The sequence below is a fragment of the Pseudogulbenkiania subflava DSM 22618 genome, assembly GCF_900177275.1.
Classification (GTDB): Bacteria; Pseudomonadota; Gammaproteobacteria; order Burkholderiales; family Chromobacteriaceae; genus Pseudogulbenkiania; species Pseudogulbenkiania subflava.
Map to the genome: position 1 here is coordinate 1 of NZ_FXAG01000023.1, position 57,671 is coordinate 57,671.

The window sequence follows — 57,671 nt, forward strand, 5'->3', positions numbered from 1 at the left end:
ATCATTTGAGTGGCTTGGGCCACGCGGTGAATAGAGTGTGCGACGTACGATCGATTACCCAATTCGAAATGGAAGCCAACCGGCTTCCAGGCTTCTTCTAGTTTGTTGACAGTTTATGTCTGGCGGCCTTAGCGAGGTGGTCCCACCCCTTCCCATCCCGAACAGGACCGTGAAACGCCTTAGCGCCGATGATAGTGCGGCCTTGCCGTGTGAAAGTAGGACACCGCCAGACTCCCCTCAAGAAAGCCCAGCTCACTACGAGCTGGGCTTTTTGCTTTTGTGGCGCCGTCGTGCCGCAGAGGCGTCCTCTGGCTGATGCATCACGGGTGTTTGTGGCTGCGGATGGCACAGAGGCCCTTTTTAGTTGTACATTCTTAGTCTTCCCGACAATTCGATCAGCCTGTGTACTGGGGGAGACTCATATGACGCAGGCGTTGTTGCCGTTGTAGAACTTGTCAGCCTGAATGGAATGGTCGCACTTGAAATCGTCTCTTGGTCTCTCCGGCAAGCTCAGAAAATCGGCCTTGCCACTCTTGGCTTGGCTCGGCCTTTGTTTCTTGACGGCCCTGCTCTGGCTTCAGATGGAGAGAAGCCGCCTGGAGGAGGGGTTTGAGAAGGATGGCCGTGCGGCTTACGTGCAGATTGCGCGCAAGCTGGATCAGAACGAGGCCGTGCTCCAGGCCGCTCATGCCATGGTGGCATCGCGTGACACATCCGATATCGCGGCCTTGAGCGCTTTTTCCCGAGAAATACTGGCGAATTACCCCAAGCTCTACACCATTCTTTTCTATCAAAAAGTTGTGCCGACGGAGCGTGATCGGTATCTCGATCAAATGTCACGCGAGATTGGCGAGCCTGCTTCTATCACCGATTTCGACCTTAATCGGCGTCGCTCGTGGAGGGCTGCGCCTCTCCGCGATGTCTACTACCCGGCCACGATGGTGGAGCCGGTTACCCAGTCGTCGCGACGGCTCTACGGCTACGACATCCTGCATGAGCCTCGACTGGCTCGCGAACTAAGGCAGGCCATCGCGACAGGTGAAATTGTGGTCTCGATGCCGTTCGAACTGGCAGGGGACGAGCGGGCATATCTGCTGATGAAGGGCGTCTACCGTAATGGTGGACCGGGGGTGATTCCGTTGCGTCCCGATTCCCCCCTGGTTGAGGGCGTCGTGGCGGTGCAGGTCCACTTCGAGCAATTGCTGGCTCCGCTGCGCCTGGAGTCGCAGTCGCTGAATATTGCGTTGTACCAGCGCGAGTTGCCGGGAGTGCATGGGTCACTCTTGCTCTATGAGCGCTCACTCCGTCCGAGCAAAGTGTCGCAATGGCCGTTGTTCCAGCGCTTCGAATCCAAAATGGACTTGCCCAGCGATGCGCAGCCGTTTGTCTTGAGTCTGTCGCGCAACGTGACCTGGGCCGAGTTGCGACTCAGTGTGCTGGTCTTCCAGGAGTTGCTGGTGACCCTGTTGCTGTTGGCGCTGTGGCAGGTATATCAACAGCGTCTGCACTTGCACCGCGCCCGTTCGGCTGCCGATGAGGCTCTGTTCAGCCAGCGCGAGCGGGTGGAGGTGGCATTGAACGCCATCCGTGATGGTGTGATCACGCTGAGTCACGATCGCAAGGTGGAGTGGGTCAACCCGATGGCGCAGGAGCTGCTGGGGCTGCAGCCGGAGCAATTGCTAGGGCGTGATTACAGGGAAGTATTGCGGTTGCAGCAGGGGTTGGCCGACGTTTCCCAGGTCGATCCGATTGGCCAAAGCTTTCTCTACCAGCAGGTGGTGGAGTTTCCTGACGAATTGTTGTTGTCGACATTTTACGGTGAAACCCGCCTGGTCGAAGGAGCCGTGGCCCCGCTGTTTTCCCGCACCGGGGAGATGAATGGCGCCGTTTGTGCGATCCGAGACATGGGGCCGATCCGGCGCCGGGCGCAGGCGGTACTGGAGGCCAGCGAGAGCCGGGTGCGGGACCATCTCGAGAAGCTGTCGCACGTTGCGCGCTTGCACACCATGGGGGAAATGGCCTCGGGCATTGCGCACGAATTGAATCAGCCGCTTGCCGCCATCAGCAACTACTGCGCCGCGTCGCTGGCCATGTTGGAAGATGTCGAGGAGGCGCCGTCTCAGGTGACCGACGCCTTGAAGGCGGCCATCCGTCAGGCCGAGCGTTCTGGGGAGATCATCAAGCGCCTGCGCGCCTTCGTCAGCAAGCGCAGCATGGATGTCCGCCAGGTCGATCTGAATCTGCTGGTGGGAAACAGCCTGTTCCTCGCCGAGCATGACCTGCGCAGCAATGGCGTGCAGGTGGTGCAGATGCTGTCGGCCAATCCGGTGACGGTGATGGCGGACAGCATCCAGATCGAGCAGGTGTTGATGAACCTGCTCTCCAACGCCATCGAGGCGATGAAGGGGGAGCGGGAAGGGGCGCGGCAGCTGGTGATTCATAGCCACGTGGCGCTTTCCCATGCCATTCTGGAGGTGCGCGATAGCGGGCGGGGTATTTCGCCCGACGTGCAGGCGGTGCTGTTCCATCCGTTTTACTCGACCCGCGAAGGGGGGATGGGGCTGGGGCTGTCGATCTGCCAGACCATCGTCGAGCAGTACGGCGGGTCGATCGAGGCGGAAAACATTCCCGGCAGCGGGGCTTGTTTCCGGCTGCGGCTGCCCTTTGCCCCGCCGCTATCGTTGCCAGAGGCGGCGGTGCCGCCGGTGGTGGCTACTCGCTAGCGTTCTTGCCGGTGTTGCGCGAGGAGCGTTCTTCGCGCGGGGTGATGCCGAAGTGATTGCGATAGCTGCTGGAGAAGTGGGGGCCGCTGGAGAAGCCGCAAGCCAGCCCGATCTGAACGATGGATTTGGAGGTCTGCTGCAGCAATTGTCGCGCGCGCTTGAGACGCAGCTCGAGGTAGTATTTCGACGGTACCGCGGAGAGGTGCTGCTTGAACAGGCGTTCGAGTTGCCGTCGCGAGATACCGACATAATAGGCGATGTCGTCGGTCGTCAGCGGCTCTTCGATATTCGCTTCCATCAGGCTGACGGCTTCGGTCAGCTTGGGCTGGCTGGCGCCGATACGGGTGGCGAGCGGGATGCGCTGCCGTTCGTTGCCGGGGCGGATGCGTTCCATGCTGAACAGTTCGGAGAGTTGGGCGGCGAACTCGTGCCCGTGCTGTTGCCCGACCAGCACCATCATGAAGTCCAGCGTCGAGGCGCCGCCGGCGCAACTCATCCGGTTGCGGTCGATTTCATACAGATTGGACGAGACGATGACTTCGGGGAACTCTTCGGTGAAGCGGTTGATTTCCTGCCAGTGGATGGTGCTGCGGTAGCTGTTCAGCAGGCCGGCGCGGGCGAGCCAGTAGCTGCCGCAGCCGATGCCGATCAGTTGCAGCTTGTCGGTGGCTTGGGCGTGGATTGTCTTGCCCAGTTCGTCAGCATCCACGTCGCTGGTGATTTCGTCGGCGATGACGAAGATGCCGTCCAGCTTCGGGGCGTAGCTGAGCGGTAGGTCGACGGCGGTCTTGATGCCGTTGGTCAGGGTCATGGCGTCGCCGCTGGGCGACAGCAGTAGGAACTCGTAGAGTTTCTTTTCCGCGAGTTGATTGGCGCGGGACAGGACCTCGGTAATCAGGGCCAGGTCGGCCATGGCGGCGTGGGGCAACAGCAGGATGCCGTAGCGGAGCGGTTTGGCGACTTGCGTCTGAATAGCCATAGGTGACCGAAAAAACAAAACTTCCGGGAAGAAGACTCTGCCAAGTCGGAGACTTGGCAGAGGGGCGGTTTTAATGCCGTAATTGTATGATTATTTCAGGCTGCCCGAGAGGAATTGTGCCAGCCGCTCGCTCTTCGGGTTGACCAGCACTTCCTTCGGATTGCCTTGCTCTTCGATCCGGCCCTGGTGCAGGAAGATGACGTGGTTGGACACTTCGCGGGCGAAGCCCATTTCGTGCGTCACTACCACCATGGTGCGGCCTTCGCGGGCGAGGTCCTGCATCACGCGCAGCACTTCGCCGACCAGTTCCGGGTCGAGCGCCGAGGTCGGCTCGTCGAACAGCATGACTTCCGGTTCCATCGCCAGGGCGCGGGCGATGGCGACGCGTTGCTGCTGGCCGCCGGACATGTGCGACGGGTACTTGTCTTCGACGTTCTTCAGGCCAACTTTTTCCAGATATTTGCGGGCGCGGGCGATGGCTTCGTCCTTGGGGACGCCGAGCACGTGCACCGGGGCCTCGATGATGTTCTCCAGCACCGTCATGTGCGCCCACAGGTTGAAATGCTGGAACACCATGGCGAGCTTGGTGCGCAGTCGGGCCAGCTGCTTGGTGTCGCCGGCCTTGAGGGCGCCGTGGCGGCTGTCCGGAACCAGCTGGAGTTCTTCACCGGCGGCAAAGATTTTACCGCTGTTGGGCTGTTCCAGCAGGTTGATGCAGCGCAGGAAGGTGCTCTTGCCGGAGCCCGACGAGCCGATGATGCTGATGACGTCGCCGGCGTGGGCGGTCAGCGACACGCCCTTGAGCACTTCGTGGCTGCCGTAGCTTTTGTGGATGTCGGCAACGTGCAGCTTGACTTGGCTGTCGAGGCCGGTGGAGGTGGCGTTGGGGTGTTCGATCGGTTTCATCGCTCAGCAAATCCCTGTCTTGAATGCGTCGTGGGTTACGCACCGGCCACTGTGGGGTAATGGCCGGCGGCACTATGTGGGCGGGTACGTCTCGCCTCACGCGATAATCGGTTCATCCTGCTTGTTGGTTGCCATCTGGCTCAGTGCTTGCGCGGAGCCAGGTAGGCCAGCCAGCGTTTTTCGGCCAACTTGAACAGCCAGACGAACAGGAAGGTGAAGGCGAGGTAGATCAGGCCCGCCATCAGGAACGGTTCGAACGGCATGTAGGTGTCGCTGTAGATGCGACGGGCGACACCGGTGACGTCGGCCAGCGTGACCAGGCCGGCAATCGAGGTGCCTTGCAGCATCATCACCACTTCGTTGCTGTAGGCAGGCAGCGCGCGGCGCAGCGCGGCGGGGATGACGATGCGGCGCATCATCAGCCACTTGCTCATGCCCATGGCCTTGGCCGCTTCGATTTCGCCCCAGTGCGTGTTGCGGATCTGGCCGGCGATGATCTCGGTGGTATAGGCCGCCGTGTTCAGCGTGAAGGCCAGCAGCGCGCAGAAATAGGCTTCCTGCAGGTAGGTCCAGGCCCAGCTCTCGCGCACCGCCTCGAACTGCGACAGCCCGTAGTAGATGATGAACAGCTGCACCAGCATCGGCGTGCCGCGGAACACGTAGGTGTACAGCCAGACCGCGCCAGACACCAGTCGGTTCCTGGAGACGCGCATCAATCCCAGTGGAATCGACAGCGCGAGGCCGCCCAGCAGCGAGTAGAACAGCAGTTCCAGCGTCAGGATCAGGCCGTCGCTGGTGGACAGCACGGCTTGCCCGCTGCCGCCGCCCAGGAAGGACGGAAAATTCTCGATCATCAGGTTGGCGTCAATCACAGCTCACTCTCCCGTACACCCGTCGAATAGCGTTTGTTCAGCGCGTTCAGGGCCACAATCGAAACCGTGGTGATCAGCAGGTAGATCGCCGCCACCACCATGTAGACGGTAAAGGGTTCCTGGGTGATGGATTTGGCGGTATCCGCCTTGTACATCATATCGTTGAGGCCGATCACCGAGACCAGTGCGGTGGATTTGACCAGCACCAGCCAGTTGTTGGAGAAACTCGGCAGAGCGAAACGCACCATCTGCGGTGCAGTGATGCGAAAGAACACCCGCAGCGGCGACATGCCATAGGCGGCGCCGGCTTCCATCTGTCCCTTGGGTACCGACATGATGGCGCCGCGGAAGGTCTCGGTCATGTAGGCGCCGAAGATGAAGCCGATGGTGAGCACGCCGGCGATCATCGGGTTGATTTCCGGTGCGCCCAGGCCGAAGCGTTCGGCGATATCGTTGATCAGCATCTGGCCGCCGAAAAACAACAGGAACATCCAGACCAGGTCGGGCACGCCGCGCACCACCGTGGAATAGAGTTCGGCCGACCAGACCAGGGCGCGGGAATGCGCCATCTTGAACATGGCGCCGATCAGTCCAAGGACCACCGACACCACCAGCGAAGCCGCCGCGACTTCCAGTGTCAGTGCCGCGCCTTCCAGAATGCTGGGAAGATAACCCTGCAAAAACATGCTGTTCTCCAAGGATAGCCGCGCCGGCATGGCGTGCCGGTGCGGCCATTCCTATCAGTTGCCGTAGATGTCGAAGGAGAAGTACTTCTTCTGGATCTTGTCGTAGCTGCCGTCGGCGCGGATCTGCTTCAGCGCCTTGTTGAGGCGCTCGAGCAGGGCCGCGTCGGCCTTGCGCACGGCGATGCCGGCACCCTCGCCGAAGTATTTGGCTTCGTTATAGGCCGGGCCGGCAAAGGCGAAGCCCTTGCCGTTCGGGGTCTTCAGGAAGTCGGTGTCGCCCACGGCGGCATCGACGAAGCTGGCGTCGAGCCGGCCGGCCTTCAGGTCGAGGAAGGACTCCGGCGCCTTGCCGTACGGCACCAGCTTGGCGCCCAGCTTGACCCAGTGGTCGCGGGCGTATTTTTCCTGGATCGAGGAGCGCAGCACGCCGATCTTCTTGCCCTTGAACCAGGCGTCGTTTACCGCGGCGCCGTTCTTGGCGACCAGGCGGCTCGGCATGTTGTAGTACTTGTCGGAGAAGTTGACCGCTTTCTTGCGCTCGTCGGTGATGTTCATCGAGGCGATGATGACGTCGAACTTCTTGGCGTTGAGCGCCGGGATGATGCCGTCGAAGTCTTGCGGCACGACTTCACAGGTCACTTTCATCGCCGTGCACAGGGCGCGGGCGATGTCCGGGTCGAAACCGGCCATCTTGCCATCCGGACCTTGTTGGGAGAACGGCGGGTAGCTGGCATCGGTGGCGAAACGCAGTGTCTCGGCGTGGCTAGCGGCGGTCAGCGCGCACAGCAGCGCGCCCAGCGTCAGCAAGGGCTGTTTCATGAAGTCTCCAGCGGAAAGGGTGGGGGGCTCGAATCAGGCCCATGCTTCGGCACGGGCCGTCCGGGGTTGGCCGAAGCTCAGTGGCCGTACACGTCGAAGGCGAAGTACTTGTCCTGCACCTTCTTGTAGGAACCATCCTTGCGGATCTGCTCGATGGCTGCGTTCAGACGTTCACGCAGCGCGTTGTTGCCCTTCTTCACGGCGATACCGGCGCCCAGGCCGAAATACTTGGCATCGGCATATTCCGGGCCGACAAAGGCGAAGCCCTTGCCGCGCGGGGTCTTCAGGAACTCCTGGTCGCCCACTGCGCCGTCGACGAACACGGCGTCAAGTCGGCCGCTGGTCAGGTCGAGGAACGACTCCGGGGATTTGGTGTAGGCGACGATCTTGGCGCCCGTCTTGCCCCAGTAATCCTTGGCGAACTTCTCCTGGGTCGAGGCGCGCAGTGCACCGATCTTCTTGCCCTTGAAGCTGTTCTGGTCGACTTTGGTGCCTGCCTTGGCAATGATGCGGCTCGGGATGTTGTAGTACTTGTTGGTGAAGTCGACGGCCTTCTTGCGCTCGTCGGTGATCTGCATCGAAGACAGGATGGCGTCGAACTTGTTGGTGTTCAGCGCCGGAATCAGGCCGTCCCAGTCCTGCGGCACGATCTCGCAGGTGGCCTTCATCGCCGAGCACAGCGCATGGGCCATGTCGATATCGAAGCCTTGCGGTTTGCCGTCCGCGCCCTGCTTGGAGAACGGGGGGTAGTTCAGGTCAACGCCAAAACGGATGGTCTCTGCCTGGGCAGCGGACGCGAACAGCGGGGCGGCCAGCGCCACAGCCATCAAAACCTTTTTCATCGAATGCCTCTCTATTTCTCAGAACGTGAACCGGGTGCCAGAACGGTCTTCTGACGCGGTCCCGCTTAATGTCGTGCCGAAGTGGTGAACCAGGCCGGGGTATGGCCGGCTACCCGCCGGTTTTCTCGTCGGCCGGTGATGCCCCGGCCCTTGTATGAGTCCATGGTGGCACGAACATTTGTGGTCGAACAATCCACTCGCCTTGGCGTGGCAGGGTGGAAAAAATGAAGCCGCGCATTCTACCGGGTTTTTTGCCTTCTGAAAAATATCAATAAAAACAATGCGTTGTTTGTTTTTAAAACTGCGCGCGCAAGAAAATTTCACAAAAGTCTTTTTATAATTGGCTGTCGCATTGCTATAAGCCTATGAGTGGTGGAAAAAGCAATCTCTCATCCCCGCCCATACACGAATGCTGCTGTGCAACCAAGGAAGATGTAAGAGCGTGTCGCTTTATAGAAATCTTGTGCTGATCGACCTCTCTACAATCCCTGATCAGCAGAACCCTTACCCCTGCGCAAACAACACAGAGAAAACCAATGTCCCTCAGCAACATGACAGAACACGCCAGCCTGATTGACGACATTCAGGCGGAGGCTGACAGCAAGCTGTCCAGTGATGAGCAACAAAAACTGGCCCCTTTCTTTCCGGTCTATTTCGAAGAAGCAGAGTACGACGATCTGCGCCGGTATTCGTCGCTGGATTTGTTCGGCGCGGCGATCGCCCATTACGACTTCGCGCAGCAGCGCAAGCCCGGCGCCCACAAGGCGCGCATCTACAACCCGGATTTCGAGCGTGACGGCTGGCAGAGCACGCATACCGTGATCGAAGTGGTCGGCGACGACATGCCGTTCCTGATCGACTCGCTGGCGATGCTGCTGTCGCGCTACAACCTCAACCTGCATCTCCTGATCCACCCGGTGGTGGCGGTGGCACGCGATGCCAAGGGCCAGCTGGTGGAACTCAAGCGCACCCAGGGCCGCGACCTGCCGCTGGAATCGTGGATTCACGTCGAGATCGACCGCGTGTCCGACGCCGCCACGCTCAAGCGTCTGGAAAACGATCTGAACCGCGTTATTTCCGATATCCGCCTGGTGGTCAACGACGAGCCCAAGATGCGCGCGGCACTCACCGAGATTGCTGACGATCTGGCCAAGGTGAAGGGTGCCCGCGCCGACGAAGCCCAGGAGGCGATCGACTTCCTGCACTGGATGGGCGACAACCATTTCCTGCTGATGGGTTACTGCGATTACGACCTCGTCAAGCGCGATGGCAAGGATAGCCTGAAGATCGTCAAGGAAAGCGGTCTTGGCATCCTGAAGGAGCAGGGGGACAAGGAGTATTCCGCCAGCTTCGAACAGCTGCCGCAGGAACTGCGTGAACTGGCGCACCTGCCGCAGCTGATCATTCTGAACAAGTCGCAGACCCGTTCGATCATCCACCGTCCGGCCTATATCGACTTCGTCGGCATCAAGCGCTTCAACAGCAAGGGCGAAGTGATCGGCGAGCGCCGCTTCCTCGGCCTGTATACCGCCCACGCCTACCAGGTCTCGCTGAAGAACATCCCGATCGTGCGCCGCAAGGCCGAGTACGTGGTCAACTACTGCGACTACGTGGACAACAGCTACAAGGCCAAGACCTTGGGCTTCGTGCTGGAAAACTACCCGCGCGACGAGCTGTTCGAAATCCCGGCCGAAGCGCTGGCCCCGATCATCGAGGGCATCGTCAACCTGCAGGAACGCCCGCGCGTGCGCCTGTTCGTACGCACCGACCGCTATCACCGCTATGTCAGCTGCCTGGTGTACGTGCCGCGCGACAGCTTCAACACCGAAGTGCGCCTGAAGATCGAGAAGGTGTTGCTGAACGCCTTCAACGGCACCTCGGCCGAGTTCAGCGTCCAGATCGGCGACGGCACGCTGGCGCTGGTGCACTACACCATCCGCACCCATGCCGCCGACCTGCCGACCTTCCACGAGTCGGACATCGAGGCGGAGATCGCCCGCGTGGTGCGCGGCTGGCAGGAAGAGCTGCACCAGCTGCTGGTCGAGGCGCACGGCGAAGAGCAGGGTAACGCGCTGTACCATCGCTACAAGGGCGCGTTCCCGGTGGCGTACCGCGAAGAGTTCGCCGCTCGCAACGCGGTGCTCGATGTGCAGCTGATGGAGTCGCTGGGCGGCGAGCAACGCCTCGGTATGAAGCTGTACCGCCCGCTGCATCGCGGCACCAACGCCTTCAATCTGAAGCTGTTCAGCGCCGGCGAGCCGCTCGGCCTGTCCGCCAGCCTGCCGATCCTCGAGAACATGGGTGTGCGCGTGCGTGACGAGCACCCCTACCGCGTGCAGACCTCTGACGGTGCCGCGGTCTGGATCAGCGACTTCGGCCTCGACGTCGGTAATGCCTTCGAGCAGATGGCGCGCGAAGAGGTACAGTACGACTTCCAGGAACTGCTGTCGCAAGTGTTCGCCAAGCGCTGCGAGAATGACGGCTTCAACCGTCTGGCGCTGGTGGCCGGTCTCGACTGGCGCGAAATCTCGCTGGTGCGCGCACTGGCCAAGTATCTGCGCCAGGGCGGCCTGACCTTCAGCCAGGCCTATATCGAGCAGTGCGTGGCCAACTACCCGGCCATCACCCGTAACCTGGTCAGCCTGTTCCAGGCGCGCCTGGACCCGGTCAACGCCGACGACGCGCAGGCCGAAACCCTGCAGGGCGAACTGAAACACCTGCTTGACCAGGTCGCCAACCTGGACGAGGACCGCATCCTCAACGGCTTCCTATCGGTGATCCTGGCGGTGCGCCGCACCAACTTCTGGCAGAAGGCCGAAGACGGCGAGTTCAAGTCCTACATCTCGTTCAAGCTGGAATCCAACGCCATCCCGTTCCTGCCGCAGCCGCGCCCGATGTTTGAAATCTGGGTGTACAGCCCGCGCGTTGAAGGCGTGCATCTACGTGGCTCGAAGGTAGCGCGCGGCGGCCTGCGCTGGTCCGACCGCATGGAAGACTTCCGTACCGAGGTGCTGGGTCTGGTCAAGGCGCAGATGGTGAAGAACTCGGTGATCGTGCCGATGGGCTCCAAGGGTGGTTTCGTCTGCAAGCAGCTGCCGTCGCCGAGCGACCGCGAAGCCTTCATGGCCGAGGGGATCGCCTGCTACAAGACCTTTATCTCGGCGCTGCTCGACGTCACCGACAACCTGGTGACCGGCCAGATCGTGCCGCCGAAGGACGTGCGCCGTCTGGATCCGGACGATCCCTACCTGGTGGTGGCCGCCGACAAGGGCACCGCGACTTTCTCCGATATCGCCAACGGCATTTCGGAACAGTATGGCTTCTGGCTCGGCGATGCCTTCGCCTCGGGCGGCTCGGCCGGCTATGACCACAAGGGTATGGGCATTACCGCACGCGGTGCCTGGGAATCGGTGAAGCGTCACTTCCGCCACCTGGGCGTCAACACCCAGGAGCAGGACTTCACCGTGATCGGCATCGGCGACATGGCCGGCGACGTGTTCGGCAACGGCATGCTGCTGTCCGAGCACATCCAGCTGATCGCGGCGTTCAACCACATGCACATCTTCCTCGACCCGACGCCGAACGCGGCGGTGAGCTTCGCGGAACGTGCGCGCCTGTTCAACCTGCCGCGCTCGAGCTGGGCCGACTACAACCGCGAGCTGATCTCCAAGGGCGGCGGCATCTTCGAGCGCTCGGCCAAGTCGATCCCGCTGTCGCCGGAAGTCAAAGCCTGGCTGGAGACCGACAAGGACAGCATGGCGCCGAACGAGCTGATCCACGAGATCCTCAAGGCCCGCGCCGACATGCTGTACAACGGCGGTATCGGCACTTACGTCAAGGCCTCGACGCAGAGCCATGCCGATGCGCGCGACCGCGCCTGCGACCCGGTGCGTGTCGACGGCCGCGAGCTACGTGTGAAAGTAGTGGCCGAAGGCGGTAACCTGACGTGCACCCAGTTGGGCCGCGTCGAGTTCGCCCTGTCCGGTGGCCGTATCTGCACCGACGCCATCGACAACTCGGCTGGGGTGGATTGCTCCGACCACGAGGTCAACATCAAGATCTTGCTGGGCGCGGTGATGCAGGCCGGTGACATGACGCTGAAGCAGCGCAATGAGCTGCTGGCCGAAATGACCGAGGAAGTGGGTCATCTGGTGCTGCGCAACAACTACCTGCAGACCCAGGTGCTGGCGATCAAGCAGCAGGAGTCGGCGTCGATCCTGTCGACTCATGCGCGCATGATCGCCCACATGGAGAAGACCGGCGAACTGAACCGCGAGATCGAGTACCTGCCGTCCGAAGCGCAGATCAACGACCGCCGTCTGGCGCGTCAGGGTCTGACCGCGCCGGAAGTGGCGGTGCTGCTGGCCTACAGCAAGATTTCGCTGGATCAGGCGATCCTGGCGACCGATGTGCCGGACGATGCCGATTTCCTGCCGGTGCTGGTGAACTACTTCCCGAAACCGCTGCAGGAACGTTTCCGCGGCCAGATGGAGAAACACCATCTGAAGCGCGAGATCATCTCCAACCAGCTGGCCAACCAGATCATCAACCGCATGGGCACGACCTTCGTGTTCCGCCTGCAGGAAGAATCGCCGTTCTCGGCGGCCGACATCGCCCGTGCCTGGTGGATCGCCAGCCGCGTGTTCAATGCCGAGCAGCTGTGGGGCCAGATCGAGGCGCTGGACAACCAGATTCAGGCCGACCAGCAGATGGAGCTGATGGTGATCGTGCGTACCCTGATCGAGCGCGTGACGCGCTGGGTGCTGCGCAACAAGCGTCCGTTCAGCTCGGTCAACGCCGTGATTGATCAGTATGGCGCCAAGGTGCAGGCTCTGCTTGCTGCGCTGCCGGAGCTGATCAGCGCCACCGACTACCCGACCGTGGCGGCGATGGAAGCTCGTCTGGACATCCCGAACCTGCCGGCCAGCCTGGCGCGCGTGCTGGCGCGTCTGGAATTCGCCGTGCCGCTGATGGACATCATCGAAATCGGTGAGGGCGAGGAGCTGACCCAGGGTGTGCTGGCCAGCAATTACTACCGCCTGGGCAAGGTGCTGCAGCTGGACTGGATGCGTGAGGCGATCACCCGTCTGCCGCGTGACAACCGTTGGCAGTCGCTGGCACGTTCGGCATTGCGCGATGATCTGTATCGCCTGCACCGCAAGGTGGCCAAGCTGGCGATCCAGGAGTGCAAGGAGTCGGAAGACCTGGCCAGCGCCTGGCTGGAAAAGCGCCACCACGATGTCGAGACCTGCCACCAGATGTTTGCCGAATTGCAGGCCTTCCAGGCACTGGACCTGGCGATGTTGTCGGCCGGCATGCGCGAGCTGAACAATCACCTGTTGGCTTGACCCGTTTCAATTCTCCCTTCAGACCGGCCGCAAGGCCGGTTTTTTTATGGGTGCCGTTTAATATCCTCACCGTGTAACGTGGTTAAAAAAATAGACGTTTCGTGCGTTATTAAATTTATTGATCGATATTGTCTATTTATTTGTAATTAAAACTATAAAATAGTTGGGTTTGTTCAACAATTGTTGTATTTATTTAACGCTTTCAGTCTTGTGGTTTTACTTGAAATTAAACATTGTTGATTGGCCGAGCCGTTGTGGGCTATCGTTGCGCTACAGGTTTCAAGCACAGGCTCAGGACCGGTCTGCATGGCAGGCGGGGAGAAAACAGAAGCCGAATGGCCTATAACATGGGCTGCCTGTATGAGAAATGGAATCACGTTCCGCTGGTCGGACATTTAGTTTCAGAGGAGAAACCATGGTGCCTGAAGTCGTTCCCGACACTGAGGTGCTGGTCAGCTTTCGCGGTGTTCAGAAGAGCTACGACGGCGAGAGCCTGATCGTCAAGCATCTGGATCTGGATATTCGCAAAGGGGAGTTCCTGACCCTGCTTGGGCCTTCCGGTTCCGGTAAGACCACTTGCCTGATGATGCTGGCCGGGTTCGAGACCCCGACGCATGGCGAGATCCGCCTCAATGGCGCCTTGCTCAATCACGTTCCGCCGCACAAACGCAATATCGGCATGGTGTTCCAGAACTATGCCCTGTTCCCTCACATGACGGTCGGCGAAAACCTCGCCTATCCGCTGAAAATCCGTAATTTCTCCAAGTCCGATATCGATGCCAAGGTGATGCACGCGCTGTCGATGGTCAAGCTCGAAAAGCTGGCGCACCGTTATCCGGCGCAGCTCTCCGGCGGCCAGCAGCAACGTGTGGCCTTGGCGCGCGCGCTGGTGTTCAACCCGCAGCTGGTGCTGATGGACGAGCCCTTGGGCGCGCTCGACAAGCAGCTGCGCGAGCACATGCAGATGGAGATCAAGCACATTCATGACTCGCTGGGCGTGACCGTGGTGTACGTGACCCACGATCAGGGCGAGGCCCTGACCATGAGCGACCGCGTCGCCGTGTTCAAGGACGGTATCATCCAGCAGATCGACAGTGCCTATAACCTGTACGAAGCCCCGGTGAATTCCTTCGTCGCCAGTTTCATCGGCGAGAACAATACGCTGGAGGGCGAGGTGCAGAGCCTGCAGGACGGTCTCTGCCAGGTGAAGCTGGGCGACGGCATTGGTCTGACGGCCAAGGCGGTGTGCGCCGATCGGGCCGGGGCGCGGACCACCATGTCGATCCGTCCCGAGCGCGTGCGTCTGAACGGCGCGTCGGAGCAGTGCGCCAACCGCTTCCAGGGCAAGCTGCAGGAGTTCATCTACTTCGGCGATCACGTGCGCTTGCGCATGGACGTCGCGGGCAACCCGTCCTTCATCGTCAAGGTGCCGGTGAGCGAGCTCGACGGTTCCTGGTCGGTCGGCGACTCTATCTCCCTGGGCTGGAATCCGGAAGACATCCGGGCGCTGGACCCCCTCAATCCGTAGTTTTTCACACACACACAAGACAGATCGACGCCACAGGTACGTCGCAATGAGCCCGGGAACACGGGTTTTGCCTATCACTAAACTGAACTGGGTTTCAGAGGAGAAGCTGGATGAAAAACGTTACCAAGAAAATCATCGTTACCGCTGTGCTGGGCGGGGTTTCGCTGTCGGCTCTGGCTGCCGAAAGCCTGACTGTCATTTCGTTCGGCGGGGCGAACAAGGATGCCCAGACCGCCGCTTACTACCAGCCGTACGAGAAGACGACCGGCTCCAAGATCACCGCGGGGGACTACAACGGTGAAATGGCCAAGGTGAAGGCCATGGTGGAAGTGGGCCGTCCGACCTGGGACGTGCTCGAAGTGGAATCGCCGGAGCTGCTGCGCGGCTGCGAAGAAGGCATCTTCGAAAAGATCAACTGGGCCCAGGTGGGCAACAAGGCCGACTTCGTCAAGCCGGCCGTCTCCGAGTGCGGTGTGGGCATCTTCGTGTGGTCGACCGCACTGGCCTACAACGCCGACAAGCTGAAGGCGGCGCCGACCTCCTGGAAGGATTTCTGGGACGTGAAGAAATTCCCGGGCAAGCGCGGCCTGCGTAAGGGCGCCAAGTACACGTTGGAATTCGCTCTGCTGGCCGACGGCGTGCCGGCCTCCGACGTCTACAAGGTGCTGGGCACCAAGGCCGGCGTGGACCGCGCCTTCAAGAAACTCGACCAGCTCAAGCCGAACATCCAGTGGTGGGAAGCCGGCGCCCAGCCGCCGCAATTCCTGGCCTCCGGCGACGTGGTGATGAGCTCGGCCTATAACGGCCGCATCGACGCCGCGCAGAAGGAAGGCAAGAACCTGAAAGTGGTGTGGAACGGCAGCATCTACGACGTCGATTCCTGGGCTATTCCGAAGGGTGCCAAGGTGAAGGAGGCGATGAAGTTCATCAACTTCGCCAGCAAGCCGGAAAACCAGAAGAACTACTCGGCTCACATCGCCTACGGTCCGACCAACCTGAAGACGGTCAAGCAGATGGACGCCAAGCTGGTGGCCAACCTGCCGACCGCTCCGGCCAACCTGAAAGGGGCGCTGGCGCTGGACGTACCGTTCTGGGTTGAGCATGGCGAAGACCTGGAAGAGCGTTTCAACGCCTGGGCAGCACGCTGACCTTGAGGCCGGCCTGGCGTGAGCCGGGCCGGTATGTAACTGCGGCTCCCGCCGCGACAGGGCGGCGGGGCCCCTCTCTCAGGTTGATGACATGTCGGATAGTCTTATCATGAATGCGCCGTTGACGGCCGCCGACGGCGAGCCGCTCAAGAAGAAACTGGCGCGCGAGCAACGTCTCAAGCAATTCAAGGCGATCGCCCTGGTCGCCCCGCTGGGGTTGTTCCTGCTGCTGACCTTTCTTGTCCCGATCACGTCGCTGCTGTTCCGCAGCGTCGATAACCCGGAAGTCGTTACCGCGCTTCCTCATACCAGTCAGCTGATCCGGGCCTGGGATCAGCGCGGCCTGCCGTCGGACGCGGTGTACTCCGCACTGGCGGAGGACCTGGCCCGCGCCAAGGCGGACGGCACGCTGGCGGACGCCAGCAAGCGCCTCAATATGGAAATCAGCGGCTACCGCTCGCTGTTGATGCGTACCGCACGCAAGATGCCGCTGCAACTGGCGGCTGGCGAGTCGGTGCGCGACCACTTCATCCAGATCGACGAGCGCTGGGGCGATCCCGACCACTGGCACGCCATCGCCCGCAATGCCAAATCGTGGAGCCCGTACTACCTCTACCGCTCGCTCGACCTGCGCGAGAACAAGAGCGGGGTGCCGGAGCTGACCCCGGTCAACGAGCGCGCCTACCTCAGCATCTTCGGCCGCACCATGTGGATGAGTCTGTGGGTGACGGTATTCTGCATGCTGCTGGGCTACCCGGTGGCGTACTGGCTCGCCAACCTGCCCAAGCGTCAGAGCAACCTATTGATGATCTTGGTGCTGCTGCCGTTCTGGACCTCGGTGCTGGTGCGGGTGGCGGCGTGGATCGTGCTGTTGCAGTCGGAAGGTTTGATCAACAGCGGCCTGATGGCGCTGGGGATCATCGACCACCCGCTGCAGCTGGCGTTCAACCGTACCGGTGTCTACATCGCGATGGTGCACATCCTGCTGCCGTTCGTGATCCTGCCCAGCTACAGCGTGATGAAGAGCATTCCCCCTTCGTACGTCAAGGCGGCCATTTCGCTGGGCGACCATCCGTTCGCCGCGTTCTGGAAGATCTACTTCCCGCAGACGCTGCCGGGCGTGGCGGCCGGGGCCTTGCTGGTGTTCATCATGTGCCTGGGCTACTACATCACGCCGGCCTTGCTGGGCAGCCCGGAAGACCAGATGGTGAGCTATTACGTCGCCTTCTACACCAACGTCACCATCAACTGGGGCATGGCCGCTGCATTGGGCAGCCTGCTCTTGATCGCCACCCTGGCGCTGTACGCGGTGTACAGCAAGCTGGTGGGGACCGACCGTCTGAGCCTGGGGTAAATCATGCTGCCTAACTACGCCTCTCCCGTCGAGAAGCTCTGGTACTGGACGTTCCGCCTCGTGTGCGTGCTGGTGCTGGTGTTCCTGATGTCGCCGCTGCTGGCGATCATCCCGCTGTCGTTCTCGGCCGACAGCTTCCTGGTCTACCCGATCAAGTCGTTCTCGTGGCGCTGGTACGCCGAGTTCTTCGGCAACGGCGAGTGGACCCACTCGTTGAAGAACAGCTTCATCGTGGCCCCAGCCGCCACGCTGCTGGCGACGGTGCTGGGGACGCTGGCGGCGGTTGGTCTGACCAGCTCGAACTTCCCCGGCAAGTCGCTGCTGATGACGGTGTTGATTTCGCCGATGGTGGTGCCTGTGGTGATCGTCGGCGTCGGTGCCTACCTGTTCTTCTCGCCGCTGGGCCTGACCAACAATTACCTCGGCCTGATTCTGGTGCATGCCGCGCTGGGGGTGCCGTTTGTGGTGATTACCGTGTCGGCGACGCTGAGCGGTTTCAATACCAGCCTGATCAAGGCCAGCGCCAGCCTGGGGGCGAATCCGCTGCTCACCTTCCGCAAGGTGGTGTTGCCGTTGATCGCGCCGGGCGTGGTGTCGGGGGCGCTGTTCGCCTTCACCACCTCGTTCGACGAGGTGGTGGTGACGCTGTTTCTGGCCGGCCCGGAGCAGGTGACGCTGCCGCGCCAGATGTTCAGCGGCATTAAGGAGAACATCAGCCCGGCGATCGCGGCGGCGGCGGCGGTGCTGATCCTGTTCTCCACCACTTTGCTGCTGACGCTGGAATGGCTGCGCGGCCGCTCCGAGCGCATCCGCACCGCCAAGGCCTGAGTCGGTCGTCTCAGAACGAACGAAAGCCCGGTTTGACCGGGCTTTTTTCATTCAGGTGGGACTCAGAGCTTGTGAAAGAAATCGTCGCGAGCCTCCCCAGGCTGGCTCGAGAAGCACAGCCGTACACATTGTACGGCGAGCATCACAGGGCCGGCATGGGGGGCGCAGCAGATTTATTTACAAGCTCTCAGTGTCGGCCGCTGCTGCCGAATCCGTTCTCGCCGCGGTGCGAGGCGTCGAAGTCGTCGACGATGTTGAAGCCGACCTGCACCACCGGCACGATCACCATCTGGGCGATGCGCTCCAGCGGTTCGAGTGCAAAGTTGCTGTGCCCGCGGTTCCACACCGAGACGAACAGCTGGCCCTGGTAGTCGGAGTCGATCAGGCCGACCAGGTTGCCCAACACGATGCCGTGCTTGTGACCCAGGCCGGAGCGCGGCAGGATCATCGCGGCGAGGCCGGGGTCGGCAAGGTGGATGGCCATGCCGGTGGGGATGAGCTGGGTCTCGCCGGGTTTGATTTCCATCGGGCTGTCGATGGCTGCGCGCAGGTCGAGCCCGGCCGAGCCGGCGGTGGCGTAATTAGGCAGGCTGTCGTGCAGGCGCGGGTCGAGAATCTTGACGTCGATGACGGGTTTCATGCGGAGTCCTTGAATAATCGTGAAAGGTTGGCCGAAGCCGGGCTTCGGCCAACCTCTGGGTGGATCGGGCGGTTTAGCGCTGGGGCAGCAGTGCCGCCAGGTGCGCGACGATGGCGTGGGCCACCTGCTCCTTGGGCAGAACCGGCAGCGGGTGGGCACCGGCGTCGTCAAGCAGCACCACTTCGTTGTGGTCGGCGCCCATGGCCTGTTGTGCCAGGTTGGCAACCAGGAGCGGCACCTTCTTGCGCCGGCGCTTGGTTTCGGCGAATTCCAGCAGGTTCTGGCTTTCCGCGGCGAAGCCGACGCAGAACGGTGCCGCCGGCAGGCCGGCCACGGTGGCGAGGATATCCGGGTTTTCTTCCAGTTCGATGACCGGCACGCTGTCGCCCTTCTTCAGCTTGTGCTCCGACCGGTTCTTGACGCGGTAGTCGGCCACCGCCGCCACGGCAATGAAGACGTCGCTGCGGCCGACTTCCTGCAACACGGCCTGGTGCATCTCGGCGGCGCTGACCACATCGAGGCGGCGTACGCCGACCGGGCAGGGCAGGCTGGTCGGGCCGGAGACCAGCGTCACCTCGGCGCCGGCATCGCGGCAGGCGCGTGCCAGCGCGTAGCCCATCTTGCCCGAGCTGACGTTGGTGATGCCGCGCACCGCGTCGATCGGCTCGAAGGTCGGGCCGGCGGTGAGCAGCACCTGCTTGCCGGCGAGGCGTTTCTCGATGAAGAAGCCTTCCAGCCGCTCGGCGATCTCTTCCGGTTCCAGCATGCGGCCGAGGCCGACTTCGCCGCAGGCCTGCGCGCCCGCCGCCGGGCCGAACACCGTCACGCCGTCGGCGACGAGCTGGGCGACGTTGCGCTGGTTGGGCGGGTTGTCCCACATCTGCTTGTTCATCGCCGGGGCGACGATCAGCGGGCAGGTACGCGCCGCGGCCAGCGTGGAGATCAGGTCGTCGCAGGCACCGTGCGCCAGCTTGAACAGGCAATCGGCGCTGGCCGGGGCGATCAGGAACACGTCGGCGCGGCGCGACAGCTCGATGTGCGCCATGGCATTGTCCGGGCGCGGGTCCCACTGGCTGGTGTAGACCGCATGGCCGGACAGGGCCTGGAAGGTGGTCGGCGTGACGAAGCGGGTGGCGGCGTCGGTCATCACCACGTCGACACGGTGTCCGGCCTTGACCAGGAGACGGGTCAGCTCGGCCGCCTTGTAGGCGGCGATGCCGCCAGTGACGCCCAGCAGTATCCGTTTGGCAGACATGGAAAGCCTTTGTGCAAGCTGAAAAGATAAAAGTTTACCGGAAATTGCCGGCCTCGGTGGCGCCGCCGCGCTCGCTATGTTTTTGGCATGGAGTTGGGTTTAATGGCGAAAACAAGCTATAGCACAATGAGGAGCCGATCATGTCGATCTGCGATTGGCCTGCCGCGGAGCGGCCCCGGGAAAAGCTGCTGGCACAGGGGGCGGGATGTCTTTCCGACGCCGAGCTGCTTGCCATCTTCCTGCGTACCGGGATCAAGGGGGTGTCGGCGGTCGACATGGCACGCCGGTTGATGACCGAATTCGGTTCCCTGTCGCGTCTGTTGTCGGCCGATCTGGCCGAATTCGAGCGCCAGCATGGTCTGGGTGTGGCCAAGTACACCCAACTGATGGCCACCAAGGAACTGGTGCGACGGGCGCTGGCCGAAGAGATGAAGCTGGCCGATGCGCTGTCGAGTCCGCAGGCGGTGCGCGACTTTCTGCGTCTGACCATCGGTCTGCGCGACGTCGAAGTATTCGTGGTGATCTTCCTGACGGCACAAAACCGCGTTCTGGCGGTCGAAGAAGTATTTAGCGGCACCTTGAGCGAGACCCGGGTCTATCCGCGCGAGGTGGTGCGGCGGGCGCTGGCACACAATGCAGCCGGCGTCATCGTGGCACACAACCACCCTTCCGGCGTCGCCGAGCCGTCGTCGGCAGACCGGGCGCTGACCGATACCCTCAAGGCCGCGCTGCAACTGGTGGATGTCCGTTTGCTGGACCATTTCGTGATCACGGGAAGCCATGCCGAGTCGTTTGCCGAGCGTGGCTGGCTGTAGGGTGTATCTACTCTGGATTGGCTGCTGGCTGCTGGCTGCCGGCGTCTGCGCAAAGAACCCATCCCATGCCGGTGACAGGCGATGCCCGGCCGTCGACAGTGCGGCCCGGCGCGAGTCGCCTCTTTACAAATGTAACTGTCGAGCTTGGTTCTACATTCTTCGCATCACGAGGAGGTCGTCATGAACATCCTGCGCTTGCTGAATGAATCAGAGTACATCCAGGTGAACAACCAGTTCATCAAGCCCGACTACCAATACGCCTCGGAAGAGTTCGCCGACGACGAGGATATCGCGCTGGCGGCGAAGCTGGACGGTCAGGAGCTGATCCTGACGGTGGCCGAATTGGAAGAGGCGACCCCGCTGGCCGACGGCGGTTTCTGGCTGGAAGGGGTGGGCTACCTGCGCTTTCTGTCCCGTGAAAGCCTGCACTGAGTCCTCTCGCCCCGCCGCTCATGGGGGCGGCGGCCAGCGTCGTGCCGTGGCTCGCCCGCGTTGAGCCGGCCTGAGCTTTGCCCCGACACCTTCCCCCCCTCCTGCGCTACCATCAAACTGAGCCCCCGGTCATGGGAGCGGGGCCATCTGGGGGAGAACCATGCCAAAGATCGTGGTGATCGGCAGCATCAATATGGACCTGGTCGCGTTGTGTGCACGTTTTCCTGCGCCCGGCGAAACGCTCATTGGCGAGCGTTTCTTCACCAGCCATGGCGGCAAGGGGGCCAACCAGGCGGTAGCCGCTCGCCGCCTCGGTGCCGAGGTGAGCTTCATCGGGCGTGTCGGCGACGACGACTTCGGCCGCGAACTGTTGGCCGGGCTGCAGCAGGAGGGGGTGAACACGCGTCATGTGGCGGTGACGCCCGGTGTCGCCAGCGGTGTTGCCTCCATTACGGTCAGCGGCGGGGAGAACGCCATCGTTGTCGTGCCTGGTGCCAACCATGTGCTGAGCCCGGACGATGTGCGCCAGGCCGAAGCCGAGATTGCCTCGGCCGACGTGTTGCTGATTCAACTGGAAATTCCTCTGGAGACCGTGGCGGAAGTCGCCCGTCTCGCCGAGCGGCATGGCGTGCCGTTGATCCTCAACCCGGCCCCGGCGCAAGCCTTGCCGGTGGAATTGCTGGCGCGGGTCGCCTACCTTACGCCGAACCAGCACGAGCTGATGCAACTGCTCGGGGATACCACTGTCTCCGGGCTCGAGTCGCTGCCGGTGTCGCTGGCGGGCAAGGTGGTGCTGACCCAGGGCGCAGAGGGCGCCGCTTATGCCGACGCCGACGGACGGCTGCGCCATCAGCCGGGGCTGGCAGTAGACGTGGTCGACAGCACCGGGGCCGGCGATACCTTCAACGCCGCGCTGGCGGTGTTCCTGGGGCTGGGCATCGAGGTGGCGCTCAAGCGCGCGGTGGCGGCCGGGGCGCTGGCGGTAACGCAGCCGGGGGCTCGTGGGGGCATGCCGACGGCGGTACAGCTCGATGCTTTCCTGGTCGGCAGCGGGCAACGGTGAAAAAAGTGTGAAACTTGCCGTGGAGGGCCGGTTGGGGCCTTGCCGAGGACGCTGGCTGTTTCCACAATGATGCCATTCCGACCCGAGGCGGCGCTGCCGCCGGACGCCTTTATGAAGCTCGGCATCACTTCCAAACTGTTTTTCGCCATCCTGTTTTGCTGCGTGGTGGTGGCGTTGGCCATCGGCGCCGCCAGCCGCCTGAGTTTCAAGCAGGGATTTCTCGATTACGTCAGCCAGCGTGACGCCCAGCGCTTGGAAACCCTGAAAACGAGCCTGGTCGAGGCTTACCGCGAGGAGGGCAGCTGGGCCTTTCTGGAGGGCAACGAGCGCTTGTGGCGCCGGCTGGTGCGCGCCGAGGTCCACCCCGAGCGAGCGCCAGGACGGCCGGACCACCCGCCACACCCAGGATTCCGTCTGCCCCTGCCGCCGCTGACGCTGCTGGCCGCCGACGGGCACGTGGTGGCGGGCGCGCCCAACTGGCCTTCTGACGCCACCCGCACCGCACTGCAGCTGGACGGGCGTCCGGTCGGCTGGCTGGTTAGCGTGCCGGTCAGCAGCCTGACCAACGCCGCCGACCTGCGTTTCCAGGAAGGCCAGCTCAAGGCCGGCTGGCTGTTCGCAGTGCTGGGCGTGTTGCTGGCGGCTGCGGTGGCGATGCTGCTGGCGCGTGTCATGCTGGTGCCGGTCAAGCGCCTGGCGGCGGCGCTGCATGAGCTGGCGACTGGCGACTACAGCACCCGGGTGCAGGCCAGTTCGCGCGACGAGCTCGGCCAACTGGCGGGCGATTTCAACCGCCTGGCGCGGGTGCTGGAAAACAACGAGCAGATGCGTCGCCACTTCATGGCGGATATCTCGCATGAGCTGCGCACACCGCTGGCGGTGCTGCGCGGGGAACTTGAGGCGATGGAGGACGGCGTGCGCACGCCGACGCCGGAGGCGCTCAAGTCGCTGCAGGCCGAGGTCTCCACGTTGAGCAAGCTGGTGGACGACCTGTACGAGCTGTCGCTGGCCGATGTCGGGGCGCTGAGCTACCACATGGAGGTGTTCGATCCGGCGGACGTCCTGCAACAGGCCCTGAACGCTTTCGGCGAGCGCCTGCAGGGCCAGTCCATCCGCCTCGAAACGCGCCTCCCCCAGGGGGGCGGCTGGACCATCGAGGCCGACCCGCAGCGCCTGTTGCAGCTGTTCAACAACCTGCTGGAAAACGTGGTGCGCTATACCGATCGCGGCGGGCGGCTGCGGGTGAGCGTCAGCCGCGACGGCGAGTGCCTGCGTATCGATTTCCAGGACTCGGAACCGGCGGTACCGTCCGATGCCTTGCCTCGGCTGTTCGAGCGGCTGTACCGGGTGGAGGGCTCGCGCAACCGCGCCAGCGGCGGGGCCGGCCTCGGCCTGGCACTGTGCCGCAGCATCGTCGAGGCGCATGGCGGTACGATCGAGGCCCGCCCGTCGCCGTTGGGCGGGCTGTGGATTTCCCTGACTTTCCCCCTACGGATGCGTTGAGAGCATGAACCCGTCTCCCAAGTCAGCCTACGTCCTCGTGGTCGAGGACGAACCCAAACTGTCGCGCCTGCTGGCGGACTACCTCACGGCGGCCGGTTTCGAGACCGCCTGCCTGGCGGATGGCCTGGCCGTGGTGTCCGAGGTGCGGCGCCGCCTGCCGGACCTGATCCTGCTCGACCTGATGCTGCCCGGCCGCGACGGCCTCGATATCTGCCGCGAGTTGCGCGCCTTCAGCGACGTGCCGATCGTCATGGTTACCGCCCGGGTCGAGGAGATCGACCGTCTGCTTGGCCTGGAGCTGGGCGCCGACGACTATATCTGCAAACCGTACAGCCCGCGCGAAGTGGTGGCCCGGGTCAAGGCCATCCTGCGCCGCAGCCAGCGCCATGGTGCGCTGCCGGCCGATGCCGGGCTGACGATCGACGAAGAGGGCTATCAGGCCTCGTGGCAGGGGCGGCGGCTGGAATTGACCCCGGCCGAATTCCGCCTGCTGCGCACGCTGGCCTCCATGCCGGGGCGGGTGTTCTCGCGCGACCAGTTGCTGGATCACCTCTACGCCGATCATCGCGTGGTGACCGACCGCACCGTCGACAGCCACATCAAGAACCTGCGCCGCAAGCTGGAGCAGGCGGCGCCGCAGCAGGAGCTGATCCGCTCGGTGTACGGCGTCGGCTACAAGCTGGAATTGTGAACACGCCCTAACACTTGCTTCACCGTTTCTCCACGCTTTCTCTCCAGTTCCCTGACATTTGCGGCTTACGCTTTCTTCATCGGATGGTGGCGAGGCCATCTATATTCACAGGGAGATTGCAATGAAACGGAAAGTCGCACTGACACTGATCATGGCCGTGGTGAGCGCTTCGGCATTGGCCGCGGCCACTGGCGCCGCCCCCAAGGAGGGGCCGATGGACGGGCCGGCGGCGCGCTTCGCGCAAGCCGACAAGAACGGCGACGGCCAGCTCAGCCGTGACGAGGTGCAAGCGGCGTGGCCCCGTCTGGCGGCCGATTTCGACAAGGCCGATACCAATCACGATGGCCAGCTCAGCCGGGACGAGCTGCATCGCTTCATGCACGAACGCTTCGCGCAGCGGCACCACGGTCGCCGCCATTTCCAGCAGTGTTTCGCCCAAGCCGACAAGAATGGTGACGGCCAGCTAAGCCTGGAAGAGGCCCGTGCCGGCATGCCGAGGTTGGCCGAAGACTTTGCCAAGCTGGATCTCAACCACGATGGCCAGCTCAGCCGCGACGAACTGCGCCAGGCGATGCGCGAACATTTCCGCCACGAGCCGGGGCGTGAGCACGAGCACGCGCCGTTCTTCGCCAAGCTGGATAGCAACGGCGACGGCAAGCTGAGCCTGGACGAGGTCAAGGCGGCATTCGAACGCGCCGACACCAACAAGGACGGTTTTCTGAGCAAGGACGAGCTGCGCGCCGCCGCTGGGCCGCGTCCGGAGGACTGCGGTCGCTGAGCGTGGTTTGCGCACGGGGCGCGGCAAGAGCCGTGCCGTGTCCTGTCGGTCCCGGCGTGGCCGCCGGGGAAAAGGAGTTCACCATGTCGAATGTTGTCCCGCATCGGGTCGGCGCCGTGGCGACGCTGTTGGTGCTGAGCCTGACCGGCTGCGTGGTGGCGCCTGCGCGTCCCTACAGCATGCCCCGTAGCGCACCCGAGGCGGTCGTGCCGCCGCCAAGGGAGGTGGTGTTCTACCCCCGTTCCGGCCAGAGCGAAGGGCTGCAGGATCGCGACCGCTACGAATGCCACCAGTGGGCCGTGCGGCAGAGCGGCTTCGATCCGAGCCTGCCGCATGCGGTAGGCTCCCCGTCGGTACGGGTGGTGCCGGCCGGGGGCCCCGGCCATGATACTGCGGCCCTGGCGGTGACCGGGGCTTTGGTGGGGGCCGCGGTGGCCAGGCCGCATCGGGGCGCCGAGGGCGCGCTGGTGGGTGCAACGATCGGCGCCGTGGCCGGCGCGATGTCCGACACCGCACGGGCGGAACAGGCGCAGCGCATGGAACAGGCCTACGCCGCCCAGGAGCAACGCCAGCAGGCCATGCTGGAGCAACAGGCGGATGCCTATCGGCGGGCCATCTCGGCCTGCCTGGAAGCGCGGGGCTATACCGTGCGCTAGGAAACGCCGACTGATCGCGGAGTCGCCATCATGAAATTCGTCCATCTCGCCGTCCCGGCCTCCCTTCTGCTTGGCCTGCTGCTGGCCGTCCCGCCCGCGCTGGCCGCTCCTCCGCAGTGGGAAGGCGCGGTGGTGACGGTGGCCCGTCCGGCATTTCCGGCGCGGGGAGCCTTCGTCGGCTCGCTGCCGGGCGGCGGGCATGCCGTCGTACACGGCGGGGTGCGCTATCACTATTACGACGGTTTCTGGTACCGCCCGCGCGGGCGCGGCTACGTGGTCGTGTCGCCGCCGCGCGGCGTGTGGGTGCCGGTGCTGCCGCTGCTCTACACCACGCTGCTGATCGGTGGCGTGACCTACTACCTCGCCAACGACGTCTACTACGTGCAGCGCAGCGATGGCTACGTGGTGGTGGACCCGCCGCTCGGGCAGGGCCCGTCCGGTTCGTCGTCCGTGCGTGATAGCACCGATTTGTTCATCTATCCGAATCGCGGCCAGGACGAGCAGCAACAGGCGCGCGACCGCTACGAATGCCACCGCTGGGCGCGCGGCCAGACCGGCTACGATCCGACCTTGCCCGAGGGCGGTGTCGATGCGCGCGATGCGCTCGCGCTGCGGGATCAATACCGGCGGGCCATGGGGGCTTGCCTGGAAGGCCGCCACTACACCGTGCGCTGACCGAAGCGGGGTGTCCCGAGCGCAGAGTGGGCATGGATTGATGTGGCTCAAGAAAGAGGGAGGCGGATTGTTGCTACAGTAGCGGCCATGCAGGATTTTGGCATGACCACGGAGGGGCAAGTGAAGAAAATCACGCTAGGAGTGATCGGGGCCGGCGAAACCGGCACGCCGTTGTTGCAGCAGTTGCTGAGCGCGCCCTTTGTCGAAGTGGTGGGCGTGGCCGACCTCAATCTGGAATTGCCCGGCATCGACCTGGCGCGCCAGCACGGGGTGCCGGTTACTCGCAATTTCATCGAGATCGCCGAGCAGGGCAGCCGCGTCGACATCATCATCGACATGACCGGCTCGCGCAAAGTCCGCGACGACCTGCGGCGCTTCATGCAGTTTTCCGGCAACCAGCACACGGTCATCGTGCACGAACGGGTAGCCTTGCTGATGCTGTCGCTGTGCGCCGGAAAGTATGTGGAAACCCGCCACGGCGAGCAGGCTTACTGAGCACGCCGATAGCAGAATTGCAGAAACGAGAGCTTGACCGGGAGATCAGACGATCCCCGGTCTTTTTTTTTTACGCCGGTGCTCCCGAGCGTGGGCCGCTGCCGTGCGTGGAGGCCTGGCCACACGCACCTCTCCCCGCTACCGGCGTAGCCCTCGGAGGCATCATCCCTGGCAGGTCGGGGCGGGCGGGACGAAGCCTGCCGGCAAAGACCACACCGTGATGTCGCCGTCGCGCGCGAACGCTGGCTGGCTGGCCAGGAATGGGAATGCCGCAGCGGCGGCGGGCGAGGCCCACACCCAGACCGCGTGGGTGCGCGGCCGGCACAGGCTGGTGCGCCATTGTGCCGGGGTCAGCAGCACCTGCTGCTGGGCAAGCGGATCGAATCGGCCGGCGTCGAACAGTTCCTTGCGCCAGTTGTCGCGGCGGGGAAGCTCCGGATCGGTCCAATTGCTGACGACCACGGCGGGACGGGGCATGGGCAGATAGAACGCCAAGTCGAACTGGAATTTGTCCAGCATCACGACCTCGTCTGCCGGTTGGAAGGCGGCGGCCATCCGGCCCGCCAGAGGCTTGGCCGAGCCGCCCTCGTGGCGGGACACGGCGACCACGGCCCCGATGCAAACAATCATTGCGATCACGGTACTGACGACGAAGGAACGGCGGGCCGTTTTTCCATCGCCTTGTTGCATCCACTCGGCAAACGGTTCGGCGATCAGGAAGGCAAACGGGGGCAGCAGCGGGAAGATATAGCCGACCAGTTTGGAGCTGGGCAGCGAGAAAAAGACCAGGATCACCAGCAACCACACCCCCATCAGGCGGCGCAAATCACCCTGCACCGGGTCGGACCAGTAGCTTCGCTTCAGGGCGCGCCAGCACCACGGCGACCACGGTGCGCACAGTAACAGCACGACCGGCACGTAGAACCAGAGCGGCTTCGGGTTGTTGAAGCCGCTTTCGGCAAAACGCTTGAAATGGTGGTAAACGATGAAGTAGTCGAAAAAGCCGCTGAACTTCTGCTGCATCGACCAGAACCAGGGCAGGCCGAGGGCGAAGAACAGTAACAGCGCGGGCCACCAGAGCAGGTAGCGCACGGAGGCAAAGCGGCCGCGCGCCAGCAGCCAGCCCAGCAGTACCGCGCCGGGAAGGACCATGCCGATCAGGCCCTTGGCGAGCACGCCCAGCGCCGCCATGGCGTAGGCGGCGGCGAGCATGCTCCGGTAGGGCCGGCCCTGTTCGGCGCGCAGCACGGCTTCGGCGGCGGCAAGGATGGTGAGCCCGATCAGGCTGGCCACCAGCATGTCGAGGTTGGCGAACTGGGCGCCGGCAAAGAAGAACGGCTGGGTCGTCAGCACGATCGCGGTGGCCGTGGCCACGCTGGAGCCGCGGTGGCGGCGCACGAAGAGCCACAGGGCGAGGACCACCAGGGCCGCGGCAGAGACCGACGCGAGCCGCGCACTCCATTCATGCAGCCCGAACAGCTTCAGGCTGAAGGCGGTCAGCCAGTAGAACAGCGGGGGTTTGTGAAAGTAGGGCAGACCGTCCAGCAGCGGCACCGACAGGTTGTGGGCGCGCAGCATTTCCCAGGCGACGCCGACGTAGCGCCCCTCGTCCGGCAGGGTCAGCGGACGGAGTCCGATCGAAAAGCCGAGCCACAGCACGACGCCCAGCAGCAGGGCGATGAAGGTGGCGCCACTCAAGCGTTGCGTCAGCCAGTTGTCTGTCTTTTCCATCCAAATCATTCCGAGGTCTAGGGGGCTTGGGTGGCAGGGCGAGACAAACAGGAATTCATGTTCGCAGTCGCCGGCATGGTGCCGGCTAGCTATTTTACGGTGGTAGCTGATGGCAATCTTAAGCTGGCCAAATGGCCGGTGCGGCATGGCGCCCGTGGGGGCGCCACATCAGGGGTGCAATGTACCGGACCGAGCTCGCCGCCGCATGGGGGCCTGCGGCCCGGGCGGCCCCCGATTCAACCGAAGCCGCGACGCTTGAGCGCGAGGTAGAGCATGGCCGCGGTGATGGCCTTGTTGAGCGCGTCGTGGCGCGGCAGCGCGGGAACGCCCAGGTCATCGATCAGTGCGGCCAGGTGCAGGTCGACGCGGCTGTTCGGCTGCTGTCTGAGCTTGTAGTCGTAGTAACGCCCGGAAATCTCGATCTGGCGGTTGGGCAGGCCGATGCCCAGCAGCGGGCGCAGGTATTTGTCGAGCACGGCGATGTCGAATTCGAGGTAATACCCCAGCACGGGCCGCCCGCCGATGAAATCGAGCAGGCGGCGTACCGCCTCCTCCGCGTCCAGCCCGTCGGACAGATCGCGCGGGCGCAGGCCGTGCGCGCCGACGCGCTCGCGCGTCAGCGGGCGGCCGGGTTTCACCAGCAGGTCGAGCGCCTCGCTCGTCACGATGCGGTTCCCGCTCAGCCGCACCGCGCCGATCGTGAGCAGCTCGGCCTCGGCGACGTCAAGGCTGGTGGTGTTGCAGGCGAGGCTGATCATGTCGTCCGAGGTTTCCTCGAACAGCCGGCGGTAGGCCGGGTCCTTCAGTTGCCGGACGGCGAGCCGGCGCTGCCAACGCGCCAGCATCACAGGCTGCCCAGCCGGAAGTGGTGGCGCAGCATGGTCTTGAAGCGCTTGACCACGCCCAGCGCGTCCTTCAGCAGATCGCGCTCCATCGTCGACAGGCGGGCCGGGCTGATCAGGTTGCCGCTCGGCCGGCCTTCGGCCAACGCCGCGAGCCCCTGGCCCAGACGCAGCTGCAACAGGAAGGACAGCGCCTCGGCCACGTCGCCGGCCAGCTCCTTGTCGAGGCGGCCGCTTTCGGCGAGCCGCGCCAGCCGCTCGAAGGTGTTGCGCTCCTTCAGCCCGTACTGCAGCGCCAGCGCGCGCACGCCGTGCACGACCGGGAAGATGCCGCCCTTTTTCAGGTCGAGCATGGCCTGGCCGTCCTGTTGCCGGGTCAGTAATTGCGCGAACAGCCCGAGCGGGGTGTCGAACTGCTCGATGGCGCGAGCGAAGCGGTGATAGAAACTGTCGTCGTCGCGCAGCAGCTGTTGCAGGTAATCCTGGCAGCGCTCCAGCAGGGCCGCATTGCCCGCCACGGCCTCGGCGTCGACGAAAATGGCCAGGTTGAGCTGGGCGTCGCGATCCGGCAGGTAAACCCAGTGGTAGAGGCGGTCGCGCATGGCGCTCTCGGACAGACGCCAATCCGGGTTGTTGACCATGATGCGTCCCGGACACGGCGGGTAGCCGAAGCGGGCCAGTGCGTCGGAGAACGCCTGGCAGACGCTTTCCAGCTCCGGGCAGGTGTAGCCGTCGCGCAGGATCAGCGCGTTGTCCTGGTCGGTCTTGAGAATCTGTTCGCCCCGCCCCTCCGAGCCCATCACCAGGAGGCAGCTGTTGGCGATCAGCTCGGCAGGTGCGAGCAGTTGCCAGCTGCGTTCGAACAGCCGGGCGTTCAGCGTCTGCACCAGCCGCCCCAGCTGGACGGCCCTGACGCCGTGCCCGGTCAGTATCTCCACCAGCCGCGTGATCTGCGCCGCGATGTCGGCCAGCTCGTCGAGCGAGTCCGCCTGTTCCAGGCGCTGGGCGATCAGGTGAGAGTGGTTGGAGAAGTAGGACAGCAGGTCGACCTGCTCCAGGATGCCGACCGGGGTGCCGGACTCGGTCACCACCACGCGCTGGATGTTCTGCTGCGTCATGGTGAGCAGGGCGTTGAACAGGTAGTCGTCGAGCTCGCTGCAGATCAGGTCGAAGCGGCACAGCGTGCCGAGCGAGGTATCGGGTGGTGTGCCGTCGATGATCAGGTCGCGAAAATCGCTGGTGGTGAAGATGCCGACGCGCCGGCCATGACGTACCAGGATCGACTTGGCCTTGTGCTGCTTCATCAGCCGCGCGGCATCCAGCACGCTGTCTTCGCCGTCGAGGAACAGCGGCTTCTTGGCGTAGACGTCGCGCACCCGCGCGGTGAGCAGCGTCTGCCATTCGCGGTTGCCGCTGCGTTCGGCCAGCGCGCCGAACTTCTGCGAGACGCTGGCGTAGAAAAACGCGCCGAAGCGCGCGTTCTGTTCGGTCAGCGCCAGCAGCGTGGCGCGCGGCAGGGCGTAGACCAGCGCTTCCTCGTGCACCACGAAACGGTGCGCGGTGTGCCCCGCTACCAGAGCGCGGGCGTCGAAGGCATCGCGCTCGCGGTAGACCGCAATGACTTCGTCCCCGGCCATCTCGCGCACCAGTCCCTTGAGCACCACGAACAGGGTGTCGACCGGCACGCCCGGCGCCATGATCTGTTCGTCATCGCCGTAGCACACGATGTCGGCGCTGGCTTCCAGCGTATCCCGTTCGGCAGCGCTGAGGCAGTCGAACGGCGGATGGGTGAAGTCGAAACGGCTCATGCGGGCTCCGCGTTCCGGGCACTGGCTTCGGCCAACGTACCACCCGGTTTATCCATGCTTGGGGTAGGGCTATAGCGATAGCATAACGCCTTGCCGCCCTGAGGTGTTGGCGGCGTGGCGCCGCTGCCGTCTCAGCGCGTGGTGGCCGGCGGGGAGGTCGCCGTCAGCAACGGCGTGCCGTCGCGGAACAGCGTCAGTTGGCCCGGCGCCAGCGCGGTCCAGTGCTCGTTGTCGGTCAGCGGCACGGTGGCGATAACTGCCACGCGGTCGCGCGGGGTGGTGACGGTGGAGAAGTCGACCGTCACGTCGTCGTCCACCAGGTGGGCGGTAGGAAACGGCGCCTGGCGCACGATGTAGTGCAACTTGGTCGAGCAGTGGGCGAACAGCAGCTCGCCGTTGCTCAGCATGAAGTTGAACACCCCCTTGGTGTGGAGTTCTTCGGCCAACCTGCGGACTTCCGCGAACAACTCCTCCACGCCCGGCGGCTGTGACCATTTCTGGCGCAGGGCTTCCAGGATGTAGCAGAAGGCGCGTTCCGAGTCGGTGCAGCCCACCGGGTTGTAGTGGCGGCCAGGCGGCGGCGCAAAGTTTTCGAGGTTGCCGTTGTGGGCGAAGATCCAGTACTGGCCCCACATCTCGCGCATGAAGGGATGGGTATTGGCCAGGTTGACCACCCCCTGGGTGGCCTTGCGGATGTGGGCGATGACGTTTTCCGACTTGATCGGGTACTGGCGCACCAGCGCCGCCACCGGCGATTCGACCGAGGGCTTGTCGTCCAGGAACACGCGGCAGCCCTTGCCCTCGAAGAAGGCGATGCCCCAGCCGTCGGCGTGATGGTCGGTCAGGCCGCCGCGGCGGTGAAAGCCTTCGAAGGAAAAGATGATGTCGGTGGGGGTATTGCAGTTCATGCCCAAGAGCTGGCACATGGCGGTCGATCCGGTTGAGCGTTGACGACGGCGAGTGACCCGACCCGCACGGGACGGTCCGGCCGAACAGGATTCATTGTTTCATGTTAGTCCGCGCCGCGCCAGACGCGGCCGGTGCGTCCCTGGCCTCGCGGTTCCTGCGTGCTTTTCGGCCGGCGAGCGCCATCATGGCAGAGCGGCAGCCTTGCGTTTTGTGAGAAAATCCCCATCTGCCTTGTTTTCCTGGAAAAGACGCGAACATGACGACGATCGTGGTGGTAAAAAAAGGCTCGCAGATCGCCATCGCGGCCGACAGTCAGACCACCTTCGGCGACGACCAGAAGCTGCTCGCCGGCTACGACCCGCATCACAACAAAATCTTCCGCCAGGGCGACAGCTACCTGGCGATCGCCGGCTCGGCGGCGCACGACCTGGTGTTGCAGAGCGTGCTCAAGGGCGTCCACAACAAGGACTTCAGCTCGCGCCAGGGCCTGTTCGACACCTTCCGCAAGTTGCATCCTAAACTCAAGGAACAGTTCTACCTGCGCCCGGAAGAGGAAGAGGACGACCCTTACGAGTCGAGCCAGATGATGGTGGTGGTGGCCAATGTGCACGGCATCTTCGGCGTCTACCCGATGCGCGAGGTATACGAATTCTCGCGCTTCTGGGCCATCGGCTCGGGGCGCAAGTTCGCCATGGGGGCGATGTACGTGGCCTACGAGCAGGACCTGAGCGCCGAAGAGATTGCCCGCATCGGCATCCAGGCCGGCTGCGAGTTCGACGTCAGCTCCTCGCTGCCGATGACCCTTTACACGATTGATACGGCCATTGCGGTGGCCAAGGACTGAACAGCATGACCCAACACGACACCCTGCAACGCTTCCTGTTCGACGGCGCCCCGGTGCGCGGCGCGCTGGTGCGGCTCGACGGCGCCTGGCAACAGGTCCTGGCGCGGCGCCGCTACCCGCTGCCGGTGCGCTCCATGCTGGGCGAAATGATGGCGGCCGCGGTGCTGTTGGCGGCCAACCTCAAGTTCGACGGCACGCTGATCTTGCAGATTCATGGCGCCGGTCCGCTGCGCCTGGCCGTGGTCGAGTGCAACAACGACCGTACCGTGCGCGCCACCGCCAAGTTCGATGAGGCGCTCGACGAAGGCCTGTCGCTCGCCGAGCTGCTGGGCGAGGGCGGCAAGTTCGTCATGACGCTGGAGCCGCGCGTCGACAAGGCGCAGACCTGGCAGGGCATCGTGGCGCTGGAGGGCGACAGCATCGGCCAGATGCTGGAGAACTACATGCGCCGCTCCGAGCAGCTCGACACCCGCCTGATCCTGGCCGCCAACGAGTCCACCGCCGCCGGCCTGCTGCTGCAGCGCTTGCCCGAGGGCCATGGCGATGCCGAAGGCTGGCCGCACGTGCTGACCCTGGCCGAAACCCTGCAGCACGACGAACTGCTGTCCCTGTCCGCCGACGACATCCTGTTCCGCCTCTATCATCAGGAAGCCGTGCGCGTGTTCGACGCCGAACCGGTGTCGTTTGCCTGCACCTGCAGCCGCGAGCGCGTCGGCGGCATGCTCAAGATGCTGGGGGGCCAGGAAGTGGCCGATGTGGTGCTGGAGCAAGGCAGCGTCGAAATCGCCTGCGACTTCTGCAACCAGCACTATGTCTTCGATGAAGAGGACGTCAATGCCCTGTTCGAGTATGACGTGATGGCCGCAGTGCGCGAATCCCGCCACTGAGCCGTTGCCGCCCCCGGCAACGCTCGGGTCCGTTGGTCCTGTTTACCGCTTTTGCCGTTTTGGGTGCCGGCCACGATACCGGCGCCGTTCAAGGAATACCCATGATCCCTGCCAGCCGTCTGGCCGCCTATCTCAAGGAACAATCGCTGCCGCTCGACAAGGTGGAACTCCAGATCGCCGCCTTGACGCTGGGTGCCGTGCTCAGCGTCGACAAGCCCGCGCCCCGTACCGACCTGTTCCGCTACCCTGTGCCGCTGCTGAGCGACGATGGTGCCTGCTCGCTGGTCGATGAACTCGCCGCCGAGCCCTACGACCTGTCGCCGCTGTTCGGTGGCGAAAGTGCCGAAGCGCGCGGGGCACTCAACGACCTGCACGCGCTGGTCGATTCGACCAACAGCCGTGTCGGCGCCGACTGGCTCGGCATCTACCGCGTGATCGGCAGCAAGGAACAGGCCCGCCTCGTCAAGCTGGCCTACCGTGGCGCGCCCAGCCGGGCCGAATTCCCGCTGACCGAAAGCTTTGCCGCCGGCAGCAACAACAGCCGGGTCGGCCTGACCGGCTGGGGCGTCGTGATCGACGACATCACGGCTTGGCGCGACATGGGCGGCAGCTATTACGAGTGCGATCCCAAGGTGAAAAGCGAGGTCTGCCTGCCGGTGCTGAACGAAGAGGGCGTGGTGCTCGGCATCATCGACGCCGAGTCGTCCGAGGCGGGCTTCTTCACCCCCGAGCGCCAGGTTTGGCTCGCGGCGCTGGCGCTGGTGCTGGCCAGCCCGCTCGCCGGGCTGCCGCTCGTTGAAGAAAATTGATCGGGCCGATTAAAACCTTTTACTTTCTCTCGTCGTGTGGGCGGAGTAGCATCCGACCATCCCGGAGAAGATCCACCTGCCCGTTTCGGCGCGCAGGTTTTGCCTGCCGCAAGGGCTGTTGGCCGAAGCGGCCGGTTTTTGATGTGGAGTGATGATGTCGATTGAAGCAAGCGCACCGCCACAGCTGGCGGCTGTCGCCCACGTGGCGAGTTGTCGCCTGCCCACGCCGTGGGGCGAGTTCACCATGCACGGCTTCGAGGAAGTGGCGGGTACCCGTGAGCATGTCGCGCTGACCATGGGTGATATCGCCGACGGTGAGCCGGTGCTGGCGCGCCTGCATTCCGAATGCCTGACCGGCGACGGCCTGTTCTCGCTGCGCTGCGACTGTGGTTTCCAGCTGCAAGCGGCGCTGGAAGCCATCGCCCGCGAAGGCCGCGGCGCGCTCTTGTACCTGCGCCAGGAGGGTCGCGGCATCGGCCTGATCAACAAAATCCGTGCCTACCGCCTGCAGGATGGCGGCGCCGATACCGTCGAGGCCAACGAACAGCTGGGTTTCCCGGCCGACATGCGCGACTTCGGCATCGCCCGCGACATGCTCGACGAGCTAGGCATCGGTCGGGTGCGGTTGATGACCAACAACCCGCGCAAGCTGCAGACGCTGCGCGATGCCGGCATCGAGATCGTCGAGCGCGTGCCGCTGATGGTGGGCCGCAATCCCCACAACGACGGTTATCTGGATACCAAGGCCGCCAAGCTGGGGCACCTGTTCCACGGACTCTGAGCAACCCCGCCGAACGAAACAGGGCCGCGCCATTCTGGCGCGGCCCTGTTTTTTTGGCCGGGACGTCACGGTGGGCTATGGTTCATAAGGAAAAGGGGGCGAGGCTGACGGCGAACAAGCCGGGGTGGGGGTTGTCCTACCGGTAATGTGGAAGGGAGGGCGCGACATGAGGGTCACCCCGAAAATGAGCGTGCATTTCGATGTGCCGTACGGTGCTCGGGAGCAGGATGTCTACCTGCCGCCCCGCCCAGAGGGGCAGGGTGTGGCCGCGCTGCCCGCCGAAGTGTTCAGCCAGACCGTCGCGGAGTACCGGCAGTGGGCACAGTACCTGGACGAGCTGGCGCAGCGGGCCCGCCAGGGGCAGGACGAGGAGGCGCGAGCGCTGGCGCGCGGCAAGCTCAAGTTTCTGCGCCGTCGGGTGGAGCTGTTGCGCGAGGAGGCGTTGCTGTCGGCCGTGCGCGATCGCCTGCCGTTGGTGCAGGCGCTCTACCAACTGACGGTGGAACTGGGGCAGGTGGTGATGGAGCTGACCGGGAGGATGGCGCCGGCGGTGGACGAATGGCCACTGCCTTACCGGCTCTACAGCCGTGGCCGGCAGGCGGTCGCCGATGCCGCTCCGGCGACGGTGACGGATGAACGTGTCGCGGCCCCGGCCAGGGAACGCCGCGCCGTGGCGCGCCAGCAAGGCAACCGCCTGGAGGAGGAAGAGCGCCAGGACGTGGCGTACGTCGTTGCCGGCGTGCGCTTCATCCACGCGCTGGTTCAGGGCTGGCATGTACTGGAACAGGCAGCCGGCATCGGTGACATCGAACACAGCTTGCAGATGAGCGAGCGGCTGGCGGCTTGAGCCGGAGGGCGAAAAGCAAAAAACCGACGTCGATGACGTCGGTTTTTTGACTTGGTGGAGATAAGCGGGATCGAACCGCTGACCTCTTGCATGCCATGCAAGCGCTCTCCCAGCTGAGCTATACCCCCGGAACGGTTTTTCGTTTTGCCCGCCTCGCTGAACAAGGCAGACAAACCGGTAGAAATTGTGGTGGAGATAAGCGGGATCGAACCGCTGACCTCTTGCATGCCATGCAAGCGCTCTCCCAGCTGAGCTATACCCCCACGGGCCTTCACGTGCGCTGGTGCTCGTGAAGAGCGGATAACTTTAACGTAGCCGATAGACCTCGTCAAGCTTCCCGGGGTTAATGCGCCTTTTGTCGCAGCGCCTGCTGCCGTTCACGCTCCTCGCGCGGGGTGCAGCCGTAGCGTTGCTTGAATACGCGCGAGAAGTGCGACTGGTCGGTAAAGCCCCACTGGTAGGCCAGCGTCGCCAGCGAGTGGCCGTTGCCAAGATGGCACAGTGCCTTGCGCGCGCCTTCCAGTCGCTGCTCGCGCAGCCAGTGCGAGAAGGTTTGTCCGGTGTCCTTGAACAGGGCGTGCAGGTAGCGCGTGGAGATGTGGCAGGCTGCCGCGATCTGGTCGGGGGTGATGCCGATATCGCTGATGTGCTGGCGCACGTAGTTTTCGATGCGGTGCAGATGGGCGGCGCGCACCGACGATTCCTGCGACGACAGGATGCCGGCAGAGCTTTCGGCACAGGCGACGAACAACTCGACGAGTTGCAGGCCGACGAGCGGGTGCAGACAGTCGTCGCCCTGCTCCAGCCGCTGGCCGAGGGCGTTGAGATAATCGGCGAACAGCGCGCCCATGCCGTAACGGCCGTCGAGCGCCAGCGCACAGTAGCGTTCCGGCGCGCGCAACCGGCTGCGCAGCAGCTTGCCGGGAATCTTCAGCACCCACAGCGCATTGGGGCGGTCATGCTCGAACTGGTAGGGGTCGGTGCTGCTTTCCAGAATGAAGCTGCCGGGCGGGCAGTCGGCATCGCGCCCCATCTGGCTGAAGCGGATCGCACTCTGGCGCGGCAGCGTGATGAGAAACTGCTCGTTGTCGAGATCGCTCAGCTGAGCGCGTAGCCGGCGGTAACGCAGCGGGCTGGATCTCAGCCGTGACAAGGAAAGCTCGCCAAGCTGCCAGTCGGAGAGATAGCCCTCGAAGCGGGCGGCGTCGAGAAAGTCCAGTTGCAGATCGAAATAGGCCTGGCCGATGATGTGCTGCCACAGGCGATGGCGTTCTTGCGGCGCGGCATGGCCGGTGGAAAAGTGCTGAGTCATCCGTTACCTCCTCTATTTGCCCGTCCCAGGATGTTTCCTGCCGTCACGCCGTGGCATGCGGTTGGTCGATTCTCGTCAAGGTACGGTGGGCCGGCGGTGTCGCCGGCCCGACTCACGTAGTACGTGGATTATTGACCACTATAGCATTGCTTATTCCGCCCAGCGCGTGAGTTGATAGCTGCCCGATTCGTGCAGCACCGCCTGCCAGCCCGGACGGATGATTACCGTGGTGGTCGGTTCTTCGATCGCCGCTGGCCCGACGATGCGGTTGCCGGCCCGGAGCTTTTCGCCGCGGTAGACCGGCGTTTCCACCCAACTGCCGGTCGCGTCGAACAGCATGGCGCGGAAGCCGTCGTGCGCCTGTGCCACGCCGTCGTCATCGCTTTCCAGCCGCGGTAGCGCCGGCTTGTCGACCAGCCCGGTGATGGTGCACTCGAGGTTGACCAGTTCCACCGGGTTGTGGGGTTCGGCGTAGGTGAACAGCGCCTCGTGGCGGCGGTGGAAGGCCTGCAGGATGGCGTCCACGCTGTCGCCGTCGATCACGCCGTTGGCGATGTCCACCGTGCACTCGTGAATCTGCCCCAGGTAGCGCATTTCCAGGCTGCGGTGTACGCGGATGTCGTCTAGGGCAAAGCCGTCGGCCAGCAGATGACGATGCCCCTTGTCTTCCATCTCGCGGAACAACCGGTTGAGGGTGACGAGATCGGCCTCGCGGTCGAGCCGCATCGGTGCGCTGGCCAAGTAGTTGTACTTCACGTCCGAGATCACCTGGCCGAAGGCGCACAGGCAGGAGGCAAATTTGGGTACCAGCACGGTGTGGATGCCCAGTTCTTCGGCCAATGCGGTGATGTGCATGCCGGTGGCTCCGCCGGCACAGATCAGCGCGAAGTCGCGCGGGTCGTAGCCCTGTTCAATGGAAATGCGGCGGATGCCGTTGGCCATGTTCAGGTTGACCAGCGTGCTGATGCCGTAGGCGGCACGCTCCACGCTGATGTTCAGCGGCTCGGCCACGTTGGCCGAAATCGCCTGGCGCGCCTTCGGCTGGTCGAGGCGGATGGTGCCGCCCAGCACCGCGTCCGGACGCAAATAGCCCAGCGCCAGGTTGGCATCGGTCACGGTGGCATGCTCGCCACCCTTGCCGTAGCAGGCCGGGCCGGGGCTGGCGCCGGCGCTGTGCGGGCCGACTTGGAGCATGCCGAAGGTGTTGATGTGGGCGATCGAGCCGCCGCCGGCGCCCAGCGTCTCGACGTGAATCATCGGCACGCCGATGCGGTGGCGCAGAAAGTCGATGTTGCGGTTGAGGTTGGTCTGGCCGTCCTTGGCCAACGTGATGTCGAACGAGGTGCCGCCCATGTCGACGGTGATCACGTTGTCGATGCCGAACGGGCGGGCGATGTAAAGCCCGGCCTGCGGTGCCGAGGCCGGGCCGGAGTTGATGGCGTTGACGGCGCGCTCGCGCATGATGTCGCCCACCGCCAGCCCGCCATTGGACTGGTAGTAGCGTACCGGGCTATGGGCGCCCAGTTCGGCGAAGAAGGCGTCGATGCGCTGTACGTAACGCCCCATCACCGGGCTCAGGTAAGCGTTCACCACAGTGGTCGAGGTGCGGGTGTATTCACGCACCTGCGGGTAAACCTCGCTGCCGCTGCACACGAACACGCCGGGCAGGTGCTGCTCCACCAGTTCGCGGGCGCGCGCCTCGTGCGCCGGGTTGCGTACCGACCAGACGAAGGAGATGGCCACGCTCTGCACCTGTTCGCGACGGAAGTGCTCGATCGCGGCCAGGATGTCGTCCTCGTTCAGCGCCTCGTGTTCGCTGCCGTCGGCCAGAATGCGGCCGCGTACCGGGCGGCGCAGGTGGCGTGGCACCAGTTGCGGTGCCGGCGGATAGCTGGCGTCGTAGCGGTAGCCTTCTTCCTTGTGGCCGAGGCGAATCTCGATGCTGTCTTCATGGCCGGCGGTGCACAAGAGTCCCACCTTGACGCCCTTGAGTTCGATCAGCGCGTTCAGCGCCACGGTGGTGCCATTGATGCACAGGTCGCAGTTCTGCACGATCTGGCTGACCGGCATGTCCAGTGCCTCGGCCATCTGCTGCAGTCCAGCGGCGATGGCCTTGGTGCCGTCCTCCGGGGTAGACGGGCTCTTGAACAGGCGCAACGGGCCGTTGTGCTCGGCCAGCACGAAGTCGGTGAAGGTACCGCCGGCGTCCACGCCCAAACGGAATCGCTGTTTCATGCTTGTGCTCCTTTGCTCATTTCTTCGCGCAGCGCGGCGGTGGCCGCGGCGTCGATGTCCTGCTGGTCGGCGCGGATCACCACGCCGTATTCGCTACGGGCGGCCAGCAGCGAGACCAGGCCGTTCTTCACGTCGGCCAGTACCCGCTGCGGCGCACGCAGCCAGGGTTGGCCGAAGCCGCCGCCGCCCGGGTTGACGTTGCGGGCACGCTGGCCGGGCTTGAGCGTGGTGATGATGTTCTGGCGGTGTACCGTCAATTCGCCGTCATGTTCCACTTCCAGCCGGCCGAGCTTTTGGTCGACCAGCACATCGCGCGCCCCGGCCGCCCCCATGGTTGGAATCTGGCGCCCTTCGCCGAAGGCGATCACTGTCATGTCGTGGCCGATCGGCTCGACTTCCCACACCGTACCGCTGCCGCCGCGCTGCTGGCCGGCACCGCCGCTGTCTTCTATCAGGCCGTAGCGATGAATGATGATCGGGTAGGCGTACTCCAAGAGCTCGATGTCGCCGGAACTCAGCGCGCCGAAGCAGCACAGCGGGCCACAGGCGTGCCAGCCGTCCATGTACTGGGTGGCGCCGGCGCCGGAGATGATCGAGGCCAGCACCATGGTGACGTATTGCTCGCCGGTAGCCGGGTTGACGCCAGCGATGTTGATGCCGCTGGCGTGCCCCCAGGAGGCGGTGACGCGCTCCGGTGCCGCCGCCTCGAACGCCTTGCGCACGGCGTCGGTCAGGGTTTCCATCGGCGTGGTGGTGCAATTGACGTGTGGGGCCGGTTCGGCGGCATTGCACAGCGTGCCCTGTGGCCCGAGGTCCACCGTCACGCAGCGGTACAGCCCGGCGTTGTAGGGCGGCGGCACCTGGGCGAACATCATCAGCCCCAGGTAGACGCCGGACATCGAGTTGCCGGCGTAGGAATTGATGAAGTAGGGGATCTGCGGCGGGCTTTGCACGCGGATGTGCACGCTGTCGTCGCGCACGGTGATTTGCGCCTGGATGGTCAGTTCGCCGTAGCCATGGCCGGCGTCTTCCAGCACCGCCGCGCCGTGGTAGCTGCCGTCCGGAATGGAGCGGATCAGTGAGCGCATATGGCGGTCGGCCATGTCTTTCAGCTCGGCGATGGCGGCACGCACGGTGGCCACGCCGTACTTGTCCAGCAGGGCGATCAGGTTGCGCTCGCCGACGCGGCAGGCGCCGAACTGGGCGTTGAGGTCGCCTTCCTGGTCGCGCCGGGCGCGCATGTTCGACAGCAGCAGGTTGACCACGTCGTCGCGGCGCCGGCCCTGGTCCCACAGCTTGACCGGCGGAATGCGCAGGCCCTCGGCATAGATTTCCTTCGCCGCCGGGTTGTAGCCGGCCGGAACCGGGCCGCCGATGTCGGTCAGGTGGCCCTTGCACACCGTCCAGAATACCAGTTCGCCCTGGTAGAACACCGGCTTGTACATGCAGCAGTCGAGGATGTGGCTGCCCTGGTAGACGGGGTCGTTGTGGTAGATCACGTCACCGTCTTGGATGTCGTCGCCGAAGTAGTCGGCCACCGCCTTCATCGCCGGGATCAGCGAGCCGAGGTGGATCGGGATGTCCTGGCCTTGCAGGATCATCTCCGGCAGGTGGTCGAAGAGCGCATTGCTGTAATCGTGCGCCAGGTTGAATACGCTGGAGCGGCCGGTCTTTTCCAGCGTCAACGTCATCTCGCGTTGTGCCGTTTCCAGCGCGCCGCGCACCACGGCGAGCGTGATCGGGTCGATCGTGCTCGCGGCTTGATGCACTTGTGTCATGGTGTCTCTCCTTTGTTGCGGCAGGTCAGCGTCTTGCCTGTTTGTAACAGTAAGAACTTGTCCGCCCAGCGGCTTGCACGACAGTGCAGCAAGCTTTGTTCAGCAGCGCACAGCACGAAAAAAACACCTGCCGCGAACGACAGGTGCAAGTGAGGAGCACGGAAACGGGGGGAGTGGGGAATGATTACTGGCCGGGGTTGGCTGCCAGCATGTTCTGGCGCTGATTCTGGCGCAGGTACAGGAAAAACGACGCCAAGGCCGTGACCGGGGCCGAGAAGCCGGCCAGCGTGCCGCCTAGTTGCAGCAGGGCAATGCCCAGCCCGGCAGCGAGGAACCAGGCCACGATGCCTTCGCGGCGTATGGCGGGGGCGTTGTCGGCACTATCGGCCAGAACCTTGCTGTGGCGGATGTGCGCCAGCGCGATGCCGACCCAGGCCACCACGAAAATGCCCTGGTAGGCCAGCGCCTGCAGAATGAAGCTGAACACATTGCTCAGCATCAGCAGGTAGACAATCGCCCCGATCACCACGCCCCAGGCCGGCTTGGGCAGGTGCAGGCCGAAGGCCTTGTCGAAGAAACCCTGCATGTTGACGGTGGCGAGATAGAAGTTCGCGGTGTTGATGCGCGTCTGGCTGGCCCAGACGAAGGCCAAGCCGGCAAAGCCCATCAGCTTGAGCAGGGCCAGCACCACGGAGACTTCCGATACTGCGCTGCTCGACGGAATGCTGGCCGCCAGGTAGATGCCGGCCACACCGTTGAGGACGAAGGTAAACAGGTAGAACGGCAGGCCGAAGTTGAAGCGGGCGTGATAGTCAGCATCTTCGCGCTTGCCGAAGCGGGCGTAGTCCCACGTGTACATCATCAGGATCCACACCCCCATGAAGTAGCTGAAACAGTGCCACCAGCCGTCGACCGGCGCCCCCTGTGCCGGTCCCAGTTTCAGCCAGGCGTCGCTGTAGCCGTAGGTGCCCAGCGTCAACACGATAGCGGCCACGAGACCCAGTAGATAGAGCGGCAGCAGTACGCCGTTGAGCTTGTCCAGCCAGCGTTGCACACTGCCGAACACCAGCGGCACGCTGTACAGCACCACCAGCAGGTAGGCCTGCTCCAGTGTCAGCGCCGGGAAGTAGTTCTGAATGGCCACGGCGATCACCGAGCCCTCGAACACCGCGTAGTAGATCGCCGTGGCAAAGAAGATCAGCGTGGCTAGCGACGAGCCGCTGCGGCCGAACAGCGTGCGCGAGAACAGCGCCACCGACAGGCCGCTGGCAATGGCGTAGCGGGTGATAACGGCGTTGACGACGCTATAGCACAGCGCCGACAGCGTTAGTCCGATCAGCGTGTTGACGGTGCCGTAGTTGATGGCCAGCGTGGCGGACACCACCAGCCAGAACATGGCGCTGCACACCGACCACCACGCCATGCTGAGGCTGAGGCGGCCCATGCGGGCGTCGTGAGGGACGGCACTGCGCGTGAAATCGGGATCGGCCTGCTGGCCGCGATTCTTGATGAGGGTTGCCACAATTGTCTCCTTTGTAGTGGTGGCCGTGTGAAGGCCTGGAGCAATCGTAGGAAGCGGGGCGACGGTCTGATAGCACCGGAGCGCAGGATTTTTCTGCCGTCCGTGCATAGCGCAAGGTACCCATGCGGCCAGCCCGGGGCTTATTTCGGCGACGCGTTTTCCCCTTGGCAAGGGCAAAATAGTAGAGGGAGGTCGCCAGCAAGGCCATCGCCAGAAAGTGAGACGTCTGGCGCAGATGCCCCCCAACTCAGGGAGCCGCGATAGAGGGCCAAGGTGAAGGTCGGCAGGAATCCGAACAAGGGGCGCAGTAACACCACCTGTACCGGGGTGATCTATACGGTGGCCTGTTTCATGAACAGGAAGTTGCTGCCCCAAATCCGCCCCGGCAATGCGAAGGCCGGATAGACGGGTTTTGGCATGGTGCATTACCAGACGGGATTGAAGATGTGCCAGTGTCTGGTCGGCCGCCTGAAACAACCGATTAATCCAGCTTTTCCCCGGCTCGCTGTCCTGTCGCGTGTTTACTATCTGGTCCATCCGAGAAAGATGGCACTGCGTCACGTGGCCCAAGCGCTGAAAGACTGGCTGCCGACGACGGCGTAAAGCGAAGATTTGGGAGTTTGTGCACGATCTTTTGCCGCCACGCCTAGCCCAATGCAGAAAGCCCGCTGTCGCAACAACGGGCTTTTCGGCAAAACTGGCGTCCCCACGGGGATTCGAACCCCGGTTACCGCCGTGAAAGGGCGATGTCCTAGGCCTCTAGACGATGGGGACAGGAAATCGTGGTGGAGATAAGCGGGATCGAACCGCTGACCTCTTGCATGCCATGCAAGCGCTCTCCCAGCTGAGCTATACCCCCACTGAACAACCTGTCTCGTTCTGCTTGAAGCATCGCGAGAGATGCGAACTATACCGATAGCCTTTTTTCTGGTCAAGCAAAAAATGCAAAATTTTTGCCGCCCGCGTATCTCCAGATGCCGGCGCGCGGAGACATGAGGCCGGGCAACACTGCGCGGGTGCTTCAGCGGTGCTGCTTTTCCAGAATCTCGATCACTTCCTCGTCGCTGACCTGAGGGAAGTGTTCGTAAAACTGCCCGACCGCGCTGAAGTTGAGCGGCGTCTCCAGGCACACCATGTCGTCAGCGTAGGTGGAAACCTGCTCCAGGGTGTCTGGTGGAGCCACCGGTACGGCGCAGACCAGCTTCGCCGGTTGCTTGGTGCGGATCGCCCGCAGGGCGGCGATCATGGTGGCGCCGGTGGCCAGACCGTCGTCGACGACGATTACCACGCGCCCGGCCGGGTCGGCTGAAGCGGCCAAGCCGCTGTAGCGTTGGCGGCGCTGGTGCAGCAACTCGAGCTGCGTCCGTTTCTCCTGTTCGATGTACTCGGCGGAGGCTCCGGCGAGCCGGGCAACGTCGGAAATGTAGGCCCAACCGGACTCGTCGATCGCGCCGATCGCCAATTCCGGCTGGAAGGGTGCCCCCAGTTTGCGCACCAGGACGACGTCCAACTCGCCTTCCAGCTCGTGCGCGATGATTTCCGCCATCGGGACTGCCCCCCTGGGGATGGCCAGGACAAGTGGGTGCTGGCCGTGGTAGCTGGCCAAGCGCGAGGCGAGCCGTGCCGCAGCCTGCTCGCGATCTCTAAACCGCATGTCTATCTCCCTTGCACGGCACCAATGCCATCGGCCCGCACGCAGTAACGGCTTTGCGATCCGCCTGCCTGCTGTGCCAATCGTAATGGCCGGCAACAGCGGGGTGTACCTGCATACCGTCATTCAGCATAGACCTTTTCGTCGTGCTCCACGCGGCCCCAACTACACCGTACTGGCGATCAGCCGGACTGCACACCGGATGGCTGAGACCCGTCGTGTTCCACACCGAATTGCGGCCTGAGGCATGTCAATGTGCTTGACTTGGGGCGAGCGGGCAGGTTGTGTTTTGGTCGGGCGTGGCGACGCCGGAGAAGCGCAGCGCGTTTGGCCGTGGCATGACTGACCGGGGGCATGAGCCAGAGCATGCTTTCAATGGTTTCAATGGGATTAATGTGTACATTGGAGTATGGCAGTCGCTTACCAAAGACGGTAGCATGACCCTGTCATCGGTTGTGTTGTGTTCTAGGCCAAAGCCTTCGGTTTGGCGGGGTGCGCAGGACGGCATCCTCTTTTGCGCCGTCTTTGGAGTGTCCATCGCCCAAATTAAGGGGGGCTCATGTTTTCCATACCAGGCCTCACGATTCAAGAAAAGCTGTATGACAGCCCGAGTACCCTCGTCTATCGTGCCCGCCGGGAAGAAGACGATTGTCCTGTCGTGTTGAAAATCCTGAAGGAGGATTTTCCTCATCTGGCAGAACTCACTCGCTACAAGCGGGAATATGAGATCACACACCGTCTCGATCTGAAACATGTGATCCGGTCTTATCGTCTGGAGTACATCCGCAACACGCCAGTCATCGTGTTTGAGGATATCGGTGGGGTATCGCTGCAGCAACTGACGGCCCGCCGCAATCTGTCGCTGCTCGAGCGGCTCGAAATCGCCATCGCCCTCATCGAGGGGGTGGCAGAAATCCATGCCGCGCAGATCATCCACAAAGACATCTCGCCCTTCAACATCGTCATCAATGCCGACACCGGTGAGCTGAAGATCATCGATTTCGGGATTTCCTCGGTGCTCACACGGGAAAATCCGTCGTTGCACAACCCGGAGGTTCTGGAGGGTACGCTGGCCTATATCGCCCCAGAACAGACGGGGCGCATGAACCGTGCAGTCGACTGCCGCTGCGATTTCTATTCCGTCGGGGCGACCCTGTATGAACTCTTCACCGGTGAGCCCCCCTTTTCCGGTAGTGACCCGCTGGAATTGGTGCATCGTCACCTGACCCAGCCGCCGGTGCCGATGGACGAGCTTGACGCGCGGATTCCGTCGCCGTTGGCTGCCGTTGTAACCAAATTACTGGCAAAGACCGCAGAGGAACGTTATCAAAGCGCCTGGGGAATCAAGGCCGATCTGAAAAGGTGTTTTGGTGAATGGAGCCTCTACGGCCGAGTCGAACCGTTTCCTCTGGCGCAGCAGGATATTCCTAGTCAGTTCCATTTACCGCAAAAACTGTACGGTCGCGAACAGGAGATCGCGGAACTGCTGGACGTGTTCGAGAGGGTCAGTCTGGGGGCACGGCAACTGATGCTGGTCGGCGGCTACTCGGGAATCGGCAAGACCTGCCTGGTGCGGGAACTGTTCAAGCCGCTAACCAAGTCGCGCGGCTATCTGATCAGTGGCAAGTTCGACCAGTTCCAGCGCAATATCCCGTACAGCGCATTGGTGAATGCCTGCCAAGACCTGGTGCGCCAACTCCTGACCGAGAGCGAGAGCCGGCTGCAGCACTGGCGAAGCGAGTTGACTGCCGTACTGGGGCGCAACGGCCAGGTCATCGTCGATGTGATCCCCGAGGTCGGTCTGATCCTCGGTCCCCAGCCCGCCGTGCCGGAGTTGCCTCCTCGCGAGGCGCGCAACCGTTTCAACCTGGTGTTTCAGGCGTTCATTCGGGTGTTTTACCAACCGGAACACCCCCTGGTGATCTTTCTTGATGATCTGCAATGGGCTGATGCGGCGACGCTCAAGCTGCTGGAGGTGCTGGTCAGTGAGGAGGGGACACGCTATTTGCTATTGATCGGTGCCTATCGCGACAACGAAGTCGGTCCCGATCATCTGTTGACGCTGGTACTTAACAGCCTGAGCAAGCAGGGAGCACCGATCGGCAGCATCATGTTGTCGCCGATGACGCTGGTGCACACGACCCAACTCGTTGCCGACACGTTGTATCGCGACGAGGAGAGTGTCCTGCCGCTTGCCAACCTGGTGCAGAGCAAGACTGGCGGCAACCCCTTTTTCGTCAGCCAGTTCCTGACCACGCTGTACCAGGAGGGATTGATCCATTTCGATCCGGGTACCAGCGGGAATGGAAGACCATGCTGGCAGTGGGACATGGTGCGCATCGCTGAGGCCAACTTTACCGACAATGTGGTCGATCTGATGATCGGCAAGCTCAGGCGGTTGCCTGCGCCCACCGTCGAGGTGTTGTGCCTGGCGGCCTGCCTGGGAGATCGTTTCGACCTGCCGACGTTGGCCATCATTTCCGAACAGCTACCTCAGCAGGCATATCGGAATCTGTTCCCGGCAATTCAGGAGGGCATGGTGTTGCCGGTGTCGAGCCTGGAATTGCTGGATGCCCGACGCGTCGATTCGCCGCTGGTTCACTTCCAATGCCGGTTTCTGCATGATCGGGTCCAGCAAGCGGCCTACGCTCTAATCGAGGAGGGCGCGCGACCGCTTCTGCACTTGAAGATCGGGCGTCTACTGTTGGCCAGTACCGGGGAGGTGAGATCGGTCGAGAAACTATTCGAACTGGTCGACCACTTGAACCAGGGGAGGGGGCTGGTCTCGTCGCCCGAGGAGTTGGTCGTACTGGCAGGGCTCAATCTGGACGCGGCACGCAAGGCCAGGCTGGCGGCGGCGTACGATGCCGCCCGCAGTTATCTGCAGATTGCCATGAGCGTGTTCGAAGGGGACTGGGTGCGGCACTACGCACTTACCCTGGCGTTGCACCGTGAAAGCGCCGAAGCCGAATACCTGAACGGCAACTACGACCGGGCCGAGTGGCTGATCAACGAGGTGTGGGAACGGGCACAAGCGCTGGATCGGGCGGGGGCGTACGCGCAACTGGTGACCCAGCGCACCATGCAGGGCAAGAACGCAGAGGCGATCGAGGCGGCGGCCAAGGCTCTGCAGCTTTTGGGCATGGGATTTCCCAACGAGGCCGAGCTTGCCGGTGCAGTCGAAAAGGAACTCACCGACATCGAGCGCGGGCTGCTGGGGCGGGAGGTCGAGTCGCTGCTTGAACTGCCGGAGATGGAAGAGCCCACCATCAGGGTGGCGATGAAGGTGCTAATGACGGTGCACACCACCGTCTATTTTGCCAACCATTACCTGCTGTACAGTTGGGTGCTGGCCAAAATGACCTCGTTGTCGATCCGTTACGGCAATGTGCCGGAGTCGGCCAAGGGTTATGCAAGCTTTGGCAACACCCTGGCTGCCAATTTGGGCCGTTACCTGACCGGCTATGAGTTCGGCATGCTGGGGCTGCGTCTGGCCGAGAAATACGGTGATCAAAGCCTGAAATGCAAGGCTTGTTTGATTCTCAGCATGTTCCTCAATCATTGGAGCCGCCCACTCGCGGAGAGTGAGGTTTTCGACGAGGAGGGGCAGCAGGCCGGTATGGAGTCGGGCGAGTTTCAGTTCGTCGGCTACATCCTGTTCTACGGGCGCGCGCTGCGTCAGTTTTACCATGGCGAGAACCTCGTTCAGCTCGCTCCTGAACTGGACAAGTACCTGGCATTCACATGCAAGGTCAAACACCATCTTTCCAGCGATAATCTGCTGGGGGCTCGCAAGATCATCGCCGTGCTGAGTGGCGAGCCTTCTGCGTCGCTGTCGTTTGATGGTGATGGGCTGGATGAGTCGGATTATCTTGCGCAGTGTCACGACAACGGCAGCATGGCGGCAGTCTGTTTCTACCAGACCGTCAAAGCCTTCACGCTCTACCTGCTGGACGAGCCGGCGGCGGCCCTGCCGTGCATCGAGCAGGCCGGCGAGTTGCTCGGTTACGTCAAGGGCGGGTTAACGCAGGCTGAGCACAACTTCTACCATTCGTTGATTCTGAGTGCCTTGTACCAGCAGGCCGACGACCCGGCGGCTCTTCTCGCGCAACTGGAAGCCAACCAGCGGCAGATGCTGGTGTGGGCCGAGCACGCGCCGGCCAATTTCCTGCACCAGCACCTGCTGGTGCAGGCCGAGATGGCCCGCCTGGCCGATAGTCCGGTCGAGGCCATGGAACTCTACGATAGGGCCATCGAGGCGGCTGGATCCAGGGGCTTCATGCAGTACGAGGCGCTGGCCAATGAACTAGCGGCAAAGTTCTGGCTGGGGCGCGGCAAGCCGGACTTTGCCGTGCGCTACCTGAACCGGGCTCGTCTGGGTTATCGGGCATGGGGGGCGAAACGCAAGGAGATGGCGTTGCAGCAAGCTTATCCCCAGTTGATTGCCGAGCTCTCCTATCCTGCCCAGGCAACCGGCATTTCGCCCATGACGCCCTGGCCGCCGGGGATCGGCACGCTGCGCTATAGCCAGTACGATCCGCTGACCGCTTACACCCCGGGGAGCCAACTCGACCTGGAGGCCGTGCTCAAGGCCTCTCAGGCCATATCCGGTGAAATCGTCCTCGAGAAGCTGCTGGATCGCTTGTTAAGGGTGGTGATAGAGAATGCCGGTGCACAGCGTGGCAGCCTGGTTTTGCGACGGGACGGGGAGTGGCAGGTGGTGGCATCCATCTCGGTTTCTGCGCCGCAGGCCGCGTTGTTTCTCGATACGCCGTGCACGGTGGAGGCCTCCTCGGAGGTGGCGGCACAGATCGTGCAATACGTGGTCCGTACGCAGCAGGGGGTGGTGTTGCATGATGCGGCTACGGAAGGGATGTTTACCCGCGATCCCTATGTTCTGAATCTGCGTCCCAAATCGGTGTTGTGCCAGCCCATCGTCCAGCAGGGGGTGCTGATTGGCGTCCTGTATCTGGAAAACAACCAGGTGGACGGTGCCTTTTCCCCTGACCGGGTGGCGTTGCTGGGTATGTTGTCTTCGCAGGTGGCGATCTCGCTCCAGAATGCCATGCTCTATGCCAGTCTGAGCACTGAGATCTCCGAGCACACGCGAACGGAGGAGGAGCTCCGTCTGGCCGAGGCCAAGTATCGCGATATCTTCGACAATGCCACCGAAGGCATTTTCCGTACCCGTGCCGATGGGCAGCTGCTGATGGCGAATCCGTCGATGGCCAGGATTCTCGGTTACGACTCGCCGGATGAACTGGTCGGGAATGACCAGGCCCGGCTGGTCCAGCACTTCGTCCATCGTGAAGAGATGGAGGAGTTGTTGAATGTGATCCGCCGACACGATGCCATACGCAATTTCGAGTTCCATGGCCGCCGCAACGATGCCTCCTTGGTCGAACTCTCGCTCAGCGCCCACGCGATACGGGATGTTCGTGGCGAGGTGCAATTCTACGAGGGCATGCTGCAGGATATTTCCGAGCGCAAGCGGCTGGAGACTCAGCTGCAGCACCAAGCCACCCACGATGCGCTGACCAGCCTGCCGAACCGGAATGTCTTGCTGGATCGGCTGTCGCAGGCTATCGCGTATGCAAAGCGCCACGGTGAGCAGTGTGCGGTGTGCTTTATCGATCTGGACCGCTTCAAATGGATCAACGACAGTTTCGGTCATGATGTCGGTGATGAGCTGCTGAAAATCGTGGCGCAGCGCATGTCGGCCTCGCTGCGTGAATCTGACATGATCGCCCGTATCGGCGGCGACGAGTTCGTGTTGCTACTGCGTGGTTTCGGCGATGCGGAGAGCGTCGCACACATCGTGAACCGGGTAGCGGATTGCCTGACTGAGCCGCTGCTGTTGGCTGGCCGTTACCTGACCATTACCTGCAGCATGGGGTACAGCATTTACCCTGCCGATGGTCAAACCGCCGCCGAGCTGCTGCGTTTTGCCGACATGGCCATGTTCCATGCCAAGGAGCGGGGACGTAACAATGTGCAGGCCTACCGGCCCGAGCTGAGTCAGCGGATTAATGAAAAGGTGAGAATGGAGGCGGATCTGCGTCACGCGATCGCTCGCGACCAGCTCGTGCTGTACTACCAGCCGCAGGTCGACCTGTGCAGCGGGGATATCGTCGGGGTTGAGGCCCTGCTGCGCTGGCAGCATCCGGAGCTGGGGTTGGTGTTGCCGTCGCGCTTCATCGCCCTGGCCGAAGAGACCCACCTGATCGAACCGATAGGAGAGTGGGTGATTCGGCAGTCCTGCTTTCAGGGCAAGGCCTGGCAGGAGGCCGGTCTGCCGGCAATTCCCGTGTCGGTCAATCTGTCCATGGTGCAATTGCAAGGTTCCGGTCTGGAGCAGGTGGTCGCACAATGCCTGGCGGACTCGGGGCTGGATCCCCATTGTCTAGAGCTGGAACTGACCGAGAGTGCTTCGATGAGCGAGCCGGAGAAAAACATTGCACTGATGCACCGGCTGAAAGCTCAGGGTATCGGCTTGGCAATCGACGATTTCGGCACGGCCTATTCCAATATGTACTATCTGAAGAATTTTCCTGTGGACAAGCTCAAGCTCGACGGTTCCTTTGTCCGGGAAATTACCAGCGATGTGCGCAGCCTGGCGATCGTCGATGCCATTACTGTGATGGCTCACAGGTTGGGGATCAAAGTGATCGCCGAGATGGCCGAGACGGAACAGCAGGTGGTTTTGCTGAGGGGACACGATTGCGATCAAATCCAGGGGTATTACTTTAGCGTGCCGCTGCCGGCCAATGATTGCGCACGTCTGCTGCGGGCCGGGCGGATGCGGTTGCCGGAAGCTGAGCAGTTCGTTGACTGCTGCTAAGGAGCATCATGTTGGCCCCGGAACGGGGGGGGGGGAGGGCATCCAATCGGATGCAAAGCTGGAGACAGGGATAAAAAAACAAAAGCGCCTGGAATCGTGTACCGACTCAGGCGCTTTTAGCAATTCAGGTATCGAGCCAGGTTTTGCCTGTGGCAGGCTGGCCGATCGATTTGGCGTCCCCACGGGGATTCGAACCCCGGTTACCGCCGTGAAAGGGCGATGTCCTAGGCCTCTAGACGATGGGGACCTAGACCGGAACGCGAGTTTGGTGGAGCTAAGCGGGATCGAACCGCTGACCTCTTGCATGCCATGCAAGCGCTCTCCCAGCTGAGCTATAGCCCCGACACGTGCGTTCAAGTGCGGCGGATTATAAGAAGGTGCGGCGGGGCTGTAAAGAGGCGGGGACGAAAAAAATCCTGCCTCGCCCCCTCGGGTATAATTCACCGTTTCGCACTCGTCGCAAGGCCGCCATGTCGGTTGATCACTACGAAAATTTTCCGGTCGGGTCGATCCTGCTGCCGCGGCGCATGCGCCGAGCGGTGCATGCCGTCTACCGCTTTGCGCGCTATGCCGACGATGTGGCCGACGAAGGCGTGCGTCCGCCGCAAGAGCGGCTGGACGAACTGGCCGCGCTGCGGGCCGAACTCGATGTGATCGGGGCAGGTGGCACGCCGCAGAGGCCCCTGATGCAGGCATTGGCCGAGTCCATCCGTGCGCACGATCTGCCGCTTCAGCCGTTCTATGACTTGTTGTCGGCGTTCAGTCAGGACGTGGTCAAGGGACGCTACGAGAATTTTGCCGAACTGGTGGATTACTGCCGACGATCGGCCAACCCGGTAGGGCGGCTGATGCTGGTGTTGTACGGGGAAACCGACCCGCGCAGCCTGGCGATGGCTGACGGCATCTGCACCGCCTTGCAGTTGATCAACTTCCTGCAAGACGTGGCGATCGACTGGCGCAAGGACAGGGTCTACCTGCCTCAAGAGGATTTGCGCCGCTTCCGGGTGGCCGAAGCGCAGATTGCTGCCGGAGACAGCGGCGGGTTGTGGACGCCGCTGATGCTCAAACAGGTTGAACGGGCCCGCAAGATGTTGCAGGCCGGGGCGCCGCTGGGCAAGAAGCTCAAGGGCCGATTCGGCTTGGAATTACGCCTCATCGTCATGGGCGGCGAGCGCATATTGCAGAAGCTGCATGCCTCGGGCGGCGACGTGTTCCGGCAACGACCGGTACTGACCAAACGCGACTGGGTGTATATGGTGTGGCGTGCCCTCCGGGCCAACTAGGGTCTATCCCATTAAGGCGGCTGTGCCTTCGCATCTTGTGTGTCGGCGGACTGCGTGCGAATTTATCGCTGAGCAAATCGAAGATTTGCACGCAGTAATTCGCTCAGCGATGCGGAATCCTCATGTACTCCGTGTACATTCCGGTTCCTGCGCTTCGGCGACACACAACCTGCCTTGGCTCGCTCACCTACTGGAATAGACTCCTGGTTTGAGCACGACTTAGAAACCTTTTTCAGGAGAGGCGCGTGACGCCCGACCAATATTGCCAAGACAAGGCCGCTTCCAGCGGCTCCAGCTTCTATTACAGTTTCCGTTTCTTGGCGGAGGAGCGGCGGCGCGCCATCACCGCGCTCTATGCTTTCTGCCGCGAAGTGGACGACGTGGTCGACGAATGCCATGACGAGAACGTGGCGCGCACCAAGCTGGCGTGGTGGCGGGCGGAGCTGGTTCGCCTCTACGCCGGCCAGCCCCAACATCCGGTGACGCAGGCGCTGCAGCCGCACGTGGCGGCCTACGGTCTGCCGCAGAAGCTGCTGGAGGAGATCGTCGACGGCATGGAGATGGATCTCGATTTCGCCCGCTACGACCGCTTTGCCGATCTGCTGCTGTACTGCCACCGTGCCGCCGGGGTGGTCGGGCAGTTGTCGGCGCAGATTTTCGGCTACACCGACCAGCACACGCTGAAGTACGCGCACGAGCTCGGGGTAGCGTTCCAGCTCACCAACATCATCCGCGACGTCGGCGAGGATGCCCGGCGCGGACGTATCTACTTGCCGGTCGAGGAGCTGCGCCGCTTCAACGTGCCGGCATCCGACATCCAGAACTACCGTGAAACCGAAGCGTTCCGCCAATTGATGGATTTCCAGATCGAGCGCGCCGAGCAGTATTACCGTCAGGCCTGGGAGCAGTTGCCGAAGAGTGACGTCAAGGCGCAGCGCCCCGGCCTGCTGATGGCGGCGATCTACCGCGCCACCCTGACCGAGATCAAACTCGACGGCCCGCAGAAGGTGCTCAACCAGCGCCTGTCGCTGACCCCGATCCGCAAGCTGTGGCTGGCGTGGAAAACCTGGGTATTCGGCTACCAGCCGTGAGCCGCCCGCGTGTTGCCGTGATTGGTGCCGGTTGGGCCGGCCTGGCGGCCGCCGTCGAACTCGCCGGCTTTGCCGAGTTGACGGTGTTCGAGGCCGGCCGCGAGCCCGGCGGGCGGGCGCGGCGGGTGCGCGACGCCGACCTGGCGCTCGACAACGGCCAGCACATCCTGATCGGCGCCTACCGCGAGTGCCTGCGGCTGATGGCCCGGGTCGGTGTCGACCCCGACGCAGTGCTGCTGCGCCAGCCGATGAACTGGTACCGCCACGGCGGGCTGCACCTGCACTGCCCGCCGCTGCCGGCGCCGCTGCACGTGGCGTGGGGGCTGCTTGCGGCAAGCGGTTTGGGCTGGCGTGACAAGTGGCGGCTAAGCCGGGCGCTCGACAGGCTCAAGCGCCAGCAGTGGCGTCTGGCCCGGGACATGCCGGTGGCCGAGTGGCTGGCCGCGCAAGGCCAGGGGCCGGCGCTGCTGGCTGGCTTCTGGCAGCCGCTGGTGTTGTCGGCGCTGAACACCCCGCTGGCCGAGGCCTCGATGCAGATACTGGCCAACGTGCTGCGAGACAGCCTGGGCGCCACGCGCGCCGACAGCGACCTGCTGCTGCCGCGGCACAACTTGTCGGCGCTGTTTCCGCAGCCGGCGTGGGTGTGGCTGGAGGGGCAGGGAGCGCAGCTGCGCAGCGGCTGCCGGGTGCGCCGGGTCGCCTTCGCCGACGGCGGCGCCGAGATCGATGGCGAGCGCTTCGATGCCGCCATCGTGGCGGTCGGGCCGCAGCATGCCGCCGCCCTGCTGGACGACACGGCGTTGCAGCAGCGGCTTCAGCTTTTGCGTTACCAGCCGATATGCACGGTATACCTGCGCTTCGGCCAACGTGTGCGGTTGCCGCGCCTGATGACCGGGGTCGCCGGTGGCACCGCCGACTGGCTGTTCGACCGCGAGGCGCTGAGCGGCGAGCATGGCCTGGTGGCGGCGGTGATCAGCGCCCCGGATGACGCCGTCACCGCCTTGCCGCACGACGAACTGGTCGCTCGGGTGCTCGCCGATCTGCGCCGTCTGCAGCCGGAGCTGGCGCCGCCGCGGTGGTCACGCGTGCTGGTGGAGAAACGTGCCACCTTCGCCGCCGTGGCGGGCGTGCTGCGCCCGGGGACGCGCATCGGCGTACAATGCGGCTATCTGGCCGGCGACTGGGTCGATTCGCCGTACCCGGCCACGCTGGAGGCTGCCGTGCAGAGCGGCGTTTCCGCCGCGCAGGTGTTGAAGCAGGATTGGATGAAACAGAAAAACCGATGATGACGACTGAACAGAACAACGCAAGCCTTGCCGGCCGGGTGATCCTGGTGACCGGTGCCACTCAGGGGATCGGGCGCGAGGTGGCGCTGCATTACGCCCGCCACGGTGCCACGGTGGTGGTGCTGGCGCGTAGCGTGAAGCGCCTTGAGGGGGTGTACGACGAGATCGTGGCGGCCGGGGCTCCCGAGCCGGTGGCGATCCCGCTCGACCTGCTGACGGCCACCGACGAGCAGTTCAACAACCTGGCCTTCCAGATCAAGCAGACTTGCGGCCGGCTGGACGGCATCGTGCATTGCGCCTCGCATTTCTACGCGCTCTCGCCGCTGTCCAATCAGACGGTGGACGAGTGGATGAGCCAGTACCGCATCAACACCGTGGCACCGTTCGCGCTGACGCGTGCCTGCCTGCCGCTGTTGACCGAGTCGCCGGATGCCGCAGTGCTGTTCGTGGGCGAAAGCCATGGTGCCAAGCCGGGCGCGTACTGGGGCGGCTTTGGTGCCTCGAAGGCGGGCCTGCATTACCTCACCGCCGTGGCCGCCAACGAATGGGACGTTTACCCCAACCTGCGCGTCAACCTGCTGATTCCCGGCTCAGTCAACGCGCCGCAGCGCAACCGCACCCACCCGGGCGAGGCCAAGACCGAGCGTGCCCAGATCGCCGACCTGCTGCCGCACTTCCTGTTCTGGGTGAGCGAGGCCAGCAAGGGGCAGAGCGGTCGGGTGATCGAACTGGATCTGCGCCCGCAACTCGTCTCCTGAAGAAAGGGGCCTCATGCGTTCCCTGCTCGTCATTCCCCTGTTGCTGACGTTGGCTGGCTGCAACTGGGTCAACAACGTCTCCGGTCTGTCCAAGGACGCCAACAAGGCGGTCGGTGCCGCCTGCCGCCAGAGCGGGCGTTCGCTGGAGGAGTGCTATCAGCGTAATCCCGACGCCGACAAGGCGCAGATTTACGCCGGCTGGCGGGAAATGCACGAGTACATGGTCAAGCAGAAGCTCGAGACCATCGCCCCGCCGTCGGACCCCGTCGCACCGGCCGCGCCCGCGGCGGCGCACAAGCCGGAGGCCAGCGCGGCCTCGGCGGGTGACAAGCCGCAGGCCCAGCTCAGCCCGGAAGAGGCCGACCGGGCGATGCGCAACGATCCGCAGGTGGCGGCGGTGCTGGCCGCCATCCGCCGCGGCGGGCTGCCGGCCAAAGCCCCTGGCAGTTCGGCGAAAGACCCGTCGGACGAGGAAAAGCAGCTGCTCGACATCATCAAGCAACTCAACAAGAAGGGCAGCAGCGCCGCCGCCTCTCCCGCCGGCTGAGCGCCGGCGACATTCGCATGGCCAAAATCAAGACCGTTTACAGTTGTACCGAGTGCGGCGGGCAGTCGCCCAAGTGGCAGGGGCAGTGCCCGCACTGCCAGAGCTGGAATACCCTGGTGGAAACGGTGCAGGCGCCGACTTCGGCCAACCCGCGTTTCCAGGCCTGGGCCGATACCACGAGCCAGGTGCAGGTGCTGTCCGAGGTCGAAGCGGTGGAAGTGCCGCGCGAGCCGTCCGGCATTGGCGAGCTCGACCGCGTGTTGGGCGGCGGCCTGGTGCGCGGTGCGGTGATCCTGATCGGCGGCGACCCCGGCATCGGCAAGTCCACGCTGCTGTTGCAGGCGTTGTCGGAGGTCGGCGCGCGCCGCAAGGTGCTGTACGTCTCCGGCGAGGAATCGCCGCAGCAGATCGCACTGCGTGCTTCGCGCCTGGCGGTCGACCCGGCGCGCGTGCGTTTCCTCGCCGAAATCCGCCTCGAGGCAATCCTCGCCACGCTGAAGCAGGAGGCGCCCGAGGTGGCGGTGATCGACTCGATCCAGACGCTGTACACCGAGCAGGTGACGTCGGCGCCCGGTTCGGTGTCCCAGGTGCGCGAGTGTGCCGCGCAGTTGACGCGCATGGCCAAGCAGACCGGCACCACCATCCTTCTGGTCGGCCACGTCACCAAGGAAGGCTCGCTGGCCGGCCCGCGCGTGCTGGAGCACATGGTCGACACCGTGCTCTATTTCGAGGGCGAGTCGCACTCCAGTCACCGCATGATCCGAGCCATCAAGAACCGTTTCGGCGCGGTCAACGAACTGGGCGTGTTCGCCATGACCGACAAGGGGCTCAAGGGCGTGTCCAACCCGTCGGCGATCTTCCTGTCCTCGTACC

Annotated in this window: 45 protein-coding genes, 6 tRNA genes and 1 rRNA gene (1 of these 52 running past the window's edge); 29 read left to right on the plus strand and 23 right to left on the minus strand. The window is 63.5% G+C overall.

Annotated features, from left to right (window positions below):
• The first annotated feature begins 118 nt into the window (after positions 1-118).
• A 5S ribosomal RNA gene (gene rrf, locus B9N72_RS17160) occupies positions 119-232 on the plus strand.
• 247 nt (positions 233-479) lie between these two features.
• Complete coding sequence (locus B9N72_RS17165) at positions 480-2,723, plus strand: ATP-binding protein (protein WP_234986033.1); 2,244 nt, start codon at positions 480-482, stop codon at positions 2,721-2,723.
• On the opposite strand, the gene B9N72_RS17170 is transcribed toward B9N72_RS17165, so the two are convergent.
• The 6 genes from B9N72_RS17170 to B9N72_RS17195 all read right to left on the minus strand — a co-directional run bounded on the left by B9N72_RS17170 (position 2,713) and on the right by B9N72_RS17195 (position 7,827).
• Positions 2,713-3,702 carry a GlxA family transcriptional regulator gene (locus tag B9N72_RS17170; protein ID WP_234986034.1) on the minus strand — a complete coding sequence of 330 codons (990 nt, stop codon included), beginning with the start codon at positions 3,700-3,702 and terminating at the stop codon, positions 2,713-2,715. The two genes, B9N72_RS17165 and B9N72_RS17170, sit on opposite strands and share 11 nt — an antisense overlap.
• Positions 3,703-3,792: 90 nt before the next feature.
• Positions 3,793-4,608 carry an ABC transporter ATP-binding protein gene (locus tag B9N72_RS17175; RefSeq protein ID WP_085277505.1) on the minus strand — a complete coding sequence of 272 codons (816 nt, stop codon included), beginning with the start codon at positions 4,606-4,608 and terminating at the stop codon, positions 3,793-3,795.
• 140 nt (positions 4,609-4,748) lie between these two features.
• The gene (locus B9N72_RS17180) at positions 4,749-5,480 is read right to left on the minus strand and encodes an ABC transporter permease (protein WP_085277506.1); all 732 of its coding nucleotides are present in this window, start codon (positions 5,478-5,480) and stop codon (positions 4,749-4,751) included.
• Positions 5,477-6,166, minus strand: a complete 690-nt coding sequence (locus B9N72_RS17185; protein WP_085277507.1) for an ABC transporter permease — start codon at positions 6,164-6,166, stop codon at positions 5,477-5,479. The genes B9N72_RS17180 and B9N72_RS17185 overlap by 4 nt, the downstream gene beginning before the upstream one ends.
• A gap of 54 nt (positions 6,167-6,220) precedes the next feature.
• The gene (locus B9N72_RS17190) at positions 6,221-6,985 is read right to left on the minus strand and encodes an ABC transporter substrate-binding protein (protein ID WP_085277508.1); all 765 of its coding nucleotides are present in this window, start codon (positions 6,983-6,985) and stop codon (positions 6,221-6,223) included.
• Positions 6,986-7,062: 77 nt separating this feature from the next.
• A complete protein-coding gene (locus B9N72_RS17195; protein ID WP_085277509.1) occupies positions 7,063-7,827 on the minus strand; it encodes an ABC transporter substrate-binding protein in 765 nt (254 codons plus the stop codon).
• 536 nt (positions 7,828-8,363) lie between these two features.
• Here B9N72_RS17195 and B9N72_RS17200 point away from each other — a divergent pair.
• The 5 genes from B9N72_RS17200 to B9N72_RS17220 all read left to right on the plus strand — a co-directional run bounded on the left by B9N72_RS17200 (position 8,364) and on the right by B9N72_RS17220 (position 18,033).
• Positions 8,364-13,175 carry an NAD-glutamate dehydrogenase gene (locus B9N72_RS17200; protein ID WP_085277510.1) on the plus strand — a complete coding sequence of 1,604 codons (4,812 nt, stop codon included), beginning with the start codon at positions 8,364-8,366 and terminating at the stop codon, positions 13,173-13,175.
• Between the two features lie 415 nt (positions 13,176-13,590).
• On the plus strand, positions 13,591-14,703 hold the full coding sequence (locus B9N72_RS17205) for an ABC transporter ATP-binding protein (protein WP_085277511.1): 1,113 nt from the start codon (positions 13,591-13,593) through the stop codon (positions 14,701-14,703).
• Positions 14,704-14,813: 110 nt separating this feature from the next.
• Positions 14,814-15,851: an ABC transporter substrate-binding protein gene (locus tag B9N72_RS17210; RefSeq protein WP_085277512.1), complete on the plus strand. Its 1,038-nt coding sequence runs from the start codon at positions 14,814-14,816 to the stop codon at positions 15,849-15,851.
• A gap of 91 nt (positions 15,852-15,942) precedes the next feature.
• Entirely contained in the window at positions 15,943-17,205 is a 1,263-nt protein-coding gene (locus tag B9N72_RS17215; RefSeq protein ID WP_143477857.1) for an ABC transporter permease, read from the plus strand.
• A gap of 3 nt (positions 17,206-17,208) precedes the next feature.
• Positions 17,209-18,033 carry an ABC transporter permease gene (locus tag B9N72_RS17220; protein ID WP_085277514.1) on the plus strand — a complete coding sequence of 275 codons (825 nt, stop codon included), beginning with the start codon at positions 17,209-17,211 and terminating at the stop codon, positions 18,031-18,033.
• Positions 18,034-18,220: 187 nt separating this feature from the next.
• Here the strand turns inward: B9N72_RS17220 and dut are convergent, their stop codons facing one another.
• A complete protein-coding gene (gene dut / locus B9N72_RS17225; RefSeq protein WP_085277515.1) occupies positions 18,221-18,673 on the minus strand; it encodes a dUTP diphosphatase in 453 nt (150 codons plus the stop codon).
• Positions 18,674-18,746: 73 nt separating this feature from the next.
• Entirely contained in the window at positions 18,747-19,928 is a 1,182-nt protein-coding gene (coaBC, locus tag B9N72_RS17230) for a bifunctional phosphopantothenoylcysteine decarboxylase/phosphopantothenate--cysteine ligase CoaBC (protein WP_085277516.1), read from the minus strand.
• Between the two features lie 140 nt (positions 19,929-20,068).
• Between coaBC and radC the strand changes: the two genes are divergently transcribed.
• The 9 genes from radC to B9N72_RS17275 all read left to right on the plus strand — a co-directional run bounded on the left by radC (position 20,069) and on the right by B9N72_RS17275 (position 27,036).
• On the plus strand, positions 20,069-20,743 hold the full coding sequence (radC, locus tag B9N72_RS17235; protein ID WP_085277517.1) for a RadC family protein: 675 nt from the start codon (positions 20,069-20,071) through the stop codon (positions 20,741-20,743).
• A gap of 180 nt (positions 20,744-20,923) precedes the next feature.
• Positions 20,924-21,175 (plus strand): hypothetical protein, encoded by a 252-nt coding sequence (locus B9N72_RS17240; protein WP_008955743.1) that lies wholly within the window; start codon positions 20,924-20,926, stop codon positions 21,173-21,175.
• Between the two features lie 160 nt (positions 21,176-21,335).
• Positions 21,336-22,238 (plus strand): ribokinase, encoded by a 903-nt coding sequence (gene rbsK, locus B9N72_RS17245; RefSeq protein ID WP_085277518.1) that lies wholly within the window; start codon positions 21,336-21,338, stop codon positions 22,236-22,238.
• Positions 22,239-22,304: 66 nt separating this feature from the next.
• Positions 22,305-23,741 carry a sensor histidine kinase efflux regulator BaeS gene (gene baeS / locus B9N72_RS17250; protein ID WP_234986035.1) on the plus strand — a complete coding sequence of 479 codons (1,437 nt, stop codon included), beginning with the start codon at positions 22,305-22,307 and terminating at the stop codon, positions 23,739-23,741.
• Positions 23,742-23,745: 4 nt separating this feature from the next.
• On the plus strand, positions 23,746-24,432 hold the full coding sequence (locus B9N72_RS17255) for a response regulator (protein ID WP_085277519.1): 687 nt from the start codon (positions 23,746-23,748) through the stop codon (positions 24,430-24,432).
• Between the two features lie 121 nt (positions 24,433-24,553).
• Positions 24,554-25,210 carry an EF-hand domain-containing protein gene (locus tag B9N72_RS17260; protein ID WP_085277520.1) on the plus strand — a complete coding sequence of 219 codons (657 nt, stop codon included), beginning with the start codon at positions 24,554-24,556 and terminating at the stop codon, positions 25,208-25,210.
• 83 nt (positions 25,211-25,293) lie between these two features.
• On the plus strand, positions 25,294-25,866 hold the full coding sequence (locus B9N72_RS17265; RefSeq protein ID WP_085277521.1) for a glycine zipper 2TM domain-containing protein: 573 nt from the start codon (positions 25,294-25,296) through the stop codon (positions 25,864-25,866).
• 30 nt (positions 25,867-25,896) lie between these two features.
• A complete protein-coding gene (locus B9N72_RS17270) occupies positions 25,897-26,541 on the plus strand; it encodes a DUF6515 family protein (RefSeq protein WP_085277522.1) in 645 nt (214 codons plus the stop codon).
• 102 nt (positions 26,542-26,643) lie between these two features.
• Positions 26,644-27,036 (plus strand): oxidoreductase, encoded by a 393-nt coding sequence (locus B9N72_RS17275; RefSeq protein ID WP_234986036.1) that lies wholly within the window; start codon positions 26,644-26,646, stop codon positions 27,034-27,036.
• Positions 27,037-27,198: 162 nt separating this feature from the next.
• Here B9N72_RS17275 and B9N72_RS17280 read toward each other — a convergent pair whose 3' ends face one another.
• The 4 genes from B9N72_RS17280 to B9N72_RS17295 form a co-directional block, all read right to left on the minus strand.
• On the minus strand, positions 27,199-28,767 hold the full coding sequence (locus B9N72_RS17280) for an ArnT family glycosyltransferase (RefSeq protein WP_085277524.1): 1,569 nt from the start codon (positions 28,765-28,767) through the stop codon (positions 27,199-27,201).
• Between the two features lie 236 nt (positions 28,768-29,003).
• A complete protein-coding gene (locus B9N72_RS17285; protein WP_085277525.1) occupies positions 29,004-29,612 on the minus strand; it encodes a 3'-5' exonuclease in 609 nt (202 codons plus the stop codon).
• Positions 29,612-31,417 carry a putative nucleotidyltransferase substrate binding domain-containing protein gene (locus B9N72_RS17290; RefSeq protein ID WP_085277526.1) on the minus strand — a complete coding sequence of 602 codons (1,806 nt, stop codon included), beginning with the start codon at positions 31,415-31,417 and terminating at the stop codon, positions 29,612-29,614. Before B9N72_RS17290 ends, B9N72_RS17285 begins: the two co-directional genes overlap by 1 nt.
• Positions 31,418-31,548: 131 nt before the next feature.
• Positions 31,549-32,343 carry a class II glutamine amidotransferase gene (locus B9N72_RS17295; protein WP_085277527.1) on the minus strand — a complete coding sequence of 265 codons (795 nt, stop codon included), beginning with the start codon at positions 32,341-32,343 and terminating at the stop codon, positions 31,549-31,551.
• A gap of 239 nt (positions 32,344-32,582) precedes the next feature.
• Here B9N72_RS17295 and B9N72_RS17300 point away from each other — a divergent pair, with 239 nt between their 5' ends.
• The 5 genes from B9N72_RS17300 to B9N72_RS17320 all read left to right on the plus strand — a co-directional run bounded on the left by B9N72_RS17300 (position 32,583) and on the right by B9N72_RS17320 (position 36,494).
• Positions 32,583-33,170 carry an Ntn hydrolase family protein gene (locus B9N72_RS17300; RefSeq protein WP_085277528.1) on the plus strand — a complete coding sequence of 196 codons (588 nt, stop codon included), beginning with the start codon at positions 32,583-32,585 and terminating at the stop codon, positions 33,168-33,170.
• A gap of 5 nt (positions 33,171-33,175) precedes the next feature.
• Positions 33,176-34,057: an Hsp33 family molecular chaperone HslO gene (gene hslO, locus B9N72_RS17305; protein WP_085277529.1), complete on the plus strand. Its 882-nt coding sequence runs from the start codon at positions 33,176-33,178 to the stop codon at positions 34,055-34,057.
• A 101-nt stretch (positions 34,058-34,158) separates the two neighbouring features.
• Positions 34,159-34,866, plus strand: a complete 708-nt coding sequence (locus B9N72_RS17310; RefSeq protein ID WP_085277530.1) for a GAF domain-containing protein — start codon at positions 34,159-34,161, stop codon at positions 34,864-34,866.
• 154 nt (positions 34,867-35,020) lie between these two features.
• The gene (ribA, locus tag B9N72_RS17315; protein ID WP_085277531.1) at positions 35,021-35,647 is read left to right on the plus strand and encodes a GTP cyclohydrolase II; all 627 of its coding nucleotides are present in this window, start codon (positions 35,021-35,023) and stop codon (positions 35,645-35,647) included.
• A gap of 166 nt (positions 35,648-35,813) precedes the next feature.
• Positions 35,814-36,494 (plus strand): hypothetical protein, encoded by a 681-nt coding sequence (locus B9N72_RS17320; RefSeq protein ID WP_085277532.1) that lies wholly within the window; start codon positions 35,814-35,816, stop codon positions 36,492-36,494.
• A gap of 52 nt (positions 36,495-36,546) precedes the next feature.
• Here B9N72_RS17320 and B9N72_RS17325 read toward each other — a convergent pair.
• From B9N72_RS17325 to B9N72_RS17350, 6 genes are all read right to left on the minus strand, one after another.
• Positions 36,547-36,622, minus strand: a tRNA-Ala gene (locus tag B9N72_RS17325).
• A 59-nt stretch (positions 36,623-36,681) separates the two neighbouring features.
• Positions 36,682-36,757, minus strand: a tRNA-Ala gene (locus B9N72_RS17330).
• A gap of 80 nt (positions 36,758-36,837) precedes the next feature.
• Entirely contained in the window at positions 36,838-37,806 is a 969-nt protein-coding gene (locus B9N72_RS17335) for an AraC-like ligand-binding domain-containing protein (protein WP_085277533.1), read from the minus strand.
• 150 nt (positions 37,807-37,956) lie between these two features.
• Positions 37,957-40,041, minus strand: coding sequence for a caprolactamase subunit alpha (capA, locus tag B9N72_RS17340; protein WP_085277534.1), 2,085 nt, complete (start codon positions 40,039-40,041; stop codon positions 37,957-37,959).
• Positions 40,038-41,819, minus strand: coding sequence for a caprolactamase subunit beta (gene capB / locus B9N72_RS17345; protein WP_085277535.1), 1,782 nt, complete (start codon positions 41,817-41,819; stop codon positions 40,038-40,040). Before capB ends, capA begins: the two co-directional genes overlap by 4 nt.
• Before the next feature lie 184 nt (positions 41,820-42,003).
• On the minus strand, positions 42,004-43,341 hold the full coding sequence (locus tag B9N72_RS17350) for a purine-cytosine permease family protein (RefSeq protein ID WP_085277536.1): 1,338 nt from the start codon (positions 43,339-43,341) through the stop codon (positions 42,004-42,006).
• 417 nt (positions 43,342-43,758) lie between these two features.
• Between B9N72_RS17350 and B9N72_RS20920 the strand changes: the two genes are divergently transcribed.
• A complete protein-coding gene (locus B9N72_RS20920) occupies positions 43,759-43,944 on the plus strand; it encodes a hypothetical protein (RefSeq protein ID WP_143477858.1) in 186 nt (61 codons plus the stop codon).
• A gap of 95 nt (positions 43,945-44,039) precedes the next feature.
• On the opposite strand, the gene B9N72_RS17355 is transcribed toward B9N72_RS20920, so the two are convergent.
• From B9N72_RS17355 to B9N72_RS17365, 3 genes are all read right to left on the minus strand, one after another.
• A tRNA-Glu gene (locus B9N72_RS17355) sits at positions 44,040-44,115 on the minus strand.
• A gap of 9 nt (positions 44,116-44,124) precedes the next feature.
• Positions 44,125-44,200, minus strand: a tRNA-Ala gene (locus B9N72_RS17360).
• Positions 44,201-44,362: 162 nt separating this feature from the next.
• On the minus strand, positions 44,363-44,995 hold the full coding sequence (locus B9N72_RS17365; protein ID WP_085277537.1) for a phosphoribosyltransferase: 633 nt from the start codon (positions 44,993-44,995) through the stop codon (positions 44,363-44,365).
• A 556-nt stretch (positions 44,996-45,551) separates the two neighbouring features.
• Between B9N72_RS17365 and B9N72_RS17370 the strand changes: the two genes are divergently transcribed.
• Positions 45,552-51,833 (plus strand): EAL domain-containing protein, encoded by a 6,282-nt coding sequence (locus B9N72_RS17370; RefSeq protein WP_085277538.1) that lies wholly within the window; start codon positions 45,552-45,554, stop codon positions 51,831-51,833.
• A gap of 171 nt (positions 51,834-52,004) precedes the next feature.
• Here the strand turns inward: B9N72_RS17370 and B9N72_RS17375 are convergent.
• Positions 52,005-52,080: transfer RNA gene (locus tag B9N72_RS17375), tRNA-Glu, on the minus strand.
• Positions 52,081-52,099: 19 nt separating this feature from the next.
• Positions 52,100-52,175: transfer RNA gene (locus B9N72_RS17380), tRNA-Ala, on the minus strand.
• A 128-nt stretch (positions 52,176-52,303) separates the two neighbouring features.
• On the opposite strand from B9N72_RS17380, the gene hpnC reads away from it, so the two are divergent.
• From hpnC to radA, 6 genes are all read left to right on the plus strand, one after another.
• Entirely contained in the window at positions 52,304-53,116 is an 813-nt protein-coding gene (gene hpnC / locus B9N72_RS17385; protein WP_085277539.1) for a squalene synthase HpnC, read from the plus strand.
• 245 nt (positions 53,117-53,361) lie between these two features.
• Positions 53,362-54,207: a presqualene diphosphate synthase HpnD gene (gene hpnD / locus B9N72_RS17390; protein WP_085277540.1), complete on the plus strand. Its 846-nt coding sequence runs from the start codon at positions 53,362-53,364 to the stop codon at positions 54,205-54,207.
• On the plus strand, positions 54,204-55,493 hold the full coding sequence (hpnE, locus tag B9N72_RS17395; RefSeq protein WP_085277541.1) for a hydroxysqualene dehydroxylase HpnE: 1,290 nt from the start codon (positions 54,204-54,206) through the stop codon (positions 55,491-55,493). The genes hpnD and hpnE overlap by 4 nt, the downstream gene beginning before the upstream one ends.
• A complete protein-coding gene (locus B9N72_RS17400) occupies positions 55,490-56,251 on the plus strand; it encodes an SDR family oxidoreductase (RefSeq protein WP_143477859.1) in 762 nt (253 codons plus the stop codon). Before hpnE ends, B9N72_RS17400 begins: the two co-directional genes overlap by 4 nt.
• Positions 56,252-56,264: 13 nt before the next feature.
• On the plus strand, positions 56,265-56,798 hold the full coding sequence (locus tag B9N72_RS17405) for a hypothetical protein (RefSeq protein ID WP_085277542.1): 534 nt from the start codon (positions 56,265-56,267) through the stop codon (positions 56,796-56,798).
• 17 nt (positions 56,799-56,815) lie between these two features.
• Positions 56,816-57,671 carry the 5' portion of a DNA repair protein RadA gene (radA, locus tag B9N72_RS17410; RefSeq protein WP_085277543.1) on the plus strand. It continues 506 nt past the right edge of the window, so the window shows 856 of its 1,362 coding nt (coding positions 1-856); it begins with the start codon at positions 56,816-56,818; the stop codon falls past the right edge of the window.

Excerpts from the sequence above, each read along its gene's own strand:
- B9N72_RS17170 (WP_234986034.1), bottom strand. The coding sequence starts at position 3,702 with ATGGCTATTCAGACGCAAGTCGCCAAACCGCTCCGCTACGGCATCCTG.
- B9N72_RS17175 (WP_085277505.1), bottom strand. The coding sequence starts at position 4,608 with ATGAAACCGATCGAACACCCCAACGCCACCTCCACCGGCCTCGACAGC.
- B9N72_RS17185 (WP_085277507.1), bottom strand. The coding sequence starts at position 6,166 with ATGTTTTTGCAGGGTTATCTTCCCAGCATTCTGGAAGGCGCGGCACTG.
- B9N72_RS17190 (WP_085277508.1), bottom strand. The coding sequence starts at position 6,985 with ATGAAACAGCCCTTGCTGACGCTGGGCGCGCTGCTGTGCGCGCTGACC.
- B9N72_RS17195 (WP_085277509.1), bottom strand. The coding sequence starts at position 7,827 with ATGAAAAAGGTTTTGATGGCTGTGGCGCTGGCCGCCCCGCTGTTCGCG.
- B9N72_RS17200 (WP_085277510.1), top strand. The coding sequence starts at position 8,364 with ATGTCCCTCAGCAACATGACAGAACACGCCAGCCTGATTGACGACATT.
- B9N72_RS17205 (WP_085277511.1), top strand. The coding sequence starts at position 13,591 with ATGGTGCCTGAAGTCGTTCCCGACACTGAGGTGCTGGTCAGCTTTCGC.
- B9N72_RS17210 (WP_085277512.1), top strand. The coding sequence starts at position 14,814 with ATGAAAAACGTTACCAAGAAAATCATCGTTACCGCTGTGCTGGGCGGG.
- B9N72_RS17215 (WP_143477857.1), top strand. The coding sequence starts at position 15,943 with ATGTCGGATAGTCTTATCATGAATGCGCCGTTGACGGCCGCCGACGGC.
- B9N72_RS17220 (WP_085277514.1), top strand. The coding sequence starts at position 17,209 with ATGCTGCCTAACTACGCCTCTCCCGTCGAGAAGCTCTGGTACTGGACG.
- dut (WP_085277515.1), bottom strand. The coding sequence starts at position 18,673 with ATGAAACCCGTCATCGACGTCAAGATTCTCGACCCGCGCCTGCACGAC.
- coaBC (WP_085277516.1), bottom strand. The coding sequence starts at position 19,928 with ATGTCTGCCAAACGGATACTGCTGGGCGTCACTGGCGGCATCGCCGCC.
- radC (WP_085277517.1), top strand. The coding sequence starts at position 20,069 with ATGTCGATCTGCGATTGGCCTGCCGCGGAGCGGCCCCGGGAAAAGCTG.
- B9N72_RS17240 (WP_008955743.1), top strand. The coding sequence starts at position 20,924 with ATGAACATCCTGCGCTTGCTGAATGAATCAGAGTACATCCAGGTGAAC.
- rbsK (WP_085277518.1), top strand. The coding sequence starts at position 21,336 with ATGCCAAAGATCGTGGTGATCGGCAGCATCAATATGGACCTGGTCGCG.
- baeS (WP_234986035.1), top strand. The coding sequence starts at position 22,305 with ATGATGCCATTCCGACCCGAGGCGGCGCTGCCGCCGGACGCCTTTATG.
- B9N72_RS17255 (WP_085277519.1), top strand. The coding sequence starts at position 23,746 with ATGAACCCGTCTCCCAAGTCAGCCTACGTCCTCGTGGTCGAGGACGAA.
- B9N72_RS17260 (WP_085277520.1), top strand. The coding sequence starts at position 24,554 with ATGAAACGGAAAGTCGCACTGACACTGATCATGGCCGTGGTGAGCGCT.
- B9N72_RS17265 (WP_085277521.1), top strand. The coding sequence starts at position 25,294 with ATGTCGAATGTTGTCCCGCATCGGGTCGGCGCCGTGGCGACGCTGTTG.
- B9N72_RS17270 (WP_085277522.1), top strand. The coding sequence starts at position 25,897 with ATGAAATTCGTCCATCTCGCCGTCCCGGCCTCCCTTCTGCTTGGCCTG.
- B9N72_RS17275 (WP_234986036.1), top strand. The coding sequence starts at position 26,644 with ATGACCACGGAGGGGCAAGTGAAGAAAATCACGCTAGGAGTGATCGGG.
- B9N72_RS17280 (WP_085277524.1), bottom strand. The coding sequence starts at position 28,767 with ATGGAAAAGACAGACAACTGGCTGACGCAACGCTTGAGTGGCGCCACC.
- B9N72_RS17285 (WP_085277525.1), bottom strand. The coding sequence starts at position 29,612 with ATGCTGGCGCGTTGGCAGCGCCGGCTCGCCGTCCGGCAACTGAAGGAC.
- B9N72_RS17290 (WP_085277526.1), bottom strand. The coding sequence starts at position 31,417 with ATGAGCCGTTTCGACTTCACCCATCCGCCGTTCGACTGCCTCAGCGCT.
- B9N72_RS17295 (WP_085277527.1), bottom strand. The coding sequence starts at position 32,343 with ATGTGCCAGCTCTTGGGCATGAACTGCAATACCCCCACCGACATCATC.
- B9N72_RS17300 (WP_085277528.1), top strand. The coding sequence starts at position 32,583 with ATGACGACGATCGTGGTGGTAAAAAAAGGCTCGCAGATCGCCATCGCG.
- hslO (WP_085277529.1), top strand. The coding sequence starts at position 33,176 with ATGACCCAACACGACACCCTGCAACGCTTCCTGTTCGACGGCGCCCCG.
- B9N72_RS17310 (WP_085277530.1), top strand. The coding sequence starts at position 34,159 with ATGATCCCTGCCAGCCGTCTGGCCGCCTATCTCAAGGAACAATCGCTG.
- ribA (WP_085277531.1), top strand. The coding sequence starts at position 35,021 with ATGTCGATTGAAGCAAGCGCACCGCCACAGCTGGCGGCTGTCGCCCAC.
- B9N72_RS17320 (WP_085277532.1), top strand. The coding sequence starts at position 35,814 with ATGAGGGTCACCCCGAAAATGAGCGTGCATTTCGATGTGCCGTACGGT.
- B9N72_RS17335 (WP_085277533.1), bottom strand. The coding sequence starts at position 37,806 with ATGACTCAGCACTTTTCCACCGGCCATGCCGCGCCGCAAGAACGCCAT.
- capA (WP_085277534.1), bottom strand. The coding sequence starts at position 40,041 with ATGAAACAGCGATTCCGTTTGGGCGTGGACGCCGGCGGTACCTTCACC.
- capB (WP_085277535.1), bottom strand. The coding sequence starts at position 41,819 with ATGACACAAGTGCATCAAGCCGCGAGCACGATCGACCCGATCACGCTC.
- B9N72_RS20920 (WP_143477858.1), top strand. The coding sequence starts at position 43,759 with ATGGTGCATTACCAGACGGGATTGAAGATGTGCCAGTGTCTGGTCGGC.
- B9N72_RS17365 (WP_085277537.1), bottom strand. The coding sequence starts at position 44,995 with ATGCGGTTTAGAGATCGCGAGCAGGCTGCGGCACGGCTCGCCTCGCGC.
- B9N72_RS17370 (WP_085277538.1), top strand. The coding sequence starts at position 45,552 with ATGTTTTCCATACCAGGCCTCACGATTCAAGAAAAGCTGTATGACAGC.
- hpnC (WP_085277539.1), top strand. The coding sequence starts at position 52,304 with ATGTCGGTTGATCACTACGAAAATTTTCCGGTCGGGTCGATCCTGCTG.
- B9N72_RS17400 (WP_143477859.1), top strand. The coding sequence starts at position 55,490 with ATGATGACGACTGAACAGAACAACGCAAGCCTTGCCGGCCGGGTGATC.
- B9N72_RS17405 (WP_085277542.1), top strand. The coding sequence starts at position 56,265 with ATGCGTTCCCTGCTCGTCATTCCCCTGTTGCTGACGTTGGCTGGCTGC.